This is a genomic window from Pseudogemmobacter sp. TB195, assembly GCF_058313095.1.
On sequence record NZ_JBZEGG010000016.1, the window covers coordinates 1 to 54,751 of the forward strand.

58 protein-coding genes (1 of these 58 cut by a window edge) are annotated in these 54,751 nt (G+C 63.3%); 46 read left to right on the forward strand and 12 right to left on the reverse strand.

Features of this window, described 5'->3' with window-relative positions; translation table 11 throughout:
• Window positions 1-531 precede the first annotated feature (531 nt).
• Both AC4FS3_RS16450 and AC4FS3_RS16455 read right to left on the reverse strand, forming a co-directional pair.
• On the reverse strand, window positions 532-843 hold the full coding sequence (locus AC4FS3_RS16450) for a hypothetical protein (protein ID WP_233092908.1): 312 nt from the start codon (window positions 841-843) through the stop codon (window positions 532-534).
• A 222-nt stretch (window positions 844-1,065) separates the two neighbouring features.
• Complete coding sequence (locus AC4FS3_RS16455) at window positions 1,066-2,283, reverse strand: hypothetical protein (RefSeq protein ID WP_491021459.1); 1,218 nt, start codon at window positions 2,281-2,283, stop codon at window positions 1,066-1,068.
• 108 nt (window positions 2,284-2,391) lie between these two features.
• Here AC4FS3_RS16455 and lepA point away from each other — a divergent pair, with 108 nt between their 5' ends.
• Window positions 2,392-4,191 (forward strand): translation elongation factor 4, encoded by a 1,800-nt coding sequence (gene lepA, locus AC4FS3_RS16460; RefSeq protein WP_283177359.1) that lies wholly within the window; start codon window positions 2,392-2,394, stop codon window positions 4,189-4,191.
• 682 nt (window positions 4,192-4,873) lie between these two features.
• On the opposite strand, the gene AC4FS3_RS16465 is transcribed toward lepA, so the two are convergent.
• On the reverse strand, window positions 4,874-5,128 hold the full coding sequence (locus AC4FS3_RS16465; RefSeq protein ID WP_491021460.1) for a DUF1127 domain-containing protein: 255 nt from the start codon (window positions 5,126-5,128) through the stop codon (window positions 4,874-4,876).
• 248 nt (window positions 5,129-5,376) lie between these two features.
• On the opposite strand from AC4FS3_RS16465, the gene AC4FS3_RS16470 reads away from it, so the two are divergent.
• From AC4FS3_RS16470 to mraY, 8 genes are all read left to right on the forward strand, one after another.
• Complete coding sequence (locus tag AC4FS3_RS16470; RefSeq protein ID WP_491021461.1) at window positions 5,377-6,498, forward strand: Mrp/NBP35 family ATP-binding protein; 1,122 nt, start codon at window positions 5,377-5,379, stop codon at window positions 6,496-6,498.
• 844 nt (window positions 6,499-7,342) lie between these two features.
• The gene (locus AC4FS3_RS16475) at window positions 7,343-7,846 is read left to right on the forward strand and encodes a division/cell wall cluster transcriptional repressor MraZ (RefSeq protein WP_198837581.1); all 504 of its coding nucleotides are present in this window, start codon (window positions 7,343-7,345) and stop codon (window positions 7,844-7,846) included.
• Between the two features lie 3 nt (window positions 7,847-7,849).
• Entirely contained in the window at window positions 7,850-8,848 is a 999-nt protein-coding gene (gene rsmH, locus AC4FS3_RS16480; protein WP_491021462.1) for a 16S rRNA (cytosine(1402)-N(4))-methyltransferase RsmH, read from the forward strand.
• A 1-nt stretch (window position 8,849) separates the two neighbouring features.
• Entirely contained in the window at window positions 8,850-9,215 is a 366-nt protein-coding gene (ftsL, locus tag AC4FS3_RS16485) for a cell division protein FtsL (RefSeq protein WP_491021463.1), read from the forward strand.
• A 3-nt stretch (window positions 9,216-9,218) separates the two neighbouring features.
• Window positions 9,219-11,009 (forward strand): peptidoglycan D,D-transpeptidase FtsI family protein, encoded by a 1,791-nt coding sequence (locus AC4FS3_RS16490; protein ID WP_491021464.1) that lies wholly within the window; start codon window positions 9,219-9,221, stop codon window positions 11,007-11,009.
• A gap of 51 nt (window positions 11,010-11,060) precedes the next feature.
• Window positions 11,061-12,548: a UDP-N-acetylmuramoyl-L-alanyl-D-glutamate--2,6-diaminopimelate ligase gene (locus AC4FS3_RS16495; protein ID WP_491021465.1), complete on the forward strand. Its 1,488-nt coding sequence runs from the start codon at window positions 11,061-11,063 to the stop codon at window positions 12,546-12,548.
• Window positions 12,549-12,657: 109 nt separating this feature from the next.
• Window positions 12,658-14,100: a UDP-N-acetylmuramoyl-tripeptide--D-alanyl-D-alanine ligase gene (locus AC4FS3_RS16500; protein ID WP_491021466.1), complete on the forward strand. Its 1,443-nt coding sequence runs from the start codon at window positions 12,658-12,660 to the stop codon at window positions 14,098-14,100.
• Window positions 14,101-15,183, forward strand: a complete 1,083-nt coding sequence (gene mraY / locus AC4FS3_RS16505; RefSeq protein WP_092896180.1) for a phospho-N-acetylmuramoyl-pentapeptide-transferase — start codon at window positions 14,101-14,103, stop codon at window positions 15,181-15,183.
• 225 nt (window positions 15,184-15,408) lie between these two features.
• Here the strand turns inward: mraY and AC4FS3_RS16510 are convergent, their stop codons facing one another.
• The 3 genes from AC4FS3_RS16510 to AC4FS3_RS16520 form a co-directional block, all read right to left on the reverse strand.
• Window positions 15,409-15,891, reverse strand: coding sequence for a hypothetical protein (locus tag AC4FS3_RS16510; RefSeq protein WP_198837575.1), 483 nt, complete (start codon window positions 15,889-15,891; stop codon window positions 15,409-15,411).
• Window positions 15,892-16,073: 182 nt separating this feature from the next.
• A complete protein-coding gene (locus AC4FS3_RS16515; RefSeq protein ID WP_491021467.1) occupies window positions 16,074-16,697 on the reverse strand; it encodes a YdeI/OmpD-associated family protein in 624 nt (207 codons plus the stop codon).
• A 113-nt stretch (window positions 16,698-16,810) separates the two neighbouring features.
• On the reverse strand, window positions 16,811-17,407 hold the full coding sequence (locus AC4FS3_RS16520) for an OmpW/AlkL family protein (RefSeq protein ID WP_491021468.1): 597 nt from the start codon (window positions 17,405-17,407) through the stop codon (window positions 16,811-16,813).
• 209 nt (window positions 17,408-17,616) lie between these two features.
• Here AC4FS3_RS16520 and murD point away from each other — a divergent pair, with 209 nt between their 5' ends.
• Window positions 17,617-19,029: a UDP-N-acetylmuramoyl-L-alanine--D-glutamate ligase gene (gene murD, locus AC4FS3_RS16525; RefSeq protein WP_491021469.1), complete on the forward strand. Its 1,413-nt coding sequence runs from the start codon at window positions 17,617-17,619 to the stop codon at window positions 19,027-19,029.
• A gap of 15 nt (window positions 19,030-19,044) precedes the next feature.
• Here the strand turns inward: murD and AC4FS3_RS16530 are convergent, their stop codons facing one another.
• Window positions 19,045-19,485, reverse strand: a complete 441-nt coding sequence (locus tag AC4FS3_RS16530; protein WP_491021470.1) for a hypothetical protein — start codon at window positions 19,483-19,485, stop codon at window positions 19,045-19,047.
• 159 nt (window positions 19,486-19,644) lie between these two features.
• Window positions 19,645-21,069: a metalloprotease TldD gene (gene tldD / locus AC4FS3_RS16535; protein ID WP_491021471.1), complete on the reverse strand. Its 1,425-nt coding sequence runs from the start codon at window positions 21,067-21,069 to the stop codon at window positions 19,645-19,647.
• Between the two features lie 184 nt (window positions 21,070-21,253).
• On the opposite strand from tldD, the gene coxB reads away from it, so the two are divergent.
• The 10 genes from coxB to AC4FS3_RS16585 all read left to right on the forward strand — a co-directional run bounded on the left by coxB (window position 21,254) and on the right by AC4FS3_RS16585 (window position 30,675).
• On the forward strand, window positions 21,254-22,213 hold the full coding sequence (gene coxB, locus AC4FS3_RS16540; RefSeq protein WP_283177370.1) for a cytochrome c oxidase subunit II: 960 nt from the start codon (window positions 21,254-21,256) through the stop codon (window positions 22,211-22,213).
• A gap of 81 nt (window positions 22,214-22,294) precedes the next feature.
• On the forward strand, window positions 22,295-23,239 hold the full coding sequence (cyoE, locus tag AC4FS3_RS16545) for a heme o synthase (RefSeq protein WP_283177371.1): 945 nt from the start codon (window positions 22,295-22,297) through the stop codon (window positions 23,237-23,239).
• 3 nt (window positions 23,240-23,242) lie between these two features.
• A complete protein-coding gene (locus tag AC4FS3_RS16550) occupies window positions 23,243-23,464 on the forward strand; it encodes a cytochrome c oxidase system small membrane protein (protein ID WP_283177372.1) in 222 nt (73 codons plus the stop codon).
• Complete coding sequence (locus AC4FS3_RS16555; protein ID WP_491021472.1) at window positions 23,461-24,069, forward strand: cytochrome c oxidase assembly protein; 609 nt, start codon at window positions 23,461-23,463, stop codon at window positions 24,067-24,069. The genes AC4FS3_RS16550 and AC4FS3_RS16555 overlap by 4 nt, the downstream gene beginning before the upstream one ends.
• A gap of 96 nt (window positions 24,070-24,165) precedes the next feature.
• On the forward strand, window positions 24,166-25,032 hold the full coding sequence (locus AC4FS3_RS16560; protein ID WP_283177374.1) for a cytochrome c oxidase subunit 3: 867 nt from the start codon (window positions 24,166-24,168) through the stop codon (window positions 25,030-25,032).
• An 84-nt stretch (window positions 25,033-25,116) separates the two neighbouring features.
• The gene (locus tag AC4FS3_RS16565) at window positions 25,117-25,782 is read left to right on the forward strand and encodes an SURF1 family protein (protein ID WP_491021473.1); all 666 of its coding nucleotides are present in this window, start codon (window positions 25,117-25,119) and stop codon (window positions 25,780-25,782) included.
• 12 nt (window positions 25,783-25,794) lie between these two features.
• Complete coding sequence (gene thrC, locus AC4FS3_RS16570; RefSeq protein WP_491021474.1) at window positions 25,795-27,189, forward strand: threonine synthase; 1,395 nt, start codon at window positions 25,795-25,797, stop codon at window positions 27,187-27,189.
• Between the two features lie 101 nt (window positions 27,190-27,290).
• A complete protein-coding gene (locus tag AC4FS3_RS16575) occupies window positions 27,291-28,550 on the forward strand; it encodes a M16 family metallopeptidase (RefSeq protein WP_491021475.1) in 1,260 nt (419 codons plus the stop codon).
• Window positions 28,550-29,140: a GNAT family N-acetyltransferase gene (locus AC4FS3_RS16580; protein ID WP_198837562.1), complete on the forward strand. Its 591-nt coding sequence runs from the start codon at window positions 28,550-28,552 to the stop codon at window positions 29,138-29,140. The genes AC4FS3_RS16575 and AC4FS3_RS16580 overlap by 1 nt, the downstream gene beginning before the upstream one ends.
• Window positions 29,141-29,262: 122 nt before the next feature.
• The gene (locus AC4FS3_RS16585; RefSeq protein WP_491021476.1) at window positions 29,263-30,675 is read left to right on the forward strand and encodes an FAD-binding oxidoreductase; all 1,413 of its coding nucleotides are present in this window, start codon (window positions 29,263-29,265) and stop codon (window positions 30,673-30,675) included.
• A gap of 17 nt (window positions 30,676-30,692) precedes the next feature.
• Here AC4FS3_RS16585 and AC4FS3_RS16590 read toward each other — a convergent pair whose 3' ends face one another.
• Entirely contained in the window at window positions 30,693-31,226 is a 534-nt protein-coding gene (locus tag AC4FS3_RS16590) for an adenine phosphoribosyltransferase (protein WP_491021477.1), read from the reverse strand.
• Between the two features lie 32 nt (window positions 31,227-31,258).
• Window positions 31,259-32,155: an S-methyl-5'-thioadenosine phosphorylase gene (locus AC4FS3_RS16595; RefSeq protein WP_491021478.1), complete on the reverse strand. Its 897-nt coding sequence runs from the start codon at window positions 32,153-32,155 to the stop codon at window positions 31,259-31,261.
• A 273-nt stretch (window positions 32,156-32,428) separates the two neighbouring features.
• On the opposite strand from AC4FS3_RS16595, the gene AC4FS3_RS16600 reads away from it, so the two are divergent.
• The 3 genes from AC4FS3_RS16600 to ptsP all read left to right on the forward strand — a co-directional run bounded on the left by AC4FS3_RS16600 (window position 32,429) and on the right by ptsP (window position 36,597).
• Window positions 32,429-33,688 carry an aspartate kinase gene (locus AC4FS3_RS16600; protein ID WP_092896239.1) on the forward strand — a complete coding sequence of 420 codons (1,260 nt, stop codon included), beginning with the start codon at window positions 32,429-32,431 and terminating at the stop codon, window positions 33,686-33,688.
• Window positions 33,689-33,757: 69 nt separating this feature from the next.
• The gene (locus AC4FS3_RS16605; protein WP_491021479.1) at window positions 33,758-34,177 is read left to right on the forward strand and encodes a hypothetical protein; all 420 of its coding nucleotides are present in this window, start codon (window positions 33,758-33,760) and stop codon (window positions 34,175-34,177) included.
• 176 nt (window positions 34,178-34,353) lie between these two features.
• Complete coding sequence (gene ptsP / locus AC4FS3_RS16610; protein WP_491021480.1) at window positions 34,354-36,597, forward strand: phosphoenolpyruvate--protein phosphotransferase; 2,244 nt, start codon at window positions 34,354-34,356, stop codon at window positions 36,595-36,597.
• Window positions 36,598-36,758: 161 nt separating this feature from the next.
• Here ptsP and AC4FS3_RS16615 read toward each other — a convergent pair whose 3' ends face one another.
• A complete protein-coding gene (locus tag AC4FS3_RS16615) occupies window positions 36,759-37,160 on the reverse strand; it encodes a hypothetical protein (RefSeq protein WP_198837555.1) in 402 nt (133 codons plus the stop codon).
• A 169-nt stretch (window positions 37,161-37,329) separates the two neighbouring features.
• Between AC4FS3_RS16615 and AC4FS3_RS16620 the strand changes: the two genes are divergently transcribed.
• Together AC4FS3_RS16620 and AC4FS3_RS16625 are read left to right on the forward strand one after the other, a co-directional pair.
• Window positions 37,330-38,646 (forward strand): TCR/Tet family MFS transporter, encoded by a 1,317-nt coding sequence (locus AC4FS3_RS16620; RefSeq protein WP_491021481.1) that lies wholly within the window; start codon window positions 37,330-37,332, stop codon window positions 38,644-38,646.
• Window positions 38,643-39,875, forward strand: a complete 1,233-nt coding sequence (locus AC4FS3_RS16625) for a DegT/DnrJ/EryC1/StrS family aminotransferase (protein ID WP_491021482.1) — start codon at window positions 38,643-38,645, stop codon at window positions 39,873-39,875. Before AC4FS3_RS16620 ends, AC4FS3_RS16625 begins: the two co-directional genes overlap by 4 nt.
• A gap of 197 nt (window positions 39,876-40,072) precedes the next feature.
• On the opposite strand, the gene AC4FS3_RS16630 is transcribed toward AC4FS3_RS16625, so the two are convergent.
• A complete protein-coding gene (locus AC4FS3_RS16630; RefSeq protein ID WP_491021483.1) occupies window positions 40,073-40,537 on the reverse strand; it encodes a hypothetical protein in 465 nt (154 codons plus the stop codon).
• Window positions 40,538-40,911: 374 nt separating this feature from the next.
• On the opposite strand from AC4FS3_RS16630, the gene AC4FS3_RS16635 reads away from it, so the two are divergent.
• The 21 genes from AC4FS3_RS16635 to nuoK all read left to right on the forward strand — a co-directional run.
• Window positions 40,912-41,277, forward strand: a complete 366-nt coding sequence (locus AC4FS3_RS16635; protein WP_092896257.1) for an NADH-quinone oxidoreductase subunit A — start codon at window positions 40,912-40,914, stop codon at window positions 41,275-41,277.
• Window positions 41,268-41,801 (forward strand): NuoB/complex I 20 kDa subunit family protein, encoded by a 534-nt coding sequence (locus AC4FS3_RS16640; protein WP_226934742.1) that lies wholly within the window; start codon window positions 41,268-41,270, stop codon window positions 41,799-41,801. Before AC4FS3_RS16635 ends, AC4FS3_RS16640 begins: the two co-directional genes overlap by 10 nt.
• 5 nt (window positions 41,802-41,806) lie before the next feature.
• A complete protein-coding gene (locus AC4FS3_RS16645; RefSeq protein ID WP_198837551.1) occupies window positions 41,807-42,415 on the forward strand; it encodes an NADH-quinone oxidoreductase subunit C in 609 nt (202 codons plus the stop codon).
• Window positions 42,412-43,680 (forward strand): NADH-quinone oxidoreductase subunit D, encoded by a 1,269-nt coding sequence (locus AC4FS3_RS16650; protein WP_370584809.1) that lies wholly within the window; start codon window positions 42,412-42,414, stop codon window positions 43,678-43,680. Before AC4FS3_RS16645 ends, AC4FS3_RS16650 begins: the two co-directional genes overlap by 4 nt.
• Window positions 43,680-43,952, forward strand: coding sequence for a hypothetical protein (locus AC4FS3_RS16655; protein ID WP_283177388.1), 273 nt, complete (start codon window positions 43,680-43,682; stop codon window positions 43,950-43,952). Before AC4FS3_RS16650 ends, AC4FS3_RS16655 begins: the two co-directional genes overlap by 1 nt.
• A complete protein-coding gene (locus AC4FS3_RS16660) occupies window positions 43,952-44,245 on the forward strand; it encodes a hypothetical protein (RefSeq protein WP_491021484.1) in 294 nt (97 codons plus the stop codon). The genes AC4FS3_RS16655 and AC4FS3_RS16660 overlap by 1 nt, the downstream gene beginning before the upstream one ends.
• Before the next feature lie 111 nt (window positions 44,246-44,356).
• Window positions 44,357-45,427 (forward strand): NADH-quinone oxidoreductase subunit NuoE, encoded by a 1,071-nt coding sequence (gene nuoE, locus AC4FS3_RS16665; protein WP_491021485.1) that lies wholly within the window; start codon window positions 44,357-44,359, stop codon window positions 45,425-45,427.
• Window positions 45,428-45,438: 11 nt separating this feature from the next.
• Complete coding sequence (locus AC4FS3_RS16670) at window positions 45,439-45,660, forward strand: DUF5337 domain-containing protein (RefSeq protein ID WP_198837547.1); 222 nt, start codon at window positions 45,439-45,441, stop codon at window positions 45,658-45,660.
• A 12-nt stretch (window positions 45,661-45,672) separates the two neighbouring features.
• On the forward strand, window positions 45,673-46,971 hold the full coding sequence (gene nuoF / locus AC4FS3_RS16675; protein ID WP_249496776.1) for an NADH-quinone oxidoreductase subunit NuoF: 1,299 nt from the start codon (window positions 45,673-45,675) through the stop codon (window positions 46,969-46,971).
• A gap of 2 nt (window positions 46,972-46,973) precedes the next feature.
• Window positions 46,974-47,369, forward strand: a complete 396-nt coding sequence (locus tag AC4FS3_RS16680) for a hypothetical protein (protein ID WP_491021486.1) — start codon at window positions 46,974-46,976, stop codon at window positions 47,367-47,369.
• Between the two features lie 125 nt (window positions 47,370-47,494).
• Window positions 47,495-47,905 (forward strand): DUF5333 domain-containing protein, encoded by a 411-nt coding sequence (locus tag AC4FS3_RS16685; protein WP_283177392.1) that lies wholly within the window; start codon window positions 47,495-47,497, stop codon window positions 47,903-47,905.
• Window positions 47,902-48,237 (forward strand): hypothetical protein, encoded by a 336-nt coding sequence (locus AC4FS3_RS16690; protein ID WP_491021487.1) that lies wholly within the window; start codon window positions 47,902-47,904, stop codon window positions 48,235-48,237. Before AC4FS3_RS16685 ends, AC4FS3_RS16690 begins: the two co-directional genes overlap by 4 nt.
• Window positions 48,238-48,243: 6 nt before the next feature.
• On the forward strand, window positions 48,244-50,286 hold the full coding sequence (gene nuoG, locus AC4FS3_RS16695; RefSeq protein ID WP_491021488.1) for an NADH-quinone oxidoreductase subunit NuoG: 2,043 nt from the start codon (window positions 48,244-48,246) through the stop codon (window positions 50,284-50,286).
• Between the two features lie 7 nt (window positions 50,287-50,293).
• On the forward strand, window positions 50,294-50,695 hold the full coding sequence (locus AC4FS3_RS16700) for a YNQ4 family lipoprotein (RefSeq protein WP_491021489.1): 402 nt from the start codon (window positions 50,294-50,296) through the stop codon (window positions 50,693-50,695).
• A 68-nt stretch (window positions 50,696-50,763) separates the two neighbouring features.
• Entirely contained in the window at window positions 50,764-51,801 is a 1,038-nt protein-coding gene (gene nuoH / locus AC4FS3_RS16705) for an NADH-quinone oxidoreductase subunit NuoH (RefSeq protein WP_491021490.1), read from the forward strand.
• 5 nt (window positions 51,802-51,806) lie between these two features.
• Window positions 51,807-52,301, forward strand: coding sequence for an NADH-quinone oxidoreductase subunit NuoI (gene nuoI / locus AC4FS3_RS16710; protein ID WP_283177396.1), 495 nt, complete (start codon window positions 51,807-51,809; stop codon window positions 52,299-52,301).
• A 33-nt stretch (window positions 52,302-52,334) separates the two neighbouring features.
• The gene (locus AC4FS3_RS16715; protein ID WP_491021491.1) at window positions 52,335-52,883 is read left to right on the forward strand and encodes a hypothetical protein; all 549 of its coding nucleotides are present in this window, start codon (window positions 52,335-52,337) and stop codon (window positions 52,881-52,883) included.
• The gene (locus AC4FS3_RS16720) at window positions 52,880-53,329 is read left to right on the forward strand and encodes a carboxymuconolactone decarboxylase family protein (RefSeq protein WP_198837537.1); all 450 of its coding nucleotides are present in this window, start codon (window positions 52,880-52,882) and stop codon (window positions 53,327-53,329) included. The genes AC4FS3_RS16715 and AC4FS3_RS16720 overlap by 4 nt, the downstream gene beginning before the upstream one ends.
• The gene (locus tag AC4FS3_RS16725) at window positions 53,326-53,928 is read left to right on the forward strand and encodes an NADH-quinone oxidoreductase subunit J (protein ID WP_283177399.1); all 603 of its coding nucleotides are present in this window, start codon (window positions 53,326-53,328) and stop codon (window positions 53,926-53,928) included. The genes AC4FS3_RS16720 and AC4FS3_RS16725 overlap by 4 nt, the downstream gene beginning before the upstream one ends.
• A gap of 167 nt (window positions 53,929-54,095) precedes the next feature.
• Window positions 54,096-54,605, forward strand: coding sequence for a hypothetical protein (locus tag AC4FS3_RS16730; RefSeq protein WP_491021492.1), 510 nt, complete (start codon window positions 54,096-54,098; stop codon window positions 54,603-54,605).
• Between the two features lie 29 nt (window positions 54,606-54,634).
• Window positions 54,635-54,751, forward strand: the 5' end (the start) of a protein-coding gene (gene nuoK / locus AC4FS3_RS16735; protein ID WP_092896299.1) for an NADH-quinone oxidoreductase subunit NuoK. The gene runs 192 nt beyond the window's last position; only the first 117 of its 309 coding nucleotides appear in the window; it begins with the start codon at window positions 54,635-54,637; its stop codon lies beyond the right edge, outside the window.

Below are 54,751 nucleotides of genomic sequence, written 5' to 3' on the forward strand. Positions count from 1 at the left end.
CCGGGAATCGGCAGGATAGTGCAACAAAGCCGGCGGGCCTGGATCAGCCGCTCCTGCGCCATCGAAGGGCTGCGGGAGTCGGCGTAGGCGGCGTTTAATATTAATCACGGCTGGCGAGAGCATCATTCGCCACGGCAGCTATCTTGCGCAGCAGGTGACGCGCAGGGACCTGATCCTCAAAATCAGCATATCTGAGAAGCGGCCGCACGCCTCGTCCATACCCCGCCTCTTCCCCCAAAAAATCGACTTGCGAGGGTGAAACATGTTCCAGATGCCGCGGCGGGACCCGACTAAATCAGCCCCCTGTCAGCGCGCGAAAGCCTGCTCAGGCCCGAAAGCGGATCGCCATGGAGATGTCTTAAATGACTGACGCCTGCCTCATGGTTCAGGCGTGTTGGCTCCTGATCTCCGCGTTGGAGGAGATCAGGAAACGTCGGATCGCAGCCCTCGTGGCGCCCCGTTGACCGGGGAAGCCCGCGTGCGGACAGGGCCCGGAGAGCGCATCCGTGCATGGGAGCAGGTAAACCCGCCTCAGCCGCCGCAATAGGATTCGGCCATGGCGCCGAACTGCTTGTAGCGGTCCCAGAATGCATCATCGGCCGGTCTTTGCGAGATCCAGACGGTATGGGCCAGATCTGGATCGCGGAAGAACTTTGCCGCCCGGCGCTGGTCACCACCCTTCAGGGTCATATCCGCGACCTGCTGGATGCAGCCGCAAAGGGCGCGGCTTGCGGATTCGCGACCTGAACGCATGCAGGCCGATTCAATCGGGCCAGCCAGCGTCATGGAGGCGGTTGAAAGAAGCACACCGGCGGCGAGCGCCAGGGAGATGATTGGTTTCATGATGTTCTGCCTCAAGTGCCGCGAACAGGGTTTCCCTCCGCCCGACGGTCATTTTTCTGCCAGTGATACTGCCAAAAATCGCCTCTTTTTTCAATCCTCGCAGGAGGCCAGGCAGGCTTTTGCCGGGAAAAAAGACGTGATCGCGGAAACTACAAGCGCCAGGGGGCAGGAGGCGGGTCTGCCGCAAGATCGGCTGCCCCAGGGGGGCGGATCGAGGCCGGATCAGTCGAGGGGATCTTCGGAGATGACGCGCCAGCTTGAAATCGACCAGCTTGGCCTGGGCGAGACGGTGACTTCTGCAGCCTGGATGATTCGCGACTGATCGGCGATGCCGCAGCCAGGCAGACAGCTGGTATCCAGTCCCCAGCTGTCGAAAGCGCGATGTAGCGCATCGGTGAGGCGCAGCAGATCGGGCGAAGGCGCGAAGCTGGTGTCAATCCGCGCGGTGACCTCGTCAAGCCGGGCTTCTGGCAGCTCGATGGTGATCGCGCGGTCGCGCCAGCCGATCCCGGGCAGGACGCGGTTTTTACCGGCATCGGTCAGATAGGTGCCGTCCTGCAGCACAAAAAATGGTATTGGCGCGGTGATCCGGACCGAGGTGACCGTGCCGGGACCGTCGCCGAGCCAGGCCTTTGCCTGGTCTGTGAGGCGCGTGGCCTCGTTCTCGGCAACACCACCGGGTTGGGTTTCAGACGTCCTGTCAGGCGCCTTTTCGGGCGGCAGGCCGACAGGATCGCGCAGCGCCACCAGTTCTGACGGCAGGTCGATATGGATCCGGCGCAGCCCGGTATCGGGCGGCAGCACCTTCTCGGCGCCAGGTTCGGCGAACCAGCGGCCCGGATCACTGGCGATGGCATCATGATTGATCAGATAGGAGTCGTAATTCTCGAAATGGCTGGTGATCAGCTCTGCGGGGGCCGAATGCGGCACGGAGTCCCTCAGGGCGCCCATGCCCCAGTTTTCCGGGCTGTCCGCCCCGGCAGGCCAGGTCCGGCACTGGATCGTCGGGCAGGAGAAGGTCCGCACCGCCGCGCCATCTTTCAAGAGCGTGCCGATTTCCGCAACCGGGGCGCGGGCTGTTTCGCCAGAGATCTCCGCGCCGGTGATATCGCCCGTGACATCGCCGCCGCCGGATGCGTCGAGATACCAGAGCGATGGCCGCAGCCCGGCAAGCGTTGCGCCGTCGGTGATCAGGCGCGGCCCGGCGCCGGTGACGAAACCCTCAAGGATGAGCGCGTATTGCCCGGAGGCGAGTTCGTCATCGCTGATCCCGCTCAGCAGCGCGACGGTCGCGGGCCCGGGCGCCATAGTCAGAAACAGAACCGCAAACCCGGGAAAGGCGTCGCGAATCTTCCACCAGGCATAAAGCCCCGCCACTGTCAGTCCGATCCCGCCCGCCGCGAGGCCCCGGAGCAGCGCTTTCTTACCAGGTTTCCGCATTCTGCCCGTCTTCTTACTTCACGGACGAAGGTAAACTATGAAAATCGCAGCTTCCAGTCTGCTTGCCCCTCTTCCCGGCTCTCACGGATCCCGCTATATCCCGCTGCCATGACCCAACTTGATCACATCCGCAATTTCTCCATCGTCGCCCATATCGACCACGGGAAATCCACGCTCGCCGACCGGCTTATCCAGATGACCGGCACGGTGGCCGAGCGTGACATGAAGGCGCAGATCCTCGACTCGATGGATATCGAGCGCGAGCGCGGCATCACGATCAAGGCGAACTCCGTCCGGATCGAATATCCGGCGAAGGATGGGAAAACCTATATCCTGAACCTGATCGACACCCCCGGCCATGTGGACTTCGCCTATGAGGTCTCGCGCTCGATGCGGGCGGTTGAGGGGTCGCTGCTGGTGGTGGACGCCTCGCAGGGCGTCGAAGCGCAGACGCTTGCGAATGTCTATCAGGCGCTGGATGCCGGGCATGAAATCGTGCCGGTCCTGAACAAGATCGACCTGCCCGCCGCCGACCCGGACCGGGTGAAGGCCAATATCGAAGACGTGATCGGGCTGGATGCGTCAGACGCGATTCCGATTTCGGCGAAATCGGGCCTTGGTATCCCGGATGTTCTGGAAGCGATTGTTCAGCGCCTGCCGGCGCCGAAAGGTGACCGCGATGCGCCCCTGAAGGCGATGCTGGTTGACAGCTGGTATGACAGCTATCTCGGCGTTGTCGTGATGATCCGCGTGATGGATGGTGTGATCAAAAAGGGCGAACGCATCCGGATGATGCAGACCAATGCGGTTTATCCGATTGACCGCCTCGCCGTGCTGACGCCGAAGATGAAAGATATTGCCGAGCTCGGGCCAGGTGAGATCGGCGTTTTCACGGCCTCCATCAAACAGGTACGCGACACCCGTGTCGGCGACACCGTCACCCATGAGAGGAAGGGCTGCGAGACGCCGCTGCCGGGCTTCAAACCCGCACAGCCGGTGGTGTTCTGCGGCCTCTTCCCGGTCGATGCCGCCGATTTCGAGGCGCTGCGCGATGCAATTGAAAAACTCGCGCTGAATGATGCGTCCTTCAGCTATGAGATGGAGACCTCGGCGGCCCTTGGCTTTGGCTTCCGCTGCGGCTTTCTTGGCCTTTTGCACCTTGAAGTGATCCGCGAGCGGCTGGAGCGTGAATTCGACCTCGATCTGATCACCACCGCGCCTTCGGTCGTGTTCAAGCTGCATATGAAAGACGGCGAGGTGCGCGATCTGCACAACCCCGCCGATATGCCCGACCTGACCTATATCGACCATATCGAAGAGCCGCGCATCAAGGCGACGATCATGGTGCCGGATGAATATCTCGGCGATATCCTGAAGCTTTGCCAGGACCGTCGCGGTATCCAGCTGAACCTGACCTATGCCGGGCCGCGCGCCATGGTCGAATATGACCTGCCGCTGGCAGAAGTGGTGTTCGACTTTTATGACCGGCTGAAATCGGTGACCAAGGGCTATGCCTCCTTTGACTATAGCCTGTCGGAATATCGCGAGGACAATCTCGTGAAAATGTCGATCATGGTGAATGAAGAACCGGTGGATGCGCTGGCGATGATGGTTCACCGTGACCGCGCCGAGGCGCGGGGCCGGGTGATGGTCGAAAAGCTGAAAGAGCTGATCCCGCGCCATATGTTCAAGATCCCGATCCAGGCGGCGATTGGCGCAAGGGTGATTGCGCGCGAAACCCTCTCGGCGATGCGCAAGGACGTGACCGCGAAATGCTATGGCGGCGACGCGACGCGCAAACGCAAGCTTCTGGACAAGCAGAAGGAAGGCAAAAAGAAGATGCGGCAGTTCGGCAAGGTCGAGATTCCGCAGACCGCCTTCATCCAGGCGCTCAAGATGGACAATTGACGGGCAGCTTGTCCGTTCAGAATCAAAAAGGCCGGCACTTGCGCCGGCCTTTTTGATTCTGGCCCGCCGAAACTGGCCAATGCTGCAACCGGTTTGTTCCGCTGCGCGCCAGTCCCTTGGCCCGGCCCTGAGCGCCTTGGCCCGGCCCTGGCATCTTTAACGGTGAAAAAGGGAGGGGAGGGCGGCGGTCCCGAGGGAGGAGGAGAGCGCCGCCGAACCGATCGGACACCAGGCACAGGCCTGTGCCCTATTGGGAGGGCGCAGCGGCTCCGGGGAGGAGGAGAGGAGCCGCCGCGCTTTCCGGAGACCCCAGGGAGGAGGAGAGGGGCTCCGAACTCGTCTGGCCCGGGCGTCACAAGGACGAGGGGCCACTATTTTGCGCAGCGGCTCCAGGGAGGAGGAGGGGAGCCGCTGCTGTTTCCGGAGGCCCCAAGGGAGGAGGAGAGGGGCTCCGAACTCGTCTGGCCCGGCGCATAAGCGCGCTGCAGGCCGGTATCTGATGCGGCGACCCCAGGGAGGAGGAGGGGGCCGCCGCTGGTTCGAAGGCCCGAGGGAGGAGGAGTGGGCCACCGAATGGAGCGGGCATTGCTGCCCTTTAAAAGCTGGCGCCACCTGGGAGGAGGGCGGCGGCGCCATTTTCACGCCGGATCAAGGGAGGAGGAGGGGATCCGGAGCGGGAAACTTATTTGCCGTAAGCGGCTTCGCGGGCAACTTCGGTGATCATGGCGCGGGACAGGCCCAGATCCGACAGATCACGATCCGAGAGCGAACGAAGCTCTTCAAGGGTCCGCGAGTAGAGTTTACGACGTGCGATTGCGTTGCGCAGGGCCTCGACAACATCGCCGAAGAGAGAGGGCCGGGCCAAAGCGGCGCGGGAGGTGTTCACATATGCCATTTCATCAAGCCTTTGCGTCAGGATCGGCGGTGGTCTTGCCAAGTTTGGCGGATCTTCGTGCCGGTCTGTTGCTTTCCGTTGTCGCTAACATGCGGGTTTTTCTGCGTTTGCACAATAGACGGCCCGGCAATGCTGCCATGCAGCAATCGCATGGCTGTTTTCGGGGCTATGTCATTGATATGAACAGATATGGTTAAAGATCAGGCAGTCTGCGAACAGATCTTTCTCCGCCCCTTGCCCTTTTCGCAAAAACTGCCGAGTCTCAGCCAGCGATTTGTCCGGAGAGAGCGATGACAGCCACGCGTGAAGCGGTAACGGAGATTCTGGCGGGGATTGCCCTGCCAGGGGGCGGCACCCTGGTGTCGCGCGATTTGATTCGCGCGCTCTCGGTAGATGGTGGCGTGGTGCGCTTCGTCATCGAGGCGGAAAGCGCAGACCAGGCGCGGGCGCTCGCGCCGGTCCAGGCGGCGGCTGAGGCGGCGCTGAAGGCGCTGTCAGGGATCACCTCGGTCCAGGTGGTGATGACGGCGCATGGCCCGGCGGCGAAAGCGGCCCCGAAACCTGCGGGGCCGGTGGTGCGCAGCTCGGGTGCCGGGGGCGAGCCGCCCAGTCTGAAGATCGGTGGCCATCCGACGCCGCAGCAGGGCGGGCCGCAAAAGCTCTCGGGGATCGACCGTATTATCGCGATCGGCTCGGGCAAGGGCGGCGTCGGCAAGTCGACGGTCAGCTCGAACCTTGCGGTGGCACTGGCGAAACAGGGGCGGCGCGTGGGCCTGCTGGACGCAGATATATACGGGCCGAGCCAGGCGCGGATGATGGGGGTCTCGAAACGCCCGTCTTCCGTCGATGGCAAGATCATCGAGCCGGTGGTCGCGCATGGCGTGACCATGATGTCGATGGGGCTTTTGCTGAAAGAGGGCGAGGCGGTGGTCTGGCGCGGCCCGATGCTGATGGGGGCGATCCAGCAGCTTTTGTCCCAGGTGGCCTGGGGCGAGCTGGATATCCTTCTGATCGACCTGCCGCCCGGCACGGGTGACGTGCAGCTGTCGTTGTCGCAGCGCGTGCAGCTGACCGGCGCGCTGGTGGTCTCGACGCCGCAGGACGTTGCGCTGATCGACGCGCTGAAGGCCATCGATATGTTCAACAAACTGAAAACGCCGATCCTTGGCCTGATCGAGAACATGTCCTCTTATATCTGCCCCAATTGCGGCCATGAGGCGCATATCTTTGGTCATGGCGGCGTCCCTGCCGAAGCGCAGCGCCTGAACATTCCCTTCCTCGGCGAGCTGCCGCTGGCGCTGGATGTGCGGGTCGCGGGTGATGCCGGCGCGCCGATTGCCACCGGCGACGGCCCGCTGGCCGAGGCCTATGACCGTCTCGCGCGCCGCCTGATCGACGGCAATATGGCCTGACGGCCCCTGTTACCGGCGGGCGCCCCCTGCGCCGCGCCGATCCCTGAGCCCTGAAGACCCCGCCACCCATCCCCGGTGGCGGGGTTTTGCTTCACCGGCCCCCTCTGATCGCGGACGGGGTGCGCAGGCGGCTCAGGGATGGGATGGGATGGAACTGCGGGCCTCCGAATCAATCGACATGGAATCTCATGGAACTGAAGAGATGATTTCACCTCAGGCGGGTGAATCTCCGGGATTGAGAGGGGCGGTGCGTGTATGTGATCGGCAATGATGCGCTGCCTTTTGCGGAGGTTGCGCCCTGATCCTGAAAAAACTTCGACCCTCCGGGATTACATGGGTTTGGCTGGTTTCTCCAATATATCGACAGTAACGCAAACGAGAGCCATAGATATAGTGTCGTGATGAGGCGTGAGGGCCACAAGATCCTGTTTTCCCATCCCATCCCGGACAAGATATTGCCATCATGGTCCAACATTTCCCTTGTCAGACCATGAAATCCCAGGCATGTTGAGGGCACGGAAGATGAGACGGGCAAACAAAGACGTCAGGGGCGGACGAAGACCCCGAATAAAGGCGAAAAAAGGCAGCTCATACAGGCAAACCCTTTCATCGGACGACAGAGATCCGGCGCGCGAGCGAGCAGACATCTCCCCCAGGTGGCGCGCGTAGCTGGACGCCCAGCGATGGGACAGAGGCGGATCGGACAGTGGCAGCAGTCCGATCCGCCCATTTCATTTCTGGACCATGAGAAATTCGGCCGACGGGCCAGAAGACTGACGCCGCAAGGCAAAATCATCGGGCCAGAAGGCCCAGGGACAGAAGCAACAAGGGCCGGCACAAAGCAATGGCTGAGGCATTCAGAGGCGAGTTCTACCAGAAGGTAGATGCAAAGGCGCGGGTTTCGATCCCGGCGCCTTTTCGCCGTATTCTGGAAGCCGGCGATGCCGGGGCAGGGACCTCGCGCCCGCGTGTTGTGATGGTCTATGGTGGCCGCGCCGGCCAGGCCTATGTCGAATGCTATTCCGTCGGGCAGATGGCCGTGATGGAAGACAAGATCCGCAGGCTCGCCCCCGGTACGCCGCAGCGCAAGGCGCTTGAGCGCAATTACATCACCCTCTCGCAGACCGTTGAAATCGATGATGATGGCCGTCTCGTGCTGCCGCAGAAGGTGCGCGAGCGGATCGGCCTGACCGATGCCGGTGAGGCCTGTTTTGCGGGCGCGCTGGACACGTTCCAGATCTGGCTGCGCGAGACCTATGATACGGAAATGGCGGCACAGGAAGAGATCGATCTCGACCTGCCCGATGGCGCGGATCTCCTCTCGCTCCTGCCGCATGACGGAGTGTAAGCGATGGCAGGAAGCGCACCGCATATCCCGGTGCTCCTCAGGCCCTTGCTTGCGGCGTCAGCCCCGGTCGAAGGCTTCTGGATTGATGGCACTTTCGGGGCAGGAGGCTATGCAAAGGGCCTGATTGGCGCGGGCGCGTCGCGGGTTCTGGGCATCGACCGCGATCCGCTGGCGCATCAGATGGCGGCCTCCTGGCTGCCGGAGTTCGGCGGGCGCATCGCACTGGCGCAGGGCACGTTTTCCGATCTGGATACTCTGGCCGGTGAGCCGGCGGATGGCGTCGTCCTTGATATCGGCGTGTCGTCGATGCAGATCGACGAGGCGGAGCGCGGGTTTTCCTTTCAGAAAGACGGCCCGCTCGACATGCGGATGAGCCAGGACGGGCCATCGGCTGCCGATCTGGTGAATACCGCAGGCGAGGAATATCTCGCTGATATCCTTTATAATTACGGTGAAGAACGTGCTTCGCGCCGCATCGCGCGCGCGATTGTTGCCGCGCGTGAGGCCAACCCTTTCACCACCACGCTGCAATTGGCCGAGGTGGTCGCGAAACAGCTGCCACGCCCCAAATTCGGCGAAAGCCATCCGGCGACCCGCAGTTTCCAGGCGATCCGCATCGCGGTGAATGCCGAATTCGACCAGCTGGCCGAAGGCCTGGCGGCGGCTGAGCGCATTCTGAAACCCGGCGGGCGGCTGGCGGTGGTGACCTTCCACAGCCTCGAAGACCGCATCGTCAAACGCTTTTTCCAGAAGGCCTCGGGCGCCGAACCCGCTGCCAACCGCTATGCGCCGGCGCGGGATGTTGTCACCCCGCGCTTTCGGCTCGCGTCGAAAAAGGCCATCGGCCCCGATGAGGAAGAGCTGGCCGCCAATCCGCGCGCGCGGTCTGCGAAGCTCCGCGTCGGCATCCGCACCGATGCGCCCGCCCTGGCCGCCGATCCGGCGGCGCTCGGGCTTCCCCGGTTTCATGTGACCCGTAATTCGCAAAAAGGACGGTCCTGACATGCGCCCCGTGCTTTACGTTTTTACCTTCCTCTCGGTGATCGCCCTTGGCTTCTGGGCGTATCGCGAAAACTACGCGACCCAGGAAGTGCTGCGTGAGGTCCGGGGGCTGCAGCGCCAGATTGCCAGCCTGCGCGAGGGGCTGTCGGTGCAAAAGGCGGAATGGGCCTGGCTGAACCGGCCCGACCGCTTGCGGGATCTGGTGTCGCTGAATTTCGAACGTGTTCCACTGATGCCGATGGAGCCGGGTCAGTTCGGCACCACCGCAAGCGTCGCCTATCCGGTGCCCGAGATCCCGGCGATCGAGCTGCCCGACGGCGTCGGCGCAGTCCAGATCACCTCGGCCAGTGCAGAAGAGGGGCTCTGATCCATGCGCACGCCCCTCCGCCCGCTAGCCCGTATCCTTGAGGCGCGCCAGAACGGTGAAAACCCCGATCTGATCGAGCGCGAGAATCTCGAACGCCGCCATGAGGTGATCCGCGACAAAAGCCAGCCGCGCGCGTCGGCCCGGCTGGGGCTGCTCGCTCTGGCCTTTGGCTGCGCCTATATGACCATCGGGGTCCGGATGGGCCATCTGGCGGCCTCTGAGCCGGTCGAGCCGGTGGCGTCGGCGCCGGGGGCCGAGATCGTCGCGCAACGCGCCGATATCACGGACAGAAATGGGCGCATCCTTGCGACCAATATGACCACTTCGGCGCTTTATGCCCATCCGAAGGACATGGTCGACCCCAAAGGCTCGGCGCGCAAACTGGCCGAGATCTTTCCCGATCTGAAGGCCGAAGACCTGGAACGCCGTTTCACCGACGGGCGCCGGTTTCTCTGGGTGAGGAAGGTTCTCAGCCCCGAACAGATGCAGGCGGTGCATGAGATCGGCGATCCGGGGCTTTTGTTCGGCCCGCGCGAAATGCGGCTTTACCCGAACGGCTCGCTCGCGGCGCATGTGCTGGGCGGCTATTCCTTTGGCGCAGAAGGCGTGCATTCCGCCGAAGTGATCGGTACCGCCGGGATCGAAAAGGCGATGGATGCGCGACTGCGCGATCCCGCCCAGGCCGGCCAGCCGCTGGAACTGTCGCTTGACCTTACCGTGCAGGCCACGGTCGAAGAGGTGCTTTCCGCCGGGATTTCGATGCTGAATGCGCGCGGCGGTGCGGCGATTGTGATGGATGTGCGCACGGGTGAGATCCTCGCGCTGGCCTCGGCGCCGACATTCGACCCCAATGACCGCCCGGTGCCGCTGGTGGGCAAGGATGACGAACCCTCGGACAGCCCGCTCTTCAACCGCGCGGTGCAGGGGGTGTATGAGCTCGGGTCTGCCTTTAAGATCTTTGCTGCGGCTCAGGCGATGGAGCTGGGTCTTGTGACGCCCGACACCCTGGTCGATGCCAATGCGCCGATGACCTGGGGCAAGCACCGGATCAAGGAATTCGAGGGCAAGAATTACGGCCCGATGCTCTCGGTGCGCAAGGTGATCGAGAAATCGTCAAACGTCGGCACCGCCCATATCGCACTTATGATCGGGCCGCAGCGCCAGCAGGCCTTTCTGAAATCGCTTGGCTTCTTCGACCCGACACCGCTTGAGCTGATCGAGGCCCCGGGCGCGAAGCCGCTGATTCCCAAACGCTGGCCCGAGATCGTGACCATCACCACCTCTTACGGTCATGGCATGTCGGCAAGCCCGATGCATCTCGCCGCCGCCTATGCCTCGATTGCGAATGGCGGGCTTTACGTCAAACCGACGCTCCTGAAGCAAAAGGGCCCCGCCTCGGGCATCCGGGTGATGAGCGAGAAGGTCGCGAAGGAATCGGTTTCGATGCTGCGCTCGGTGGTGACCCATGGCACGGCCAGCCTTGGCGAGGTCAAAGGCTATGAGGTCGCGGGCAAGACCGGCACTGCCGACAAGCCCAAGAAATCCGGCGGCTATTACAAGGACAAGGTGATCAATACCTTCGCCTCGACCTTCCCGGCCTCGAGCCCGCGCTATGTGGTGATCGTGACGCTGGATGAGCCCGCCGATACCTCGGGGCCACGGCCGTTGCGCACCGCCGGCTGGACCTCTGTTCCGGTCACCGCCGAGATGATCCGCCGCATCGCGCCGCTGCTTGACGTGAGGCCGATAGTTGAACCCATCACCGGAGCTGCGCTAACAGCAGCGGCAAACTGAACGGGTGCCAGAGCTGCGGCTGAAAGCGGCAGCGAACTGAACGGGTGAAATATGGTGGGCGAAAAGCGGCTCTCAGGGCTGGGGCTGAAGGCAAGGCAAAGCAGGGATCCGGTCCTGACCGGGATCACGGCTGACAGCCGGGCGGTCAGGCCTGGCTTCCTCTTTGCGGCGCTGCCAGGCAGCCTGCGCCACGGCGCCGACTTCATCGCGACTGCGCTGGAAAAGGGGGCGACCGCCATCCTCACCGATCCGATGGGCGCGCTGATCGGGACCGAAGCGATTGGCCTGACTGACGTGGCGCTGGTCGTGGTGGACGAGCCCCGCGAGGCTCTTGCCCGTGCCGCCGCGCTCTGGTCGGGGGCGCAGCCTGCGGTCATGGCGGCGGTCACCGGCACCAACGGGAAGACCTCTGTGTCGACCTTCACCCGTCAGATCTGGCAGGCGCTTGGACATGCCGCGATCAATATCGGCACGACCGGGGTCGAAGGCGACTGGCAGGCGCCATCCGCGCATACAACCCCCGACCCGGTGACCCTGCATGCCATGCTCGCAGATGCGGCGGGTGACGGCATCACCCATGCCGTGATGGAGGCCTCCTCGCATGGGCTCGACCAGCGCCGCCTCGAAGGCGTGCGGCTGAAAGCAGCGGGCTTCACCAATCTGACCCAGGACCATCTCGACTATCACCACACGATGGAGGCCTATTTTACCGCGAAAGCCGGTCTCTTCACCCGGCTTCTTCCCGATGATGCGGTGGCGGTGATCAATCTCGACGGTGCTTATGGCCCGGAAATGGCCGAGCTTGCCGAAGCGCGCGGCCTGCCGGTGCTGCGCGTCGGGCGGGGCGAAACCGGCCCGCTCCCCGATCTGCAGATAAAAGCGATCCGCCCCGATGCCACGGGCCAGGAATTGCGGCTTTTGTGGCAGGGCAAACCCTTCCAGGCGCGGCTGAGCCTGACCGGCTCCTTCCAGGCGGAAAATGTTGCGCTCGCGGCGGGCCTTGTGATCGCCTGCGGCGAGAAGCCGGACCGCGTGATGGAGGCGCTGCCCGGCCTCAAAGGCGTGCGCGGCCGGATGGAACTGGCCGCGACCCGCAGAAATGGCGCGCCGGTCTATGTCGATTACGCCCATACGCCCGATGCCATCGCCACCGCGCTGCAAGGCCTGCGCCCGCATGTGATGGGCCGGCTGATCGTGGTCTTCGGCGCCGGCGGCGACCGCGATCGCACGAAACGCCCGCTGATGGGCGAGGCCGCGCAGGCCAATGCCGATATCCTCTTCGTCACCGACGACAATCCGCGCTCGGAAGAGCCCGCTGCCATCCGCGCCGAGATCATGGCCGCCTGCCCCGAGGCCAATGAGGTCGGTGACCGCGCCGAGGCGATCCTGCGCGCCGTCGACGCGCTCCTCCCCGGTGACGCCCTCCTGATCGCCGGTAAAGGCCATGAAACCGGCCAGATCATCAAAGGCGAAATCTATCCTTTCGACGATGTCGAACAGGCCTCGGTCGCCACCGCCGCGCTGGACGGGCTGATCTGATGCGCGCCGCAACCAGCATTTTCTGTCCGGAAATATCCCCGGGGGGCGGCTCCGCAGGAGCCGGGGGGCAGGCAGCCCCCCGCCGCGCTCAGCCACAGGACGCAAACCGATGACCCCGCTCTGGACCTCTTCTGACGCTGTCACTGCAACCGGCGGCCGCACGACGGGCGCATGGACGGCGACCGGTGTCTCGATCGACACCCGCACGCTGCAACCGGGCGATCTCTTTGTGGCACTTGCCGCAGCGCGGGACGGCCATGATTTCGTGGCTCAGGCGCTGGAAAAAGGCGCGAGCGCCGCACTCGTCTCCCATATCCCCGAGGGGGTCAGCCCGGACGCTCGCCTGCTGGTCGTCGCGGATGTCCTTCAGGGCCTCGAAGCCCTCGGGCGCGCCGCCCGCGCCCGCACGAAAGCCCGGGTGATCGGTGTCACCGGCTCGGTCGGCAAGACCTCGACCAAGGAAATGCTGCGCGCCATGCTTTCAGGCCAGGGCGTGACCCATGCGGCCGAGGCCAGCTATAACAACCACTGGGGCGTGCCGCTGACCCTCGCCCGGATGCCGGCCGACAGCGATTTCGCCGTGATCGAGATTGGCATGTCGAACCCCGGCGAGATCGCGCCGCTTGCGCGCCTTGCCCGACCGCATGTCGCGCTGATCACCACTGTCGCCCCGGCCCATATGGCCTCCTTCGGCTCCCTCGAAGGGATCGCCCGCGAAAAAGGCACGATTTTCCAGGGGCTGGAGCCGGGCGGCACCGCCGTGATCAATATGGATCTCGACAGCACGCCGGTCCTCACCGCGCTGGCCGAAGCCGCCGGCGCGCAGATCCTGGGCTTTGGCCGTGCCAGAGCCGCCGGCTGGCATCTCGACGAGGTCCGGCCGGGCGATGAGATCACCGTGGTCCGCGCCAGCCATGACGGGCAGATGAGCCTTTTCCGCATCGCCTCGCCCGGTGCGCATTTCGCGATGAACGCGCTTGGTGCGCTGGCCTCGGTCGCAGCGCTTGGCGCCGATCCGGTGCTGGCCGCGCATGATCTCGGGCGCTGGCAGCCCCCCTCGGGGCGCGGCACCCGCGAGCGGATCGAGCTGGACGTGGTGGAAGAGACCTTCTTCGATCTGATCGATGACAGTTTCAACGCGAATCCCGCTTCGCTGGCCGCCAGCCTCGATATGCTGATCCGGACGAAACCGGTTGACGGGATCGGCGCGCTTGGCGCCGGTCGTCGCATCGCCATTCTCGGCGATATGCTGGAGCTTGGCCCCCGGGAATTACAGCTCCATGCCGCGGTTGCGGATCACCCGGGGCTAAAGGCCGTGACGCTGATCCACTGCGTCGGGCCGCGCATGCGGGAACTTCACCGCGCGCTTCCTCTTGCACAGCGCGGCGAATGGGTGGAAACGGCGGCGGAACTGGCGGGACGTGCCCGCGCGCTGATGGATCCGGGCGATATCCTCCTCGTCAAAGGCTCCAAAGGATCAAAAGTCAGTCTTGTGGCCGAAGCCCTGCGCCGCCTGGGCACTGCCCGCATGAAAACCGAAGGAACCGAGTGAATGCTTTTCTGGCTGACCGAACTCTCTGACGGGGGCGATTTCTTCAACCTGTTCCGGTATATCACCTTCCGGGCAGGGATGGCTTTCGGCACGGCGCTGATCTTCGGTTTCATCTTCGGGCGTCCGCTGATCAACCTCTTGCGCCGCAAGCAAGGGAAGGGGCAGCCGATCCGCGATGACGGGCCGCAGAGCCATTTCGCAAAAGCCGGCACGCCGACGATGGGCGGGCTCCTGATCCTTTCGGCCCTGACGATTTCGACGCTCCTTTGGGCGCGGCTTGATAATCCTTATGTCTGGATCGTGCTGCTGGTCACGCTGGCCTTCGGCCTGATCGGTTTTGCGGATGACTATGCCAAGGTCACCAAACAGAACACCAAGGGCGTGTCGTCACGTATCCGGTTTATCCTGGGCCTCGTGATCGCGGGCCTTGCGGCCTGGGCGGCGGCGCGGTTCCACCCCGAAGGGCTGACCAATCAGCTGGCCATGCCCTTTTTCAAGGATGCGCTGATCAATCTGGGGATCTTCTTCGTGCCTTTCGGCATGATCGTGATCGTCGGCGCCGCCAATGCGGTCAACCTGACCGACGGTCTGGACGGTCTGGCGATCATGCCGGTGATGATCGCCGCCGGCACGATCGGCGTCATCGCCTATGTGGTCGGCACCTCGACCATGGCGAATTACCTCGGTGTCCATGCCGTGCCGGGCACGGCGGAACTGGTGATCTTCGCCTCGGCGCTGATCGGCGGCGGGCTTGGCTTCCTGTGGTATAATGCGCCGCCCGCGGCGGTGTTCATGGGCGATACCGGCTCGCTCGCGCTTGGCGGCGCGCTTGGCGCAATGGCGGTCTGCACCAAACACGAGATCGTGCTGGCCATCGTCGGCGGCCTGTTCGTGGTCGAAGCGCTGAGCGTGATCATCCAGGTGCTTTACTACAAGCGCACCAAAAAGCGGATCTTCCTGATGGCGCCGATCCACCACCATTTCGAGAAAAAGGGCTGGGCCGAACCGCAGATCGTGATCCGCTTCTGGATCATCTCGCTGATCCTCGCGATGATCGGGCTGGCGACGCTGAAAGTGCGCTGAGGCCGGGCCCCGGCCGTCAGCGAAGGTCAGGGCGAGACAGTCGTCCCTGAGTCCTCATCAGTCACGCGCCCCTTCTGGCCGCCATAAACGCGCTCAGGGCAATCTTTCCCAGGCCCCGAAATCCGGCAGAGCCGCCGCTTTCCCTGACGGTGAAGCCGCGGCTCTTTTGCCGCCCCGGGGCCGTCCTGTCCGGACCCGGGGGGCTGCATCCCTGCAAAAGCGGGATCAGTTTGCGCCGAGGCAATCCGCAGTGGCGATCACGGCATCACGGGTTCCCGCGAGGTCAAGCAGCGCCACTTCACCCTCGGAATTTGACAGGCTCAGCGTGTTTTTCAGCGCCAGATCCGTAAGAAATTCCTCATTCTCGATCAGCACGATAATACCGCCGATCTCATGGTCACTCACGCCATGGCCATCGGCCTCCCATTCCTGGCCATCCAGATCGATGGTCATCGGATAGGCCTTGCCATCCGTAATATCGGTCCAGTCGCTGTTGAACACCGCCATGAAGGCTGCATCTTCTTTGAGATCAAAGCCGACCTGAACGACCGATCCGTCCTCGAACGCGGAGGTCATATAGCAGCCGCCGCCCATATTCGCGTCGCGGTAGATCTCCCAGCCGCCTGCCTCGCCAACGACTTCTGCGGCCTGGCCCGGAGCGAGGGACATCATCAGCGCGAAGCCGGCAAGTGTAATATTTCTGAACATTATTCATCTCCCCTATGGTCGGAAGGATGCCTGACATTGGCGTTCGGATCATGCAAGGGTTGAATTCCCTGTCGCCCGATATCGCTCTGGTCCCTTTCAGAGGCGCGGTGCGATGACCCGACCGTGCCTGATCCTGACGGGAGGGCGGCAGCTCTCCGGCCGGATGACGACGCAGAGCGATCTCAGCGATCCAGCGCGCCTTTGCCGGCAAGGATCTTCGGCCGAAATTTCTCGATCCGTGCGATCCTCGTGGCCGATGTCTTTGCGCCGCTGAGGTTGAAGGCGTAGCTCTTTTGCCGCCCCGGGGTCAGCGCGTGGAAGGCCACGGCCAGGTCCGGATCGGCGTCCAGCGCGTCGATAAGTTCGTCCGGCAATGCAATCTCGCTGACCTCGCGGGGCGGGCGCAGACCGGCTTTTGCATAATCCATCGCCTCGCGCAGATATGCGCGGATAACCGGCTCCAGCGCGGTTACCCGGCTATTCTCGGTGAAGCGGATCATATCGGGGTGTTTCGTATTCGGGCCCTGGCGTTCAAGCACGCCATCGGGGTCTTTCAACAGCGCGGCGTTGAAGAAGCTCAGCCGGAAATCGCCCCTGAGCGCGCCGATGATCGCGATATTGCGGTCGGCATGGACATAACAGGGATGACCCCATTTCACGACTTCCGCCAGCCCGGCAGCCCGGCAGATCCGCCGCAGATCTGCCAGCCCCGCCGCCCAGAGGCGGGTTGAACAGTCCGGTGTCGAAAATCGCGGGCAGCGCCCGCAGCCATGGGTGAAATAATCCTCGATCTCAGAGATCATCATCGGGCTTGCCTCCTGCGGCTGGCGCGGCCAGCCTGGCAGATCCGGCCCCGCAATGCAAAAAGGGCGGCAAAACTGCCGCCCCTTCCGCTTCTGTTCCCGCCGGGGGACGGAGCTCAGAATTTCATCACATAGGAGACGCTGGCGACCAGCGGATCGATCTCTGCCTTGCCGATTTTCGTGCCATTCAGCAGCACATCGCTGTCGATATCGATATAGCGGATATCGGCGCGCAAAGCCGCCTTGTCGCTGATCGCGTAATCCACACCAAGGGTCGCGGCGAGGCCGAAGCTCTCTTTGATCTTCAGCGTGCCGAGCGAGGATTTCTCTTCGAAGAATTTGGTGTAATTCACCCCGAGCCCGACAAAGGGCGTGAATTTGCTGGTGGTCGGGATATGCCAGTTGACGCTGAGGGTCGGTGGCAGCTGCTTTGTCGACCCGATCTCGCCCAGCCCGGCAAGGCTGATATCATGTTTGAAGGGTGCTGCGGCCAGCAGCTCGATCCCGATATTGTCGCGGATGAAATATTCCAGTGTCAGAATCGGGCGGGTGTTCTTGCCGATGCTCGACTCCATCCCGGCCAGTGCGCCGTTATTGTCCTTTGGCGCGACGGTTCCGATCCCGAAGCCGAGGGTGAGGGTGCCGGCCTCCTGCGCCAGGGCAGGGGCGGCGGTGACGAGCGCGGCGAGAAGCGCGGCGGAGAGATGTTTCATACCCGTTACTTTCTGTTTTCAACACCCGCAGGAATAAGGCGCAGCAGGGACGGGGCATTGACGCAGGTCAAAACGGCGGCTCCCGGGGCTGCGACAGATTGGCTCATCCGGTGGCCATCTTGCGCCTGCCGGGCCGCTGGCGCATTGTCGGAGGCGGAAAATGACCCCCTCCGGCGACAGGGGCGGGGCAGAAATGGCAGGCGGCAGAGATGATTGCGGTACGTGGCTATCAGGGGCAGAAGGTTGCGGTTCTGGGGCTGGGGCGGTCTGGCCTTGCCACGGCCCGGGCCCTGATCGCGGGTGGCGCCGAAGCGCTCTTATGGGATGACAGCCCCGAATCGCGCGGGCTTGCCGAGGCCGAGGGCTTTGCCCTGACCGATCTGACCCGCAATATGGCGCTGGAAGGCGTGGCCTGTCTTGTAACCTCGCCGGGCATCCCGCACCTCTACCCGCACCCCAACCCGATCATCGCCCGCGCGCTCGAACTCGGGGTGCCGGTCGACAATGATATCGGCCTGTTTTTCCAGTCCTGGGGCGGCGAGGAATGGGATGAATTCGACCAGGTCCCCAAAGTGGTCTGTGTCACCGGCTCGAACGGGAAATCGACCACCACGGCGCTGATCCACCATATTCTCGAAGTCGCGGGACGCCCGACCCAGATGGCCGGCAATATCGGCAAGGGCGTGTTGTCGATCGACCCGCCGCGTGATGGCGAGGTGCTGGTGCTGGAACTTTCGTCCTACCAGACCGATCTGGCCCGCGCGCTGACGCCGGATGTGGCGGTCTTCACCAATCTCTCGCCCGATCATCTGGACCGCCATGGCGGCATGGGGGGCTATTTCGCGGCCAAGCGCCGGCTTTTTGCCGAAGGCGGGCCGGATCGCGCGGTGATCGGCGTCGATGAGGTCGAGGGGCAGTACCTCGCCGGGCAGATGGCGCAGGGGCCGGGCGATGACCGGGTGATCCGGATCTCCTCGGGGCAAAAGCTTGAGGGCTTCGCCTGGTCGGTTTTCGCGCGCAAAGGCTTTCTGGCGGAATGGCGGCGCGGGCGGCAGATGGCATCCGTGGATCTGCGCGGCATTTCCGGCCTGCCGGGCGCGCATAACCACCAGAATGCCTGTGCGGCCTGGGCGGTGGCGCGGACCCTGGGTCTTGCGCCAAAAATGATCGAGGGGGCTTTGCACTCTTTCGCGGGCCTTCCCCATCGCAGCCAGCTGGTGGGCGAGCGGGCAGGCGTGAAATTCATCAACGATTCCAAGGCCACCAATGTCGACAGCGCCGCGATGGCGCTGCGCGCTTTCCCGAAAATCCGCTGGATCGCGGGCGGGATGGGCAAGGATGGCGGTATTGCGAGCCTCGCGCCGGATCTTGCTCCGGTGGTGAAGGCCTATCTGATCGGCCATTCCGCCCGCGATTTCGCGCTGCAGATCGGCCAGACCCCGCATGAGATCTGCGAGACGATGGAGCGCGCGGTGACCCGTGCGGCGGAAGAGGCCGAACCGGGGGATGTGGTGCTGCTTGCACCGGCGGCGGCCAGTTTCGACCAATATCCGAATTTCGAAAAACGCGGCGAGGATTTCACCCGGATCGTGCGGGCGCTGCCGCGGATCGCGCAGCCCTGAGGGGCTTTTCGCTGCTCAGAACGCGTCTGGTCTGAGCAGCGCCAGCGTGAAGCGGTGAAAGGTTGCAAGAATCGCACCAATTGCGATCAGCGTCAGGAGGCCCGTGGTCATTGCTGCGCCGCCGCCAAGGATCGCGCCCCAGATCACGGCGCTCAGCGAGCCATAAGCCCCGTATTTGCACAGCATCGCCGTGCCGATGCCGATGGCCACCCAGAACGGCCCCAGGATCAGCGGCGAGAGAAGAAGCAGGTAAAACAGCATCTGGAGTGCGGATTGGTCCGGGCCGCCGCTCTGGCCGGGACTTTGACCGGCGCCTGGCCCGACAGCCAGATCCATGAGGATCCAGCCGATACCACCGATCAGGGACGGCACCAGGCACCAGGCCAGCGTGGTGAGGGTCAGCGTCTTCGCCCCGATAAAACGCATCCCGCGCGGGGCAGACACGAAAAGGCTCACGTTACGCTCTCCGAAATCACTGTCACTGTTACTGGGGCCCTGGCTGGTCCGCTGTACTGACAGTGCCATAACGGCCCGGCGATGTCAGGCCGGTTTTTGCGACAGGCGCTGATGGCCTGTCGCGTCATTGTGCCGTCGCCGCATGAGCCTGTCGCCGCTTCAGCCCGCCTTCTGGCCTCCGATTGTCAGCCCGCCAATCATCAGCGTCGGCTGGCCCACACCCACCGGCACCCATTGCCCGGCCTTGCCGCAATTGCCGATTCCGGGGTCAAGCTGCAGATCATTGCCGATGGCGCGGATGCCCTTCAGCGCGGTCGCCCCGTCACCGATCAGCGTGGCGCCCCGGATCGCCTCGCCGACCTGGCCATTCCTGACCCGGTAGGCCTCGGTGCAGGAAAACACGAACTTGCCGGAGGTGATATCGACCTGGCCGCCGCCGAACCCTACCGCCCAGATCCCGTCTTTCAGATCCGCGAGCACCGCCGCCGGATCATCCTGTCCCGAAAGCATATAGGTATTGGTCATGCGCGGCATCGGGATATGGGCATAGCTTTCGCGCCGCCCGTTGCCGGTCGGGGCCACTCCCATCAGCCGCGCGTTCTGGCGGTCCTGCATATAGCCGACCAGCACCCCATCCTCGATCAGCACGTTTTTGCCCGAGGGCGTGCCCTCATCATCGAAGGTCAGCGAGCCGCGCCGGTCCGGGAGCGTACCGTCATCAAGCACGGTCACCCCTTTCGACGCGATCTGCTTGCCCATCAGCCCCGCAAAGGCCGAGGTCTGTTTGCGATTGAAATCGCCCTCAAGCCCATGGCCGATCGCCTCATGGAGGAGGATCCCCGGCCAGCCCGGGCCCAGCACCACATCCATCATCCCTGCCGGAGCCGGCACCGCCGTCAGATTCACCCGGGCGATGCGGATCGCCTCGGTGATGGCCGCTTTCCAGTTTGCGGGCGCCAGCAATTCTGCCAGACCATGCCGCCCCCCCCCGCCCGAAGAACCGCTCTCGCGCCGGCCGTTTTCCTCCAAGATCACCGAGACATTGAGCCGCGCCATCGGGCGGATGTCTGACAGCCGCAGCCCTTCGGGGCGCAGGATCTCGACCTCCTGGAGGCTCGCGGAAAGCGAGGCTGAGACCTGGACCACGCGCGGGTCCTGGTCGCGGGCGAAAGCGTCGATCTCTTTCAGGATGTCGATCTTGCCGGCAAAAGATGTGTCCTCCAGCGGGTCAACCGCCCGGTAGAGATGGTGATTGGTGCCCGGGGGAGGGGGGGCGAGCACACCGCCGCCATCGCCCACCGCCAGCCGCGCCGTGCCGACTGCGCGCCTGAGTGCCTGTTCCGAGATTTCCGTCGAATGCGCATAGCCCGCGACTTCGCCCCGCACAGCGCGCAGACCGAACCCCTCGCTCGCATCATAGCTGGCATTGCGGATGCGGCCATCATCCAGAACGAGGCTCTCGCCCCGCCGGCGCTCCAGAAACAACTCGCCGTCATCGGCGCCGGCAGTGGCCTCACGCAACAGGCCAAGTGCGGCAGACTCGTCGAGTTTTTCCTCGAAAGGGCGGAAAGGGGCGGTGCTCATTGGGTATGTCCTTGATTCAGGTCAACCAGGCCGGGCTGCGACATCATGGTTTCTCTTGTCGTCCTGCGCCCAATATGGTTTGAACGACAGCGGAAACAATGGGATTCCTCACCGCTTCGTGACAGGAGGGGCAGGGTTTCCTCAAGGCAGCGGCAACAGGCCGCACCCAGAAGCGGGACGAGACATGCGTGTGATCACCACTCTGAAGGGCGCCGCCCTTGCAGGTTTTGCGGCACTGGCCTCCGGGTCGGCCATGGCACAGACCCTTGAAATCATTGGACAGCCTGTCGACCGGGGGGTGAATTTCCAGACCGCCGCGACCGAGCTGGCGCATGACAAGCACTTCCTCGACGATATGGTTTTGTGGATCATCACGGTCGTGACCATCTTCGTGATGGCGCTTTTGCTGATCGTGATCCTGCGCTTCAACAGCCGGTCGAATCCGGTGCCGCGCAAATTCACCCATAACACGCCGCTGGAAATCGCATGGACCCTGGTCCCGATCATCATTCTGATCGTGATCGGCGTCTATTCGATGCCGGCGCTGAAGAAACAGCAGACCTTCCCGGAAGGCGATGTGGTCATCAAGATCACCGGCAACCAGTGGAACTGGAGCTACGAATATCCGCAGATCCTGGATGAAAGCGGCTCGGCCCTTGCCTTTGGCAGCTTCATGATCGGTGGCAATGCTTGGGATCAGACGCTGGAAGACGGGCGCAAGCTGGTCGGCAATGGCACCCTGACCGCCGATGCGATCGAAGGGCTGGAGCGCGCAGGCTATACCAAAGAACAGTTCCTTCTGGCGACCGATACCGCGATGGTGGTGCCGGTGAACAAAAAGATCCTGCTGCAAATCACCGGCTCGGACGTGATCCACTCCTGGACCATCCCGGCTTTCGCGGTGAAACAGGATGCTGTCCCGGGCCGTATCGCGCTGGCATGGTTTGAAGCCGACCGCGAAGGCATCTTCTTTGGTCAGTGTTCGGAACTGTGCGGCAAGGACCACGCCTATATGCCGATCACGGTCAAGGTTGTCTCGCAGCAGGCCTATGACGCCTGGGCGAAAGAAGCGGCCGCGACGGGCGAAGTCGTGCTGGCCAATACGCCGGCAGCGGATGCCTCGGTTTCGCTCGCGTCGAACTGAGACATCTGCGGCAGAATGAACCCCAGGGCAGGGGCCGGGCGACAGCCACGGCCTCTTTGCGCAAGGTGAAGGTGGAATGAAATGAGCGATACCGGCTCATATGAGCGTGCAGACCGCGCGCCTGGTGAGGGCAGTTTCGGCGATTACGTGCAGCTGCTGAAGCCGCGCGTCATGTCGCTGGTGGTCTTTACCGCGCTGGTCGGGCTGCTGGTCGCGCCGGTGCATCTGCACCCGGTCGAGGCGTTTTCGGCCATTCTCTTCATCGCACTTGGCGCCGGAGCCTCGGGCGCGCTGAATATGTGGTGGGATGCCGATATCGACGCAGTGATGCGGCGCACCCAGTCGCGCCCTGTCCCCTCGGGCCGGGTCGAGCCGGGCGAGGCGCTCGGGATCGGGCTGTCGATGTCGGTGCTTTCCGTGCTGATGCTGGGGCTTGCGACCAACTGGCTGGCGGCGGGGCTGCTGGCCTTCACGATTTTCTTCTATGCCGTCATCTATACGATGTGGCTGAAACGCTGGACGCCGCAGAATATCGTGATCGGCGGCGCGGCGGGGGCCTTTCCTCCGATGATCGGCTGGGTGGCGGCGACGGGCTCGGTCGGGCTTGAGGCCGTGCTGATGTTCGCGCTGATCTTCATGTGGACGCCGCCGCATTTCTGGGCGCTGGCGCTGTTCATCAACAGCGACTATTCCAAGGCCAAAGTGCCGATGCTGACCGTGACCCACGGCAAGAAATCGACCCGTGCCCATATCATCATCTATACGCTTCTGCTGACCCCGGTGCCGCTCTGGGCCGCGATGACGTCGATTGGCGGCCCCCTGACACTGGCGGTGGCGCTGATCCTGAACGCGATCTTCCTGATGGGCGCCGTGATGATCTGGCGTCGCAACGAGGTGACAGCCGAGGCCGATGGCTACCGCGTCGAGAAACGCTTCTTCGCCTTCTCGATTCTTTATCTTTTCCTGCATTTCGGTGCATTCCTGGCCGAGGCGGCATTGCGCCCCTATGGTCTCGGAGGCTGGTAAGACATGGCTCTGCAACCCACACATGAACTTCACAAACGCCGCTTTGGACGCAATGTCGGCGTGGCGGGGCTGCTCCTCGCCTTTGTCGTACTGGTCTTCGTTCTGACCATGGTTAAAATCCAGCGCGGTGAGCCGGTGCAGGGCTTTGACCATGTGCCTGTCGCGGAGCGCGCGGCGGGCGCCGCCGCAGTGACGACAGCGCCGGCAGAGGAGGCAACACCATGAGCGGTCCACAGCAAGGACGTCAGCATAAGAAAACCGGCCTGATCCTTGCGGGGGTGGTGCCGGTGATGCTTGGCCTCTCATTCGCGGCGGTGCCTCTTTACGACTGGTTCTGCCGCGTCACCGGTTTCGGCGGCACGGTGCTTGTGGCACCTGAACCGTCCTCCGCAATGATCGACCGTGAGATCACCATCCGCTTTGACGCCTCGCGCGCCTCGGGCATGCCCTGGGAATTCCGCCCCGAGCTGAGCGAGATGAAGGTGAAGATCGGCGAGAATGCGCTGGCCTTTTACGAGGCCTATAATCCGCTCGACACAGTCACCGCCGGGACTGCGAGCTATAATGTCGCCCCCTATGCGGCGGGCGGCTATTTCGTCAAAGTGCATTGCTTCTGCTTTGAACAGCAGGTGCTGAAACCCGGCGAGCGGGTGATGATGCCGGTGAGCTTCTATGTCGATCCGTCGATCATGGATGATCCCGAAGGCAAGGTGCTGAAAGAAATTACGCTGAGCTATACGTTCCATACGACGCCCGTGCCTGACGGCTATGCGGCGGCGGAGGTCAGCCCGGCAGCGGCAGAGGCGGCAATGCCCGTCTCGGCCAATTGAGACAGACGTGAGAGGCGGCGCGCCGGGATGGCGGGCCGGACTTACGAAACTGAAAGAAGACGCCTGTTAAAGGATACGAGGGAACGGATACCGGCCATGGCCCACGCAAAGAACCACGACTACCATATTCTGCCACCGTCGATCTGGCCTTTCGCGCTTGCGGTCGGTGCCTTCATCATGCTGTTCGGCGGTGTGCTCTGGCAGGGCGCACGGGTCGAGGTGCTTGAGACCAGCAGCGCGCTTCTCAAAGCCACCGCCCATACCCCCTGGGTCTTCCTGATCGGCCTTGCGATGGTGCTTTACTGCATGTTCGGCTGGTTCTCGGCGATGACCAATGAAGGCCAGACCGGCGACCATACTCCGGTCGTCCGCATCGGCCTGCGCTATGGCATGATCCTTTTCATCATGTCCGAAGTGATGTTCTTCTCGGCCTGGTTCTGGGCCTTCTTCAAGATCAAGCTCTATCCGCTGACCGAAGGCTATCCCTGGGTCGACGGCACCTGGCCGCCTGCCGGCATCGAGACCTTTGACCCCTGGCATCTGCCCTTCATCAACACGCTGATCCTGCTCCTGTCGGGTTGTGCTGTCACCTGGGCCCACCATGCCCTGGTGCATGAAAACAACCGCAAGGACATGATCAACGGGCTGATCATCGGGGTCGCGCTCGGGGTGATCTTCACCTTCCTGCAGGCCTATGAATACAGCCATGCCGCCTTTGGCTTCGCCAATAACGCCGAAGGCGCGCCTTCGGTCTATGGTGGCGCCTTCTACATGGCGACCGGCTTCCACGGCTTCCACGTGATCATGGGGACGATCTTCCTCTTCGTCTGCCTGATGCGCGCGGTGAACGGCCATTTCACCCAGGCGAACCATGTCGGCTTCGAGGCTGCGGCCTGGTACTGGCACTTCGTCGACGTGGTCTGGCTTTTCCTCTTCTTCGTGATCTATGTCTGGGGCCAGTAAGCCCCGCCATTGTGACTGATCCTGGCGCGGGCTCCCGGAACGGAGCCCGCGTTTTCCGTTCCCGAAGACCAACAGGAGGCCCCGATGCGGCAGATCCTTTTCGCGCTGGTGATCGGCGTTATCGGCACCGGGGTGCTTGTCCGGCTTGGGCTGTGGCAGCTGGAGCGTCTGGACTGGAAGGAGGCGATGATCGCCGAGGCGGCCATGATGATGGCCGAGGCCCCGGTGGCGCTGCCGCCGCAGCCTGACCCCGCGCGCGACCGCTACCGTCCCGTCACCGTTGCGGGCACCTTCACCGAGGATGAGGCACATGTCCTGACCTCGACCCGCGATCAGGGGCCGGGTTACCGCATCATCACCGCCTTCGTGACCGAAGACGGAAGGCGGATCATGATCGACCGCGGCTATGTGCCGGAAACCGCGCGCAAGACCCTGCGCCCCGGTCACGCGGCCAGCATCACCGGCAATCTGAACTGGCCCGATGACATGACCTCTTCGACACCCGCGCCCGATACCGCGACCAATCTCTGGTTTGGCCGCGATGTCGAGGCGATGGCGGCCTATCTCGGGACCGAAAAGGTCATGGTGATCGCAAGCGCGGATACCGGTGACGGCGTCACCGTGCAGCCCGCAACAGCGGCTTTCCGCAATGATCATCTTGGCTATGCGGTGACTTGGTTCGGTCTGGCCCTTGTCTGGGCGGGGATGACACTCTACTGGCTCTGGCGTATCAGGGCGCGCAAGGTCTGAAGGGCGGAACTCATGCGATATATCTCGACACGCGGCCAGGCGCCGGTTCTCGGTTTCGGCGAAGCGATGATGACGGGCCTTGCCCGCGATGGCGGCCTCTATGTGCCGGAGACGGTGCCGCATTTCACCCGCGAAGGCATCGCATCCCTGCGCGGCCTGTCCTACGAGGATCTCGCCTTCCGTGTGATGAAGCCGTTCATCGGTGATTTCTTCGCGGATGATGAATTCCGCGCCCTGCTGGCCAAAGCCTATGCCGGCTTCGGCCATAATGCCCGCGCGCCGCTGGTGCAGCTTGGCCCGAACCATTTCCTGATGGAACTGTTCCACGGCCCGACGCTGGCGTTCAAAGATTTCGCGATGCAGATCATCGGCCAGATGATGCAGGCGGCTCTGGCTAAGACCGGGGAGCGCATCACCATTGTCGGCGCGACCTCGGGTGATACCGGCTCCGCCGCGATCGAGGCTTTCCGGGGGTTGAAGAATGTCGATGTCTTCATCCTCTTCCCGCATGGCCGGGTATCGGAAGTGCAGCGCCGCCAGATGACGACGCCGTCTGAGGCCAATGTCCATGCGCTCGCGGTGGAGGGTGATTTCGACGATTGCCAGGCCCGGCTGAAGGATATGTTCAACGATTTCGATTTCCGTGACGGGGTGCGGCTCGCGGGGGTGAATTCGATCAACTGGGCGCGGGTGCTTGCGCAGGTGGTCTATTACTACCATGCGGCGCTCGCGCTTGGAGCCCCTGATCGCGAGATCAGCTTCACCGTGCCGACCGGCAATTTCGGCGATGTCTTCGCAGGCTTTATTGCGCGCGAAATGGGGCTGCCGATCAAACGGCTGGTGATTGCCACCAATGAAAACGACATCCTGCATCGCTGCATGGAGACCGGCGCCTATACCAAACATGGCGTGGTGCCGACGATCAGCCCGTCGATGGATATCGAGGTCTCATCGAATTTCGAACGCGCACTTTTCTGGGCGCATGGCAAGGATGGCGCCGCGATCCGCGAACTGATGGCGGAGCTCTCGGCCAATGGCGGTTTCTCGCTGTCGCAAAATGCGATGACGGCGCTGACCAATGTCTATGACAGCGGCGCGGTGGATGAGGCGCGTACCTATGAGACCATCGCGACCACGCTTGCGCAGACCGGAGAGCTCCTCTGCCCGCATTCCGCGGTTGGTGTAAGCGTCGGAACGGCGCATCAGCACCTCCATCCGGACGTGCCGATGGTGACACTCGCCACCGCGCATCCCGCGAAGTTCCCCGATGCGGTGGCGAAGGCGACCAGCATTCGTCCGGGCCTGCCGCCGCGGATGGCGGATCTCTTTGACCGCGACGAACGGGTGACGCGGGTGCCCAATGACCTTGAGGCGCTCAAGACCCTGATCCGCGCAAGGCTTGGCTGAGCGCGGCGACCTGCGGGAAGGGGGGGCACAGCGCCCCCTTTTCTCATGCTTGCCCCGGGTGTAAGACGCCCGGATTGTCCCGCTTGTGAACGGAACCAGCCTTGACCGTCCAGATCCATACGCTTTCCAACGGATTTCGCATTGTGACCGAATCCATGCCTGGCCTGAAATCGGCCTCGGTCGGGATCTGGGTCGGAGCCGGGGGGCGCCATGAGACGGCGGCCCAGAACGGGGTTGCGCATTTTCTGGAACATATGGCCTTTAAAGGCACGCCCTCGCGCTCGGCACTGCGGATCGCGGAAGAGATCGAGGATGTCGGCGGCTATATCAATGCCTATACCTCGCGCGAGATGACCGCCTATTACGCGCGCTGCCTGTCGGAAGACGTGCCGCGCGCGCTTGAGGTAATTGCGGATATCGTCCTCAACCCGCTGTTCAACGCGGAGGATATCGAGACCGAGCGCCATGTGATCCTGCAGGAGATCGGCCAGTCCAATGACACGCCCGATGATGTCATTTTCGACTGGCTGCATGAGGTCAGCTATCCCGGTCAGGCGTTCGGGCGCACCATTCTGGGGCCGGAAGAGCGGGTCTCGACCTTCGGGCGCGAGGATTTTCTTGGCTTTATCGCGCGCCATTACGGGCCCGACCGGATGATCCTCTCGGCGGCGGGCGGCATCAGCCATGCTGAGATCCTGCACCGCGCCGAGGCCCTGTTCGGCGGGCTTGCCGCGGTCGGTGCCGACGCGCCAGAGCCCGCCCGCTTCACTGTCGGCGAAAGACGCGAAGAGAAAGATCTCGAACAGGCGCATTTCGCGCTCAACCTCGAGGCGCCGGGATTTCGCGATCCCGAGGTCTGGGCGTCGCAGGTCTGGACCACGGCGATGGGCGGCGGCATGTCTTCGCGCCTGTTCCAGAAGATCCGCGAGGAGCGCGGGCTTTGCTATTCGATCCACGCACAGCCGGCCGCCTATGAGGATACCGGCCATGTCACCATTTATGCCGGGACTTCGGCGGCCGAGATCGGGGAACTGGCCGAGTTGACCGTTCAGGAACTGAGGCGTTCGGCAGAGGATATGTCAGAGGCAGAGGTCGCGCGGGCAAAGGCACAATTGACGGCGGGGCTGGTGATGGGGCTGGAAAGCCCGTCCTCGCGCGCCGAGCGCAATGCCCGGCTGCTCGCCATCTGGGACCGGGTGCCCGACCTTGACGAAGCGGTTGCGAAGATCAGCACGGTCAGCCTTGAGGCAGTGCGGGCGCAGGGCGCGCGGGTCTTGCAGGGGCAGGCGGCGGTGGCGGTTTATGGACCGATTTCCCGTGCGCCCTCGCTTGCGGATATGATGGCAGGGATGCGGGCATAATGCTTGGCCTGGCGCGCAGGGTCAGGATCGAGACCGAGAGGATGACGCTGCGCCTGCCGATCCATGATGACTGGCGGCAATGGAGCGCGCTGCGCGCTGAAAGTGAAGGGTTTCTGAAACCCTGGGAGCCGGTCTGGTCGGATCAGCATCTGTCGCGGCGCAGTTTCTCGGGCAGGGTCTACTGGGCGCGGCGCGCCGAGGCGCAGGGGAGCGCGTTGCCCCTTGTCATGCTGCGGCGCGAGGATCAGCGCATCGTCGGCTCGATCACGCTCGACAATATCCGCCGGGGACCGGCGCAGACCGGGACGCTGGGCTATTGGGTGGGCGAAGCCTATGCCCGCCAGGGCCTGATGCGGGAGGCGATCCTGGGCGTTGTGCATCACGCCTTCACCCGGATGGATCTGAGCCGGATCGAGGCGGCCTGCCTGCCGGAGAACCTGGCGTCACGCGGCGTGCTGGAGAAGACCGGCTTCAAATATGAAGGCGTGGCGCAGGCCTATCTGCAGATCAACGGACGCTGGCGCAACCATGTGCTTTATGCCTCTCTGCGCGCGGACCGGCGCGGACGGACAGATGTGGGGCCAGCCTGAGACTGGCCGATACCGGAACGCTGCCATGACGCGGTGCCGGAGTTTTTCAAAAACTCCGGACCGATTTCTGTACAGAAATCGGGCGCGTGACGGGGGCGCCGGAGGGAAGAGGAGACAGAGTTTTGCTCAATCCGGCGGATGAGGCTTTTATCGGGCGGCTCAGCTCGCATTTGCCCGAGGGGCGCCTGCGGGCGGCAGAGCCGCGGCATCTGACCGAGCCGCGCGGCAAATGGCTTGGCCGGGCCGGGCCGCTTGCGGTTCCGAAAAGCCGCGAGGAAGTCTCGCAGATCCTTGCTGCCTGCAATGCGGCTTCGGTGCCCGTTCTGCCCTGGGGGGGCGGCACCGGGCTGGTGTCGGGTCAGGTCATGCCCGAGGGGCCCGTGCCGCTGATCCTGTCCCTTGAGGCGATGACGGGGCTGCGCGGCCTCTGGCCCGATGAGAACAGCATCACGGTTGAAGCCGGGATGACGCTCGCTGCCGTTCAGGAAGCAGCCCGCGCCGCCGGCCGGCTTTTCCCGCTCTCGCTGGCCTCCGAAGGGACGGCCACGATCGGCGGCAATCTTGCGACCAATGCCGGCGGCACCCAGGTGCTGCGCTATGGCACCGCCCGCGAGCTGTGCCTCGGGATCGAGGCGGTGCTGGCCAGTGGTGAAGTGATTTCCGGGCTCAGGCGGCTCCGGAAGGACAATACCGGCTATGATCTGCGCGATCTGATCGTGGGCTCTGAGGGCAGTCTTGCCGTGATCACCGCCGCCAGTCTGCGCCTCTTCCCGACCCCGAAAAAGCGTGTCGTCGCCATGCTGGCAGTGTCCTCCCCCGAAGCGGCGCAGGCGCTGCTCCGGCTTTCCGAGGCAGAGCTGGGCGGTCTGGTCTCCGGGTTCGAACTCATGTCACGCGCAGGGTTTGATTTCCTCGCCGAGACCGGGTTTGATCTGCGCGCCCCCTTTGATCCGCTGCCCGACTGGCTGGTGCTGATCGAGCTGGGTCTTCCCGGCGCAATTGACGCCGAGGCCGCGATGGCGGGTCTCTACGAACAGGGCGCCGAACTCGGACTTGTGCTCGATGGTGTGATCGCGACGTCCGGGGCACAGGCCGACCATCTCTGGGCCCTGCGCGAGACCATTCCTGATGCCAATCGCCGTCTGGGCTCGATTTCCAGCCATGACGTCTCGCTGCCGCCCGGTGCGATCCCGGATTTCATCCGGGAGGCCAGCGGCCGCCTGACCGGAATGGCGGATGTAAGGATCAACTGCTTTGGCCATCTCGGCGATGGCAATCTGCATTTCAACCTGTTTCCCGCCAAAGGCCGCAGCCGCAGTGACTATGCGGCGCTGGCGCCGGCGCTGTCGGATCTGGTGCATCAGATGGTTGACGCGGCCGGGGGCAGCATATCGGCCGAACATGGCATCGGGCGGCTGAAAACGGGGGATTTGCAGCGTTACGGCGATCCCGGCCGGCTGGCGGCGATGCGCCGGATCAAGACGGCGCTTGACCCGAAAGGCATCCTCAATCCGGGCGCGGTGCTGCCGCTCTGAGCTCGCGTCGGCGCGCGTCACAGACCCTCAAAGGCGCAAAGGCAGCGGACATCCATCCCGAGCGCCTCGAGCTTTTTGCGCCCGCCCAGATCGGGCAGATCGACCACGAAAGCGCAGCCGATCACCTCGGCGCCGAGCCGTTCGATCAGCGAGATCCCGGCCGCCGCCGTGCCGCCGGTGGCCAGAAGGTCATCCACCAGCAGCACCCGTTCGCCGGCCAGAAGCGCATCCTCATGGATCTCGACCACCGCCTCGCCATATTCCAGCTGATAGGCCTGACTTATGGTCTGACCCGGCAGTTTCCCTTTCTTGCGCACAGGAACAAAGCCGGTCGAAAGCTGATGCGCCACCGCACCACCAAGGATGAAGCCGCGCGCTTCCAGCCCTACCACCTTGTCGATCCGCATCCCGGCCCAGGGCGCGAGCAGCTGGTCGACACAGATGCGAAAGCCGCGCGGATCGGCGAAGAGCGTGGTCACATCGCGAAACAGGATCCCTTCATGCGGGAAATCGACGATGGTGCGGATATAGTCGCGGACGGTTTTTTGCATCTGGGGCCTTCCGGTTACAGCAGTCGACCAGCTTACAACAGGCGGCCCGCGACCGCGTCAAGCTTTGCCACCAGCTTTGGATCACGTTTCGCAGGTGCCGTCATCAGCGCGGTCTGAAGCGCCTGGTCACAGCCGCAGCGGCAGGGCGCCCGGCTGGCGCCAAGCGTCGCCGGCAATGCCGCCACGACCTCGCGCGCTTTGGCGGCATTGCTGGTCAGCGTCGCGATCACCGCCGCCACATCCACCGCATCATGGTCGGGATGCCAGCAATCGTAATCGGTCACCATGGCGAGGCTCGCATAGCAAAGCTCTGCCTCGCGCGCGAGCTTGGCTTCCGGCATCGCGGTCATGCCGATCACATCGGCGCCCCATTGCCGGTAAAGCCGGCTCTCGGCCAGGGTTGAGAATTGCGGCCCCTCCATTGCGATATAAGTCGCACCGCGGTGGAGCGTGATCCCCGCAGACAATGCCGCCTCCGCCACCGCATCACCCAGCCGCGCACAGGTCGGATGGGCAAAGCCGACATGAGCCACCAGCCCCTCGCCGAAGAAGCTTTTTTCGCGGGCGAAGGTGCGGTCAATGAACTGATCCACCAGCACAAACTCCCCCGGTGCGCGGTCCTCGCGCAGCGATCCCACCGCCGAGACCGCGAGGATATCGGTGCAGCCGATCCGCTTCAGCGCGTCGATATTGGCACGGTATGGCACCGAGGACGGGCTGTGGACATGGCCGCGCCCGTGTCGGGGCAGGAAGGCAACCGGCAGCCCGCCGAGCCGCCCGACCAGGATCTCATCCGACGGTGCCCCCCAGGGCGTTGTGACGGTGACCCATGAAGCCCCCTCGAGCCCGTCGATCTGATAGACACCCGAGCCGCCGATGACGCCGATCATAGTGTGACCGGTTGTGGTTTGCCCGGTAATATCCTGCATATCCTGGTCCTTCCTGATACCGGCCAGAAGCTAGCGTTCCCACCGCATTGCGGCAAGAGATCCTGCGCCAGGGATCTGAGAATTTGGGTCAGGGGGAAATCAGCTTCCTCCTGAAGGAAATATTCCCGCCGGAGGCATCCGACGATTCCCATTGGGAAATGCGGCCAGCCCCTTGCGCCTTGCGCGCCCGGGCGATAGGAAACCGGCGATTTTGGCGGGTGACTGAGAGCCCGCCTGTGTGCAGAGCCCCAAAAGGGCCTCGGGGGGGTGCAGATGCCGCTTCTGGTAATGAAATTCGGGGGCACATCCGTCGCCGATATCGACCGTATCGCGAATGCCGCGAAGAAGGTGCAAAAAGAGGTCGAGCGCGGCTATGACGTGATCGTCATTGTCAGCGCGATGTCCGGCAAGACCAATGAACTGGTCGGCTGGGTCGAGGGCACTTCAAAGCTTTATGACGCGCGCGAATATGATGCGGTTGTGGCATCGGGCGAGAATGTCACCGCCGGTCTGATGGCGCTGCGCCTTCAGGAAATGGGCGTGCCTGCGCGTTCCTGGCAGGGCTGGCAGGTGCCGATCAACACCACATCGGCGCATAGCTCGGCGCGGTTCGTTTCTATCCCGCGCGAAAACCTTGATGCGAAATTCGCCGAAGGTTTCAAAGTTGCCGTGGTTGCGGGCTTCCAGGGGATCTCGCCCGAAGGGCGGATCACCACGCTGGGCCGGGGCGGCTCGGACACGACCGCTGTTGCCTTTGCCGCCGCTTTCGGGGCCGAGCGCTGCGACATCTATACCGATGTTGATGGCGTCTATACCACCGACCCGCGCGTGAGCTCGAAGGCGAAGAAGCTCGACAAGATCGCCTTTGAGGAAATGCTGGAACTGGCATCTCTGGGCGCGAAAGTCCTGCAGACCCGTTCGGTCGAGCTGGCGATGCGCTACAAAGTGCGCCTCAGGGTGCTGTCCTCGTTCGAGGATACCGACGAGAACTCAGGGACCCTGGTCTGTGACGAGGAGGAAATCATGGAATCGAAAGTCGTAAGCGGCGTCGCCTTCTCGCGTGAAGAGGCCAAGATCACGCTGTTCACCATCGAAGACCGTCCGGGCGTCGCCCAGGCGATCTTTGGCCCGCTGGCCGAGGCCGGGGTCAATGTGGACATGATCGTGCAGAATATCTCGGAAAAGGACTATGACGAGCGCCATAGCGGTGCCGTCACCGATATGACCTTCTCCTGCCCGATCAACCAGGTCGAGCGCGCCAAAAAGGCGATGGAAGAGGCGAAAGCCCGCGGCGAGATCGCCTATGACGAGCTGATCATCGACACCGATGTGGCCAAGGTCTCGGTCGTGGGGATCGGCATGCGCAGCCATGCCGGGGTTGCCGCGCGCACCTTCAAAGCGCTGGCGGCGGAAGGGATCAATATCAAGGTCATCGCGACCTCTGAGATCAAGATCTCGGTGCTGATCGACCGGAAATATCTGGAGCTGGCCGTTCAGGCGCTCCATGACGCTTTTGAGCTGGAAAAGGCCTGAGGCATCAGGCAGGAATGAGTTACTGAAGCCGCACCGGTCTGGTGCGGCTTTTTCATATATGGTGAATTTATGAAGAAATTCTCAGGGATTGCAGCAGTTTTGACGCTTGCGGCCTGTATCGGCCCGGATGGAAGCTCCGGGCTAGGTGCGGATCGCAGCCAGCAGGTCTTTACCTTTACCATGAACGGCGGCGGCAAAGGCAGCAGCTGCAGCGTAACCGGTGCAGGCGGTCAGGTTTCCAGCGGCACCAATTATCTGGGCGCACCCTATGTGACGATACGCGGCAATGTGCGCCAGGGCATGATTTTCTGCCAGGACGCGGCAGGCGGGCGCTATAGCACGGTGGTAAACCAGCAAACTCCTGCCGGTCTGCGCAATGTGGAGGCAAGCGCCTCTGTCATTGGGATGCGCCGGGACGCCTATCCGGTGCGGATGCTGGTCAGCGGCGGTGCTCAGAGCTTTTATCGCGCCTTTGTCCGGCTGCGCTGACGCCGGTCGCCGCGCGGGTCTGCCCGGCTCCACAATCTGCGAGCTGCCGCTTATTCAGGCTCTCCCTGCCACTCGCTGCGCTGCGGCGTCGAGCAACCGTTCCGTTTCCCGCAATCATGTGGTCTAAGGGGCGCAGACGCTTCGCAATTCCTGAAACCGGAGGTCGCGCCCCGATCATGCCCGAACGGACCGAGAGTGAGAGCCGCAGGCTGCTGCGGCGGTTGCGCGATGTGCTTGCCATGCCCGGAAAGGGCCAGGACAGGCTGGATCGCATCACCCATCTGATCGCCGATTCCATGGCGACCGAGGTCTGTTCGATCTATCTTTTCCGCGATGAGGAAACGCTTGAGCTGTTCGCAACCGAAGGGCTGAAGAAATCCGCCGTCCACAAGACGCGGATGCGGCTGGGCGAGGGGCTGGTGGGGCGCGTGGCGCGCACCGGTCTGCCGGTGAACACCGCCGATGCGCCCGCGGAAAAAGGGTTCCGTTTCATGCCCGAGACCGGCGAAGAGATCTTTTCGTCTTTCCTCGGCGTGCCGTTGCAGCGTGTGGGTGAGAAGCTGGGCGTGCTGGTCGTGCAGTCGAAAGAGGCGCGGGTGTTTTCCGAGGACGAGCTGGATGCGCTGGAAGTGGTGGCCATGGTGCTCGCCGAGATGACGGAACTGGGTGCCTTTGCCGGCGATGATGGCGGGGGGCGCCCGATCCACCGCCAGTCGCTGATGTTTCGCGGCACCTCCGGCCAGGAGGGCGCCTCCGAGGGCAAGGTCTGGCTGCATGAGCCGCGGGTGGTGGTGACCAACCCGGTCGCCGATGATCCTTTGCTGGAAATCGACCGGATCCGCGATGCGGTGGGGCAGCTCCGCATTTCGATCGATGACCTGCTGGAGGCCGAGCAGCTTGACAAGGACCAGAAGCAGGTTCTGGAAGCCTATCGCATGTTCGCCCATTCGCGCGGCTGGCTGAAACGGATGGAGGAAGACATCACCCTGGGCCTTTCGGCCGAGGCGGCGGTCGAAAAGGAACAATCGGCGGCGCGGGCGCGGCTGGAACAGGTGCCGGATGCCTATCTGCGTGAACGTTTGCAGGATCTTGACGATCTGTCGAACCGGCTCCTCAGGATCCTGACCGGGCAGGGCGCGGATACGGGCGCGGCGATGCCGGAAAACCCGATCCTGATTGCCCGCAATATCGGACCGGCGGAACTGCTGGAATATGGCCGCCGGCTGAAAGGCGTGGTGCTCGAGGAAGGCTCGGTCGGCTCTCATGCTGCGATTGTCGCGCGCGCTCTGTCGATCCCGCTGGTGATCCATGCCGAAAGGATCAGCGCCGAGGCACTGAATGGTGATAATATCCTGGTGGATGGTGATCAGGGCATCGTGCATCTTCGGCCCGATGAGACCGTTTCGCGCGCCTTCCGGGATAAGATCGCTATGCAGGCCGAAGCCCAGAAACGCTATGCCTCGCTGAAAGGCCTGCCGGCGCAGGCGAAATGCGGCGCGGTGATCTCGTTGCTGATGAATGCCGGGCTGATGGCAGATCTGCCGAGCCTTGAGGGATCGGGTGCCGAAGGGGTCGGGCTGTTCCGTACCGAATTGCAGTTCCTGATCCGCAACAAGATGCCGAAACGGGCCGAGCTCGCGTCACTTTATACCCGCGTGCTGGAAGCGGCCGGCGGGCGGCGGGTCGCCTTCAGGACGCTGGATATCGGCTCGGACAAGGTCCTGCCCTATATGAAGCCGAATGACGAGCCCAATCCCGCGATGGGCTGGCGCGCGATCCGGGTGGGGCTGGATAAGCCGGGGGTTTTGCGCATGCAGATGCAGGCGCTGATCCGGGCGGCGGCGGGGCGGCCCCTGACCGTGATGTTCCCCTTTGTCGCGGAATATGGCGAGTTCATGCAGGCGCGCGCACAGGTCCTGGGCGAGATCCACCGTGAGAAATCGCTGGGCCATCCCGTGCCGGAGACGCTTGAGATCGGGGCGATGTGCGAGACGCCCTCGCTGGTCTTCGCGCCGAAGGCGTTTTTTGAACAGGTGGATTTTGTCTCGGTCGGGGGCAATGATCTGAAACAGTTCTTCTTTGCGGCAGATCGCGAGAATGAACGGGTGCGCAAACGCTATGACACGCTGAATGTCAGTTTCCTGACCTTCCTTGAGCAGATCATCGCGCGCTGCGCCGAAACCGCGACACCCTTGTCGTTTTGCGGCGAGGATGCCGGGCGGCCGGTCGAGGCGCTGGTGCTGGCGGCGCTTGGCTTCCGGTCGCTGTCGATGCGGCCGGCCTCGGTCGGGCCGGTCAAGGCGCTGATCCGCAGTGTCGATCTGGGCGAGGTGCGGGCGGTGATCGAGGCGGGGCGCGCGGCGGGGGATGAAACGATCCGGCCGCGGCTGATGGCCTGGCTGGCGACACAGCCGGCCTGACCAGGCAGAACCCGGGAAGGTGAGGGGGGCCAGCTCCCCCCCCCGCGGCCAGGGCCGCGCTCCCCCCGGGATATTTAAGGACAGATGAAAAGCGCAGCGCGAAAGCCGGAGCCGCAATGGGTCGGGCCGCGAGAGGCGGGTTCAGGGATAGGAGCGGCTGGTCAGAGGAAGGTCTTGCCGCACCAGGGCGCGGTTTCGTCAAATTCCGTCATGAGCTGCGGCAGGCTCTTGCGGCTGAGCAGTTTCTCGAACCGCTGGCCCATGGCCTGGACTTTCTGATCCCTGGTGCCTGGGACATAATCGAGCATCCGGACCGAGGCGGCCTGTGCCCCGCTGTAATCGGCGCGGGTGATATAGCCGGCCTGATATAGCTCCTCCGAGGCGATGAACAGGAGCGCGGCGCAATGCAGCGCCTGGGCGGCGCGGCCCTGGATCACCAGGTCGGCCTTGACCGGCACGGCAAAGCCCAGCACCAGCGAAGACGCTGCGGCGAGGGCGAGGAGGCGGGGAAAGCCGCGATGGCGGAGCGCGGGGCGGAAGGGGCGGAAACGGGCAAAGCGCATCGGGGAAAACCTCTCCTGTATTCTGCCCGCAAATCTCGCATGGCGGGCAGGCCCGGGTCCAATGACGAAAACCGTCATCTTGCGGTGATTTGACAAAGCAGAGGCACGGGGGCAGGGTCTGGCGCCTGCGCCTCGCGGTTTCCGGCGCCCTCTCTCGCCCTGGTGTGATATGCCCGCCGACAGCCCGCCCTTTACCGCCGAACCTGCGCCCTCACCATCCTCGCAGCCTTTGCCCGGACCCGCGTCGAAACATGCGGTCACCTTTGTTCTGATCACGGTTTTTCTGGATATGATGGGCTTTGGCATCATCATGCCGGTTCTGCCGCGTCTGATCGAAGAGGTGGGCCATGTCGGGCTTGACCGCGCGTCAGAGATCGGGGGCTGGATGTTTGCGGCCTTTGCGGTCTCGCAATTCATCTGTTCGCCGCTGGCGGGGAACCTGTCCGACCGCTTTGGCCGCAGGCCGCTTCTGTTGCTGGCGGTGTTCGGGCTGGGGGCGGATTTCCTGCTTTCGGCCTGGGCGCCGACGCTGTTCTGGCTGTTTGTCGGGCGGGTTCTCGCCGGGGTCTGCGGCTCGAGCTGGGTCATCGCCAATGCCTATATTGCCGATGTGACCGCCCCCGAAGACCGCGCGCGCGCCTTCGGGCTGATGGGCGCGGCCTTTGGCGTGGGCTTTGTGATCGGGCCGGCGATCGGCGGCTTATTGGGAGAGATCGGCACCCGCATTCCCTTTATCGTCGCCGCCTGCGTCTCGTTCCTGAACTTCACCTATGGCTGGTTCGTGCTGCCCGAAAGCCTCAGCCCCGCAAAACGCCGCCGGTTCGAGCTGGCGCGCGCCAATCCCTTTGGCGCCTTCCGGGTCTTTCGCACCTATCCGGGGGCGGTGCCGCTCTGCGTGGTGCTCTTTGTCTTCTTCTTCGCCTCCTCGGTCTATCCGGCGATCTGGACCTTCTGGGGCATGGCGAAATTCGGCTGGTCCGAGGGTATGGTCGGGCTGACGCTGGCGGTGTTCGGCCTGGTGATGGCGGGGTTCCAGGGCGGGCTGACCGGGGTCTTCGTGCGCCGGTTTGGCGAGCATCGCACCGCACTGATCGGCCTCGTCTGCGCCAGTATCGCGGCCACAGGCTACGGCCTTGCCGGCGGGCTGGGCGTGGTGGTCTTTTTGATGTTTGTCCACGGGCCCGAGGGCCTGGTGCATCCGATGATCATGGCGATCATGTCCCGCCAGGTGCCCGAAAACGCACAGGGCGAGCTGCAGGGTGGTATTTCCGCCATCACCAATATCGCCATGCTGTTCGGCACGGTTTTCTTCTCGCAGATCTTCGGGCATTTCATGGCCGAGGGCAGCGAATGGCAATCGCCGGATGTGGCCTATTGGGTGGCAGGGGCCTGCCTCGCGCTTGCGCTTGTGCTGTTCATATGGCTGACAGGGACGACGGGGCGGAGCGCGACGGGGCGCGACACAGCAGAGGCAGCAGGTAAATGAGCGAGCGGTTCAGCGGCAGTTTCACCCAGCAAGAGCCGATCCCGGAGGCAGGGATCGCGGCGGCGCTGGCGGTTTTGCGCCATGGACGGCTGCATCGCTACAATACGCAAGGCGACGAGGTCGCCGAAGCCGCGCTGCTTGAGGAAGAATTCGCGGCTTTCACCGGCGCGCGCTATTGCCTCGCTGTGGCTTCCGGCGGCTATGCGATGGGCTGCGCGCTCCGGGCCGTGGGGCTGGCGCAGGGCGAGGCGGTTCTGACCAATGCCTTCACGCTCGCCCCCGTGCCGGGCGCGATCCAGGCCGCCGGCGGGCATCCGGTCTTTGTCGAGATCACCGAAGACCTGGTGCTGGATTTCGACGATCTGGCGGCGAAGGCCCGGGCAACCGGCGCGCGGATCCTGCTTTTGTCGCATATGCGTGGCCATAGCTGCGATATGGAGGCGCTGATGGCGCTTTGTGGCACGCTCGGCCTGATCGTGATCGAGGATTGCGCCCATACGATGGGGGCGGAATGGAACGGGGTCGCCTCGGGGCGGCATGGGCTGATCGGCTGCTATTCGACCCAGACCTATAAGCATATGAATTCCGGCGAAGGCGGGCTCCTGATCACGGATGATGCGGATATCGCTGCAAAAATGATCCTGCTCTCAGGCAGTTACATGCTCTATGCCCGGCACCGCGCCGCGCCCGGGCCGGAAGCGTTCAGGGATATCAGGCTTGATATCCCGAATGTCTCGGGGCGGATGGACAATCTGCGCGCGGCGATCCTGCGGCCCCAGGTCGGGCTGCTGGCAGAACGCCGCGCCCGCTGGACCGCGCTTTACGAGACGATGGAGCAGGGCCTCGCCGATACGCCCGGCCTCAGACTGATCCGGCGCCCCGTAGCCGAGCGCCATGTCGGATCGTCCTTCCAGTTCGCGCTGCCGGGATGGGAGGCCGCGCGGATCGGGATGCTCTTGTCGCGCTGCGTCGCCCGGGGGGTGGAGCTGAAATGGTTCGGGGTGGAGGAGCCGGTCGCCTTCACCTCGCGCTATCCGCATTGGCGTTATGCCGGCGAACAGCATTGCCCGAAGACCGACCGCATCCTCGCCGGCCTTGCGGATATGCGCCTTCCGCTGACCTTCTCGGTCGATGACGCGGGACTGATCGCCCGCATCATCCGGGAAGAGGTGCTGATCACCGGCCAGGCCGAATATTTCGACGCAGGCGAGGCCCCGGTGATCGAATGAGCGCTGCTCGTATCCCGGGGCCTTGCTCTGGTCCGCAGGGGCTTTGAACTCTGACTGGCCCTTGGGATGATCCGCTCCGGTTGCGGGTGGCACGCTCGGGCCCAGGCGCCAACGATCCGGGCCAGATATTCGACGCCAGATCTGTCACGCCGGTTCCCCGACGTAAAAACAGGCTCAGGTAACCCGCGGCACTGGCCTTACTGCGGGTAGGGGCTTTCGCCGCCAAGTGAGCCATTGGTGTGCCCGATCAGCACCTCGCACAGGCAGGTCTCGGTGGTGCAGGCATCGCGGGCGGCGATGAAGGTCTCATCACGCGGTGGGTTGCTGTGATCTGTCTCGGTGCCGGTCGCGTTTTCCAGCGCATAGACCCAGGCCGCGTCATCCAGATTGCCCATCAGCCAGAGCTCCTGCTCATCGTCATAGAGGCTGTCGCACATCAGCTTATGCGCGGGCAGCCTGGCCGGGGTCTCGCAATCGATGTCTGGCGCGATCGGATAGCTTTCGCCAAAGCGCACGAGGCTCTCTTGCAGCGCCCTTATACTGATCCCGCAAATCCCCTGGGCGAGGGCCGGCGAGAGGCTGAGGGCAAAGCCCGCCAGCAGGGCCATGACGGGGGCGGCACGACGTACCGGCAGGGGGCGGTTCCGGAGAGGGGAAGACATTGCGATGCTCCGCTGTTGATCGGGACTGACCCAATGCGACCGGGGCGCTCCGGTCAAGGTCAGGAATAGCACCGGATAATTTCCTACTGTTTTTCATGGGAATACAGGGGGTAATCACTTTCGTGATTCCTTTGCCTGCGACTTTCTGACGCCGGGGCCAGCAACTTTGCCGCGATGCAGAACCGGCATAAATTCTTTTTCGGATGCGGCCACGTCCAAGGCAGCAAAACAAGGGTGATCCCCCTTCGGAAGGGTGGGAAAACCCCGCTCCATCGGTTGACCCCGGGCGGGGGCAGGGGTAAAGCGAACCAATGAGTGCAAGCGGGTCGAAAAAGGGTCCGCAGGCTCGCTGACGCCAGCTGAAGGAGCATCTCGTGGACACGCTTCTCCGAGAGTATCTTCCGATTGTCATTCTGCTCGTGATCGCGGTGGGGCTTGGCCTCGTCCTGATCCTCGCTGCTGCGGTGATCGCAATCCGGAACCCGGACCCTGAAAAGGTCTCGGCCTATGAATGCGGGTTTAACGCATTCGATGACGCCAGGATGAAATTCGATGTCCGGTTCTATCTGGTCTCGATCCTGTTCATCATCTTTGACCTTGAGGTCGCTTTCCTCTTTCCCTGGGCGCTTGCGTTCAGCGAGATCTCGATGACCGCATTCTGGTCGATGATGGTGTTCCTTGGCGTGCTGACCATCGGCTTCGCCTATGAATGGAAGAAGGGAGCTCTCGAATGGGAGTGATGACCGGCGCCAACACGGTGGGGCTGGACCGCGACGGCGATGTCGCGGCCTTCTCGCGTGATCTGCAGGATAAAGGCTTCCTGCTGACCTCGACCGAGGATGTGATCAACTGGGCCCGGATCGGATCTTTGCACTGGATGACCTTTGGTCTGGCCTGCTGCGCGGTCGAGATGATCCAGATGTCGATGCCGCATTACGACGTGGAACGCTTTGGCATGGCGCCGCGCGCCTCGCCCCGGCAGTCGGATCTGATGATCGTGGCCGGCACGCTGACGAACAAGATGGCGCCCGCATTGCGCAAGGTCTATGACCAGATGCCCGAGCCGCGCTATGTCGTGTCGATGGGCAGCTGCGCCAATGGTGGTGGGTACTACCATTACAGCTATTCGGTGGTGCGCGGCTGTGACCGTGTGGTGCCGGTCGATGTCTATGTGCCGGGCTGCCCGCCCACGGCCGAGGCGCTGCTCTATGGCTTGTTGCAATTGCAGCGGAAGATCCGCCGCACCGGCACTCTGGTGAGGTGAACAGGATGTCTGACGCGCTGAACGAACTCGGAGCCACCATCGCCCTGCGCCAGCCCGACGCGGTGCTGTCGCATTCCGTGGCCCATGGAGAGCTGACGCTGCTGGCGACGCCGGCGCATCTTCTTGCGCTGATCGAATATCTTCGGGACGAGGCGACCTGTCGCTTTTCGACGCTGATCGACATCACGGCGGTCGATTATCCGGAACGCCCGGCGCGGTTCGATGTCGTCTACCATTTCCTCTCGATGTACCGGAACCAGCGCATCCGCGTGAAAGTCGCGCTGCGCGAAGAGGAAATGATCCCCTCGCTCACGAGCCTGCATCCAGGTGCCAACTGGTTCGAGCGCGAGACCTTCGACATGTTCGGGATCATCTTCCAGGGCCATCCCGACCTGCGCCGCATCCTCACTGATTACGGTTTCCGTGGCCATCCGCTGCGCAAGGACTTCCCCACCACCGGCTATGTCGAAGTGCGCTATGACGAAGTGCAGAAGCGCGTCGTCTACGAGCCGGTGAAGCTGGTGCAGGAATATCGCCAGTTCGACTTCATGTCCCCCTGGGAAGGCGCGGAATATATCCTTCCGGGCGACCAGAAAGCGGAGGCACCGAAATGATGGACGGCACCGGCAACGGCCTTGGCTCGCAGGATATGCGCCGGAATTTCTATGATGATGGCTCGATGGATATCGAGACCTCGGAACAGCGGATCCGCAATTTCAACATCAACTTCGGCCCGCAGCACCCTGCGGCCCATGGCGTGCTGCGTCTGGTGCTGGAGCTGGATGGCGAGATCGTTGAACGCGCCGATCCGCATATCGGCCTGTTGCATCGCGGCACAGAGAAGCTGATGGAAAGCAGGACCTACCTGCAGAACCTGCCTTATTTCGACCGCCTCGACTATGTGGCGCCGATGAACCAGGAACATGCCTGGTGTCTGGCGATTGAAAAGCTGACCGGCACTGTGGTGCCGCGTCGTGCGAGCCTCATTCGGGTGCTCTATTCGGAAATCGGCCGCATCCTGAACCATCTGATGAACGTCACCACCGGCGCGATGGACGTTGGTGCGCTGACGCCGCCGCTCTGGGGCTTTACCGCGCGCGAGGAACTGATGCAGTTCTATGAGCGCGCCTGCGGCGCCCGTCTGCACGCGGCCTATTTCCGCCCCGGTGGCGTCCACCAGGATCTGCCGCCGAAGCTGATCGACGATATCGAGGCATGGTCGCAGACCTTCCCGAAACTGGTCGATGACCTTGACGGGCTGATCACCGAGAACCGCATCTTCAAACAGCGCACCGTCGATATCGCGACCGTGTCGGAACAGGACGCGCTGGACTGGGGCTTCTCGGGGGTGATGGTGCGCGGATCGGGCCTCGCCTGGGATCTTCGCCGTGCGCAGCCCTATGAATGCTATGACGAATTCACCTTCCAGGTGCCGGTCGGCAAGAATGGCGACTGCTATGACCGCTATCTCTGCCGGATGCTGGAGATGCGGGAATCCGTCAAGATCATCCAGCAGGCCATCGCCAAGCTGCGCGAGCCTGCGGCCCAGACCGATGTGATGGCGCGCGGCAAGCTGTCGCCGCCGAAGCGCGGCGAGATGAAGACCTCGATGGAGGCGCTCATCCACCATTTCAAACTCTATACCGAAGGCTTCCACGTCCCCGCGGGCGAGGTCTATGCCGCGGTCGAGGCGCCCAAGGGCGAATTCGGCGTCTTCCTGGTAGCAGATGGCACGAACAAGCCTTACCGCGCCAAGATCCGCGCGCCGGGCTATGCCCATCTCCAGGCGATGGATTACCTTGGCAAGGGCCACCAGCTGGCCGATGTTTCGGCGATCATCGCGACGATGGATATCGTGTTTGGTGAGGTGGACAGATGATGGCACGTTTCGCGGCGGCTCTTCTGGCCCTTGCTCTGCCGGTCGCGGGCTTTGCCCAGACCGCCGAACTCGGGGAAGAGGCAAAGCAGCTCGCCGCCGCCATCGCGGCAGAGGGCTGTGTGCTGACCCAGGCCAATAATGACGCCGTTCAGAACCGCCTGACCGGGATGAATGACGAGAGCGCCATGGCGGCCTCGGTTCAGCTGATCATCGGCGGTTTCCTTGTGGAAGAGGGGCAGGGCGCCTTCCGCCTCAAGGGGCTTGGCTGCTGATGCTGTACCGTCTTGCCCCCCTTGCCGTGATGCTGCTGGCCGGGCCCGCGCTTCTCCCGGCGTCTGCTCAGGAGGCGCCGCCCGCTGGCACCGACTGGAAGGCGCTTCTGACCGAGACGCTCGAAGCCCATGGCTGCACGATGACCGAAGAAGAAGCGGCGACCCTCTTGCCGCCGCTTGGGTTCAGCGAAGACTGGACTGCCGTGGTCGTCGAAGAAATGCTTGCCGACGGATCGGCGGAGCTGGACGAGAATACCTGGGCCCTGACCGTGAAAACGGAGAAATGCCCCTGATGCTGCTGGTCGGGCTCATCCCTGTTTTGGTCCTGACCCCCTTCTTTGTGCATAGTCCCTTCGGGCTCCTGTACATCAAAGCCGTTTTTTCTTTCGTCGGGATCATCTGACATGCTGCGCCGCCTTTACCACGAGCAACCTGCGAGTTTCGCCTTCACGCCCGCCAACCTGGCCTGGGCCGAGGGGCAGATCAGCAAATATCCCGAAGGGCGCCAGGCCTCGGCGGTCATCCCGCTGTTGTGGCGGGCGCAGGAACAGGAAGGCTGGCTGACCAGGCCCGCAATCGAATATATCGCGACCATGCTGGGTATGGCGAATATCCGCGTGCTTGAGGTCGCGACCTTCTACTTCATGTTCCAGCTGCAACCGGTTGGCTCTGTTGCGAATATCCAGATCTGCGGCACCACGTCCTGCATGATCTGCGGCGCAGAAGAGCTGATCGAGGTGTGCAAAGAGCTGATCGCACCGGCGCCGCATACGGTTTCCGCCGATGGCAAATTCAGCTGGGAAGAAGTCGAATGCCTCGGTGCCTGCGCCAATGCGCCGATGGCGCAGATCGGCAAGGATTACTACGAAGACCTGACGCCCACGGTGCTGCGCGGGCTGATCGCGCGCTTCCGCGATGGTGAAGTGCCGCAGCCCGGCTCGCAAAGCGGCCGCTATTCGTCCGAACCGGTCACCGGCCTGACCTCGCTTGCCGAATACAAGGGCAAGGGCGCAGGCCTCAATGGCTCTGTGCAGCGTGCGGTGGATATCGGCGAGACGGTGAAGCGGATCGACGGCACCGAAGTGGCGCTGAACCTGTCCTGGATCCGCAATCGCGAGGGCGGTGTGGCGCTGGCCGAAAAGCCTGCCGCAAAACCGGCTGCTAAAACGGAGGAGCCGGTGGCGGCAGAGGGCAAACAGCCCGAAGCGCTGCAGGGGCCGCGCGGCGGCGCGGCGGATGACCTCAAGGAAATCGAAGGTATTGGCCCGGTGCTGGAACGGCTTTGCCATGAGCTCGGCTTTTTCCATTTTGACCAGATTGCCGGCTGGAGCGATGACGAAGTCACCTGGGTTGACCACAATCTCAAGGGCTTCAAAGGCCGCGTGACCCGTGACAAATGGGTGGCGCAGGCGAAACTGATTATGGCTGAAGGTCTGGACGCATTCCGCATCCGGGCAAAGACCAACGATTACTGAGGGCGGAGGGCATGACAGGGCCATCGGCACATGACATCAAGCGCGGGCGCCAGGTGCGCCTTGTGGCTGTTGTCATTGCGGCGACGATGATCCTGTGGATGGGCGGGCAATGGCTCGGCGGGCATTTCGGCTGGGAGACGCGGTTTGTCTTCCTCTTCGATCTCGCAGCGATTGCCGGTTTCATCTGGGCTCTGGCCGTGACGTATCAGATCTGGCGCGGGCGCCGGGCGTAAGGAGAGCGAGCGATGCTCAAGGATCAGGACCGCATCTTCACGAACCTCTACGGGATGCATGACCGCTCCCTCAAAGGGGCAATGGCGCGCGGCCATTGGGATGGCACGGCGGATATCATGTCCAAAGGCCGTGACTGGATCGTGGATGAGATGAAGAAGTCGGGCCTGCGCGGGCGCGGCGGTGCGGGCTTCCCGACGGGGATGAAATGGTCCTTCATGCCGAAGGTCTCGGATGGGCGTCCGGCCTATCTGGTGGTCAATGCAGACGAATCCGAGCCTGCGACCTGCAAAGACCGCGAAATCATGCGCCATGATCCGCATACGCTGATCGAAGGCTGTCTGATCGCCGGTTTCGCGATGAATGCGGTTGCCGCCTATATCTATATCCGTGGTGAATATGTCCGCGAGAAAGAGGCGCTGCAGGCCGCGATCGACGAGGCCTATGACGCTGGTCTGATCGGGCGCAATGCCTCGAAATCCGGCTATGATTTCGACGTCTACCTGCATCACGGGGCAGGGGCCTATATCTGTGGCGAGGAAACCGCGCTTCTGGAAAGCCTTGAAGGCCGCAAGGGCATGCCCCGGATGAAGCCGCCTTTCCCGGCGGGGGCGGGTCTTTATGGCTGCCCGACCACGGTGAACAATGTCGAATCCATCGCTGTGGCGCCGACCATCCTGCGCCGTGGCGGCGAATGGTTCGCGGGCTTTGGCCGTCCGAACAATGCGGGCGTGAAGCTTTTCGCGATGTCGGGCCATGTGAACGCGCCCTGCGTGATCGAGGAATCGATGTCGATCCCGATGCGCGAGCTGATCGAGAAACATGGCGGCGGCGTGCGTGGTGGCTGGAAGAACCTGAAAGCGGTGATCCCGGGCGGAGCATCCTGCCCGATCCTGACTGCCGATATGTGCGAAAACGCCATCATGGATTATGATGGTATGCGCGAGCTGAAATCCTCGTTCGGCACCGCCTGTATGATCGTGATGGATCAGTCGACCGACGTGATTAAAGCGATCTGGCGCCTGTCAAAATTCTTCAAACATGAAAGCTGCGGCCAGTGTACGCCGTGCCGCGAAGGCACCGGCTGGATGATGCGGGTCATGGACCGTCTGGTGACCGGCGATGCCGAGGTCGAAGAGATCGACATGCTGTTCGAGGTTACCAAACAGGTTGAAGGTCACACGATCTGCGCCCTTGGCGACGCTGCTGCCTGGCCGATCCAGGGTCTGATCCGCAATTTCCGCGAGGAAATCGAGGACCGTATCAAGGCAAAACGCACCGGCCGCATCTCGGCCGCGCTGGCTGCGGAATAATCATGGCCCTTCGCGCAACCCTCACCATGACGGCGCCCGCCCGCAGCCTTCCGGCTGTGGCGCTGGCGCTTGTCCTGTCGGGCTGCGCGGTGATCCATACGCCGCTGCCGGAAACGGTGACGCCGGGCCGGTATCAGGTCCAGGTCGACGGCCAGACCCTTCAGGGCGAGGTTCGCCCTGGCCCGGAAGGGCTGCAGATCACCGTGGTCGGCGCGCGCCCGATTGGGGGGCAGGAGATCCGGGTGACGACCGCCGGTGGACTGCGCAATGATCAGGGCGCGCTGGCCAAGAAAGCCGCCCGCGCGACCTGTGCGGCCGCAGGCGGCCAGTTCCGCGAAAAAGCCATCGGGAAATATGATCGGGCAGGCGCCTGGGCTTTTGCCGGAGGCTGCGCATGATCACGGGATGTTTCAGCCGGTGCGGATCACGGAAACGGCACGAAGCCGTGCGTTTTGATGCGCCTGTCGCTCTGGCAGAATGGGGCGCCGGTCACGTGACCGGGGCAACCTGTGGAGCATCCGTTATGACATCCGTAAAAATTCTTGCTGTATCGCTGGTGATTGCCGCAAGTGCCGGCGCCGCCGTGGCGCGCACGCCGATCAACCAGGAAGCGCATATCAACAACACATTGCGCCAGGGCTTCATCGCTGATGCGATTGCCGATAACTGCCCGACGATGCGGCCGAGAAAGCTGCGCGCGCTGAACGAGCTGACGAAGCTCAGGGATTATGCGCTGAAACAAGGCTATACGCGCCAGGAAGTCACCGCTTTCGTCGAGAGCAAGACCGAGAAAAAGCGCGGCAAGGCCGAGGCTGCGGCCTGGCTGAAAAAGGCGGGCGCTGAACCGGGCAAGACCCAGGCCTATTGCGCGGTCGGCGAGGCGGAAATCGCGAGAAACAGCCTGATCGGCTATTTGCTGAGGTCGACCAGATGACCCCCCAATTGGCCCATGACAAGGCTCCGCACGCGCTTGACGGTTTTCAACCCGCCGCGTTCAGTTTCGGCGCGTTGCAGCACGATTTCGGCGCATCCGAAATCGCGGATTTTGTGGGTGGGCTGGATCTGGTGAACGGCATGGCCGGACGCGCAGCCGGCTTTGTCTGGTGGCCCGATGACGTGGCGACGGAGCCAGCCCAGGCCGATGGCTATGCGCGGTGGCAGCACCGCAATGAATTTGGAGACAGCGACCAGGCCTTCGGCTGGTCGTATCTGGAAGAGGCCGCGACATGGACAGCCCATGCCTGCGACCGGATCGCGGCGGAGTAGGCGCAGATGTCGAATCTGAAAAAAATCAACATCGACGGGACCGAGCTGGAGATCGACGGCTCGATGACGATCATCCAGGCGGCGGAAGTGGCCGGGATCGAGATCCCGCGTTTCTGCTATCACGAGCGGCTGTCCATCGCGGGCAATTGCCGGATGTGTCTGGTCGAGGTCGTGGGCGGCCCGCCGAAACCGGCGGCCTCCTGTGCGATGCAGGTCAAAGACCTGCGCCCGGGCCCGAATGGCGAGGCGCCGGTCGTCAAAACCAGGTCGCCGATGGTCAAGAAGGCCCGCGAAGGGGTGATGGAGTTCCTCCTGATCAACCATCCGCTGGATTGCCCGATCTGCGACCAGGGCGGCGAATGCGATCTGCAGGACCAGGCCATGGCGTATGGCGTGGATTTCTCGCGCTACCGCGAGCCGAAACGCGCCTCTGACGAGCTGGATCTTGGACCGCTGGTCAAGACCGCGATGACGCGCTGTATCTCCTGCACCCGCTGCGTGCGGTTCACCTCGGAAGTTGCCGGCATCACCCAGATGGGCCAGACCGGGCGGGGCGAAGACAGCGAGATCACCTCCTATCTGAACATGACGCTGGACAGTAACCTTCAGGGCAATATCATCGACCTCTGCCCGGTTGGCGCGCTGACCTCGAAGCCCTACGCTTTCTCGGCCCGCCCCTGGGAACTGACCAAGACCGAGACCATCGACGTGATGGACGCGCTTGGCTCGAATATCCGCGTCGATACCAAAGGCCGCGAAGTGATGCGCATTCTGCCGCGCAACAATGACGCGGTGAATGAGGAATGGATTTCGGACAAGACCCGGTTCATCTGGGACGGTCTGCGCCGCCAGCGCCTCGACACGCCCTATGTGCGGGTGGATGGCAAGCTGCGCAAGGCGACCTGGGGCGAGGCGCTCGAGGCGGCCGCCGTTGCGATGAAGGGCAAGAAGATTGTGGGTCTGGTGGGCGATCTGGCCCCGACCGAAGCGGTTTACAGCCTTAAGAAACTGATCGAAGGCCTTGGCGGCAAAGTGGAATCGCGCACCGATGGCGCGCGTCTGCCGATTGGCAATCGTTCGGCCTATGTCGGCAATGCGACGATCGAAGACATCGACAACGCAAAGATGATCCAGCTGATCGGCACCAATCCGCGTGTCGAAAGCCCGGTTCTCAATGCAAGGATCCGCAAGGCCTGGACCAATGGTGCAACCGTGGGTCTGGTCGGTGAAGCGGTTGATCTGACCTATGACTATGTGCATGTCGGCTCTGACCGTGCGGCGCTGGTCGAGCTGTCGGGCAAAGAGATCTCGGATGCGACCCGCGATGCGCCGTCGATTGTGATCGTCGGTCAGGGCGCGATCAATGAGGCTGATGGCGAGGCGGTTCTGGCCCATGCCATGAAGCTCGCCGAGAATTCGAATTCGAAGCTTTTGATCCTGCATACGGCCGCTGCCCGCGTCGGCGCGCTGGATGTCGGCGCCGTGACTGATGGCGGCATGGCGGAGGCGGTTCTGGGCGCTGAAGTGATCTTCAACCTCGGTGCGGATGAGGTCGAGATCGCGCGTGAAGCGACCGAAGCCGGCGCGGCCCCCTTCGTGATCTATCAGGGCAGCCATGGCGATCGCGGTGCAAACCGCGCCGACATTATCCTGCCGGCAGCTGCTTTCACGGAAGAAAATGGTCTGTTCGTCAATACCGAAGGCCGGCCGCAGCTTGCGTTCCGCGCTGGCTTTGCGCCGGGCGAGGCCCGTGAGAACTGGGCGATCCTGCGCGCGCTGTCGGGTGAGCTGGGCGCAAAACTGCCCTGGGACAGCCTCGCGGGGCTTCGTGCCGCGCTGATCGCCGACCACCCGCATCTGGGTCTGGTCAACGAGGTTGTGGAAAACGAATGGCAGCCGCTGGAGCTCCGGATGCCGGCGCGTGCGGGCTTCCGCAATGCGATCCGCGATTTCTATCTGACCAACCCGATTGCCCGCGCAAGCCAGGTCATGGCCGAGCTTTCCGCCCAGGCCCAGGCCCGGGCCAATGCGCCCCTCGCAGCGGAGTAAGTCAGGCATGCGCCAGCTCTCTGCCCTCACGCTTTTCCCGGTCGCCCTGGCGGCTCTGGGGGCCTGCGCGGGGGATGGAGAGGGGGCGGCCATGCCGGGCAAAAAGGGCTATCTCGGCATTCAGACCGTGCTTCTGGATGGTGATATGGTCAGTTTCCGCGTCGCCATGAAGGGGACGCAGGATGGCAAGGATATCGAGGATTATGCCCGTTGCGCAGCTGCGCAATATGCATTGATCCGGGGCGCCGGTTTCGCCCGCCATGTGCGGACGAATGTTGCAAAATCCGGCGATACGCTAAGGGGTGACTCGGTCTGGCTGGTTTCAGCCGCGCTGCCCCGCGGTGTGAAAACGATTGACGCCGAAGTGACGGTGCAGGATTGCGGCGCATTGAGGATCCCGACGGTCTGAGGGGCAGCCCCCGGACAAAAGGCATAAAGACAGCGGTCCGGAAAACGGACTGAGAGGACGGTAGGAAGATGGACGGATTTTTCTCGACGGGGCTTGGCACGGCGGTCATTCTGATCGCCCAGTGTCTTGCGGTGGTCGCCTTCGTCATGATCTCGCTGATCTTCATGGTCTATGGCGACCGGAAGATCTGGGCGGCGGTGCAGGTGCGGCGCGGCCCCAACGTGGTCGGCCCCTGGGGGATCCTGCAGACCTTTGCCGATGCACTGAAATATGTGCTGAAGGAAATCGTGGTCCCTGCGGGTGTTGACCGCCCGGTCTATTTCCTTGCTCCGATCCTGTCTTTCGTGCTGGCGCTTCTGGCCTTCGCGGTGATCCCGTTCGATTACGGCTGGGTGCTGGCGGATATCAACGTCGCGATCCTCTTTGTCTTCGCCGTCTCCTCGCTTGAGGTCTACGGCGTTATCATGGGCGGCTGGGCGTCGAACTCGAAATACGCGTTTCTTGGCGGTCTGCGCTCTGCTGCGCAGATGATCTCTTACGAGGTTTCGCTGGGCCTGATCATCATCGGTCTGATCATTTCCTCCGGCTCAATGAACATGTCAGACATCGTGCGCGCTCAGGATACCGGCTACGGTCTTCTCGGCTGGTACTGGCTGCCGCATTTCCCGATGCTGGTTCTGTTCTTCGTCTCGTCGCTGGCGGAAACCAACCGTCCGCCCTTCGACCTGCCCGAGGCCGAATCCGAACTCGTCGCCGGCTTCATGGTCGAGTATTCCTCGACGCCGTATCTCCTGTTCATGGCGGGCGAATATATCGCCATCTTCCTGATGTGTGCGCTGATCAGCCTGTTCTTCTTCGGCGGCTGGCTTTCCCCGATCCCCGGCATCGCCGATGGCTGGTGGTGGATGGTTGCCAAGATGTGGATGTGGTTCTTCATGTTCGCGATGGTGAAGGCCATCGTGCCGCGCTACCGCTACGACCAGCTGATGCGGATCGGCTGGAAAGTCTTCCTGCCGCTGTCCCTTGGCTGGGTCGTCCTGGTGGCATTCCTTGCAAAATTCGAAGTGCTTGGCGGCTTCTGGGCCCGCTGGGCGGTTGGGGGCTGAGGCAAATGGCCAATATCGACTGGAACCGCGCCACGCGCTATTTCCTGATGATGGATTTCATCAAAGGGTTCGCTCTGGGCATGAAGTATTTCTTCAAGCCGAAACCCACCATCAACTATCCGCATGAAAAGGGGCCGCTTTCGCCCCGTTTCCGCGGTGAGCACGCGTTGCGCCGTTACCCGAATGGCGAAGAACGCTGCATCGCCTGCAAGCTTTGCGAGGCGATTTGCCCGGCCCAGGCCATCACGATCGATGCGGAACCGCGCGAAGACGGCTCGCGCCGCACCACGCGCTACGATATCGATATGACGAAATGCATCTATTGCGGCTTCTGCCAGGAAGCCTGCCCGGTCGATGCCATCGTTGAAGGCCCGAATTTCGAATTTTCGACCGAGACCCGCGAAGAGCTGTTCTACAACAAGGACAAACTCCTTGAGAACGGCGCGCGGTGGGAAGCCGAGATTGCCCGCAATCTCGAACTCGACGCACCTTACCGTTAAGCCAGACCCCCCAACCGGAGACCCGGCCAGGCCATGAGCAGACTTGAATCAGCAATTACCGGAGCGGCGGGCGGGGCAATCACCTTCGCCCTTGTCGCTCTGTTTGCTGGCGGGATGCTCAGAGGCGATCCGGGGGGGCAGGGGGCAATCGGCCCGGCCGGCGCCGCAGGCCCGGCAGGGCCGGAAGGCCCGTCCGGACCCCAGGGTCCCGGCGGCGTGCAGGGGCCCGTTGGCCCGGCCGGCCCGCAAGGCGTCGAAGGTGTCGCCGGCCCGCAGGGGCCGCAGGGCGAGATCGGTGTCCAGGGCCCCGAAGGCCCCGCTGGCCCGCAGGGTGTGGCGGGCTATGGCGATCCGGGGCCGGATGCGCTGCTTCTCGTGCGCCGTGTGGGCGGCTGCCCCACCGGCTGGAACCCGGCAGGAGAGGTTGTGCTGAACGCATCTCCCGATTATGCGGGCAGCGCCGACCAGGAACGCTCGAATCCAGGGGTCGTGACTTCGGCAACCACGGGCTTTGCCAATGTCAATTTCTTCCTCTGCCAGCAGGGGAATGCCGGCGGGTCCGGCGGGGAGGGCGCGGAATGAACGAAGCCTATACCAAAATGCTGAGCCAGATGATGGAAAGCAGCCAGGAGATGCTGAAAAGCTTCAATCCGGGCATGGCCTCGGTCACGGAAAGCATGACCGAAGGCATGAAAGCGGGCGGCTTTGACAAGCTGTTTCCGACCATGCCGGCGGATCTGATGGAAATGTGGTTCGGCAAGACCTTTAACCGCGAGGGGCTCGACAGCCGCACGCGGCTTCTGGTGACGCTGGCCGGGCTGACGGTGCAGGGGGCGCTGCTGCCCGCAGGCGCCGGCGAGCCGCAGATCAGGGTGACGGTCCGGCATGCGCTGGAAGCCGGCGCCACGGAACGCGAGATCGCCGAGGTGATCTGGCAAATGAGCATGTTCGGCGGTTTGCCCGCCATGAGACAGGCGCTGGACATTGCCCAGTCCGTCTTTGACGAGAGGAAGGAAGCTAGCAAATGACCGTCGCGGTTTTTGCCTTTTATGTCTTTGCGCTGGTGACCATTGGCTCGGGCCTGATGGTGACGTTCAGCCGCAATCCGGTGCATGCGGTGCTCTGGCTGATCTCGGCCTTTGTCGGCGCGACCGGGCTTTTCGTGCTTTTGGGCGCGGAATTCATCGCGATGCTTCTGCTGATCGTCTATGTCGGCGCGGTCGCGGTGCTGTTCCTCTTTGTCGTAATGATGCTCGACGTCGATTTCGCGGCGCTGAAAGGCGAGATGGCGCGGGCCATGCCGCTCGCGCTGCTGATTGGCGTTGTGCTCCTGATGCAGATCGGGATCGCCTTCGGGTCCTGGCGGGTGTCTTCCGGCGCCAGCCTCACGAACCCGACTCCTACGGATGTCGACAATGCGCGCGCCATCGGTCTGTTGATATATGACCGCTATATCTACCTCTTCCAGGCTGCGGGTCTCGTGCTGCTGGTCGCGATGATCGGGGCGATCCTGCTGACGCTGCGCCATCGCACCGGCATCAAGCGCCAGAATGTGCTGCATCAGATGTGGCGCGACCCGGCCCAGACCATCGAGATGAAAGACATCAAACCGGGGCAGGGGCTCTGATCCATGATTTTCGCGGGGTTCATCATCGCAGGGGCGGCAGTCCCGCCGGCGGTCTCGCCGGCGCGGACCTGCATATCTGCCTGGATGAAACCTGTGGCCAATGCTGTCCGGGGCAGGTGTTGCGCCGGATCTGAAACCACCGGGCCGAATGTGGGAGGCAGGATCTGATGCTGCGCCTCTCGGCCTTGTTCACCTGTCTCGCGGGCACTTCCCAGGCTCTGACCCCTTTGCCGCCCTGTGGCGGTGTCGAGGCGGGCATGCGCACGGGGGCTCCGGCGCAGATTGCCGGTGCCGGCATCGTGGTCGAGCAATATCGGCAGAATATTACCAGCCATGGGGATCTGGCCGAGGCAGATACCCCGCCTGTCGGTGCCCTTTCGGGCTTCATCGGGTTGCGTGTCAGCCATTGTGCCACCGGGCGATTTGTCGCGATTCCGGGAGCGAGCGACAGTTACGCCGTGGCAGAACAGCTTGCTGCAAGCGCGGTTTTGCGCGACAGCCTCGCGACAAAGCGCACGGTTACTGCGGGCCAGATGATCGGCGCGGCAAAGGCCAGCTATGGCCGGGTGATCGTTCTTCGGGAAACCGAAGAGACCTGCGCCTGCAACACTTACTTTCCGGATCTGCGCGCCAAAGGGATGACCCCTTACAAAGAGCGCAACGATCTGGGGCAATAACGGGCGAGAGCGCCTGAGGGACGGATGAGATGGCAGTCGGAATTGAACATTACATCATGGTGGCGGCGACTTTGTTCGTCATCGGGATCTTCGGTCTCTTCCTCAACCGGAAGAACGTGATCGTCATCCTGATGTCGATCGAGCTG

What these genes read in the sequence shown, in the direction of transcription:
- tldD (WP_491021471.1), bottom strand. Translation starts at nt 21,069, where the DNA reads ATGAGCACCGCCCCTTTCCGCCCTTTCGAGGAAAAACTCGACGAGTCT.
- AC4FS3_RS16510 (WP_198837575.1), bottom strand. Translation starts at nt 15,891, where the DNA reads ATGTTCAGAAATATTACACTTGCCGGCTTCGCGCTGATGATGTCCCTC.
- AC4FS3_RS16495 (WP_491021465.1), top strand. Translation starts at nt 11,061, where the DNA reads ATGGTGGGCGAAAAGCGGCTCTCAGGGCTGGGGCTGAAGGCAAGGCAA.
- nuoI (WP_283177396.1), top strand. Translation starts at nt 51,807, where the DNA reads ATGGCCAATATCGACTGGAACCGCGCCACGCGCTATTTCCTGATGATG.
- AC4FS3_RS16725 (WP_283177399.1), top strand. Translation starts at nt 53,326, where the DNA reads ATGACCGTCGCGGTTTTTGCCTTTTATGTCTTTGCGCTGGTGACCATT.
- AC4FS3_RS16720 (WP_198837537.1), top strand. Translation starts at nt 52,880, where the DNA reads ATGAACGAAGCCTATACCAAAATGCTGAGCCAGATGATGGAAAGCAGC.
- cyoE (WP_283177371.1), top strand. Translation starts at nt 22,295, where the DNA reads ATGAGCGATACCGGCTCATATGAGCGTGCAGACCGCGCGCCTGGTGAG.
- AC4FS3_RS16685 (WP_283177392.1), top strand. Translation starts at nt 47,495, where the DNA reads ATGACATCCGTAAAAATTCTTGCTGTATCGCTGGTGATTGCCGCAAGT.
- AC4FS3_RS16595 (WP_491021478.1), bottom strand. Translation starts at nt 32,155, where the DNA reads ATGCAGGATATTACCGGGCAAACCACAACCGGTCACACTATGATCGGC.
- AC4FS3_RS16655 (WP_283177388.1), top strand. Translation starts at nt 43,680, where the DNA reads ATGGCACGTTTCGCGGCGGCTCTTCTGGCCCTTGCTCTGCCGGTCGCG.
- AC4FS3_RS16560 (WP_283177374.1), top strand. Translation starts at nt 24,166, where the DNA reads ATGGCCCACGCAAAGAACCACGACTACCATATTCTGCCACCGTCGATC.
- AC4FS3_RS16500 (WP_491021466.1), top strand. Translation starts at nt 12,658, where the DNA reads ATGACCCCGCTCTGGACCTCTTCTGACGCTGTCACTGCAACCGGCGGC.
- AC4FS3_RS16670 (WP_198837547.1), top strand. Translation starts at nt 45,439, where the DNA reads ATGACAGGGCCATCGGCACATGACATCAAGCGCGGGCGCCAGGTGCGC.
- nuoH (WP_491021490.1), top strand. Translation starts at nt 50,764, where the DNA reads ATGGACGGATTTTTCTCGACGGGGCTTGGCACGGCGGTCATTCTGATC.
- nuoG (WP_491021488.1), top strand. Translation starts at nt 48,244, where the DNA reads ATGTCGAATCTGAAAAAAATCAACATCGACGGGACCGAGCTGGAGATC.
- AC4FS3_RS16455 (WP_491021459.1), bottom strand. Translation starts at nt 2,283, where the DNA reads ATGCGGAAACCTGGTAAGAAAGCGCTGCTCCGGGGCCTCGCGGCGGGC.
- nuoF (WP_249496776.1), top strand. Translation starts at nt 45,673, where the DNA reads ATGCTCAAGGATCAGGACCGCATCTTCACGAACCTCTACGGGATGCAT.
- AC4FS3_RS16640 (WP_226934742.1), top strand. Translation starts at nt 41,268, where the DNA reads ATGGGAGTGATGACCGGCGCCAACACGGTGGGGCTGGACCGCGACGGC.
- AC4FS3_RS16475 (WP_198837581.1), top strand. Translation starts at nt 7,343, where the DNA reads ATGGCTGAGGCATTCAGAGGCGAGTTCTACCAGAAGGTAGATGCAAAG.
- lepA (WP_283177359.1), top strand. Translation starts at nt 2,392, where the DNA reads ATGACCCAACTTGATCACATCCGCAATTTCTCCATCGTCGCCCATATC.
- AC4FS3_RS16650 (WP_370584809.1), top strand. Translation starts at nt 42,412, where the DNA reads ATGATGGACGGCACCGGCAACGGCCTTGGCTCGCAGGATATGCGCCGG.
- AC4FS3_RS16490 (WP_491021464.1), top strand. Translation starts at nt 9,219, where the DNA reads ATGCGCACGCCCCTCCGCCCGCTAGCCCGTATCCTTGAGGCGCGCCAG.
- AC4FS3_RS16550 (WP_283177372.1), top strand. Translation starts at nt 23,243, where the DNA reads ATGGCTCTGCAACCCACACATGAACTTCACAAACGCCGCTTTGGACGC.
- AC4FS3_RS16520 (WP_491021468.1), bottom strand. Translation starts at nt 17,407, where the DNA reads ATGAAACATCTCTCCGCCGCGCTTCTCGCCGCGCTCGTCACCGCCGCC.
- AC4FS3_RS16565 (WP_491021473.1), top strand. Translation starts at nt 25,117, where the DNA reads ATGCGGCAGATCCTTTTCGCGCTGGTGATCGGCGTTATCGGCACCGGG.
- AC4FS3_RS16630 (WP_491021483.1), bottom strand. Translation starts at nt 40,537, where the DNA reads ATGTCTTCCCCTCTCCGGAACCGCCCCCTGCCGGTACGTCGTGCCGCC.
- AC4FS3_RS16645 (WP_198837551.1), top strand. Translation starts at nt 41,807, where the DNA reads ATGTCTGACGCGCTGAACGAACTCGGAGCCACCATCGCCCTGCGCCAG.
- AC4FS3_RS16605 (WP_491021479.1), top strand. Translation starts at nt 33,758, where the DNA reads ATGAAGAAATTCTCAGGGATTGCAGCAGTTTTGACGCTTGCGGCCTGT.
- AC4FS3_RS16730 (WP_491021492.1), top strand. Translation starts at nt 54,096, where the DNA reads ATGCTGCGCCTCTCGGCCTTGTTCACCTGTCTCGCGGGCACTTCCCAG.
- murD (WP_491021469.1), top strand. Translation starts at nt 17,617, where the DNA reads ATGATTGCGGTACGTGGCTATCAGGGGCAGAAGGTTGCGGTTCTGGGG.
- AC4FS3_RS16515 (WP_491021467.1), bottom strand. Translation starts at nt 16,697, where the DNA reads ATGATGATCTCTGAGATCGAGGATTATTTCACCCATGGCTGCGGGCGC.
- AC4FS3_RS16555 (WP_491021472.1), top strand. Translation starts at nt 23,461, where the DNA reads ATGAGCGGTCCACAGCAAGGACGTCAGCATAAGAAAACCGGCCTGATC.
- AC4FS3_RS16450 (WP_233092908.1), bottom strand. Translation starts at nt 843, where the DNA reads ATGAAACCAATCATCTCCCTGGCGCTCGCCGCCGGTGTGCTTCTTTCA.
- AC4FS3_RS16590 (WP_491021477.1), bottom strand. Translation starts at nt 31,226, where the DNA reads ATGCAAAAAACCGTCCGCGACTATATCCGCACCATCGTCGATTTCCCG.
- AC4FS3_RS16470 (WP_491021461.1), top strand. Translation starts at nt 5,377, where the DNA reads ATGACAGCCACGCGTGAAGCGGTAACGGAGATTCTGGCGGGGATTGCC.
- AC4FS3_RS16615 (WP_198837555.1), bottom strand. Translation starts at nt 37,160, where the DNA reads ATGCGCTTTGCCCGTTTCCGCCCCTTCCGCCCCGCGCTCCGCCATCGC.
- AC4FS3_RS16660 (WP_491021484.1), top strand. Translation starts at nt 43,952, where the DNA reads ATGCTGTACCGTCTTGCCCCCCTTGCCGTGATGCTGCTGGCCGGGCCC.
- AC4FS3_RS16625 (WP_491021482.1), top strand. Translation starts at nt 38,643, where the DNA reads ATGAGCGAGCGGTTCAGCGGCAGTTTCACCCAGCAAGAGCCGATCCCG.
- AC4FS3_RS16620 (WP_491021481.1), top strand. Translation starts at nt 37,330, where the DNA reads ATGCCCGCCGACAGCCCGCCCTTTACCGCCGAACCTGCGCCCTCACCA.
- AC4FS3_RS16700 (WP_491021489.1), top strand. Translation starts at nt 50,294, where the DNA reads ATGCGCCAGCTCTCTGCCCTCACGCTTTTCCCGGTCGCCCTGGCGGCT.
- coxB (WP_283177370.1), top strand. Translation starts at nt 21,254, where the DNA reads ATGCGTGTGATCACCACTCTGAAGGGCGCCGCCCTTGCAGGTTTTGCG.
- rsmH (WP_491021462.1), top strand. Translation starts at nt 7,850, where the DNA reads ATGGCAGGAAGCGCACCGCATATCCCGGTGCTCCTCAGGCCCTTGCTT.
- AC4FS3_RS16680 (WP_491021486.1), top strand. Translation starts at nt 46,974, where the DNA reads ATGGCCCTTCGCGCAACCCTCACCATGACGGCGCCCGCCCGCAGCCTT.
- nuoE (WP_491021485.1), top strand. Translation starts at nt 44,357, where the DNA reads ATGCTGCGCCGCCTTTACCACGAGCAACCTGCGAGTTTCGCCTTCACG.
- ftsL (WP_491021463.1), top strand. Translation starts at nt 8,850, where the DNA reads ATGCGCCCCGTGCTTTACGTTTTTACCTTCCTCTCGGTGATCGCCCTT.
- AC4FS3_RS16580 (WP_198837562.1), top strand. Translation starts at nt 28,550, where the DNA reads ATGCTTGGCCTGGCGCGCAGGGTCAGGATCGAGACCGAGAGGATGACG.
- thrC (WP_491021474.1), top strand. Translation starts at nt 25,795, where the DNA reads ATGCGATATATCTCGACACGCGGCCAGGCGCCGGTTCTCGGTTTCGGC.
- AC4FS3_RS16690 (WP_491021487.1), top strand. Translation starts at nt 47,902, where the DNA reads ATGACCCCCCAATTGGCCCATGACAAGGCTCCGCACGCGCTTGACGGT.
- AC4FS3_RS16600 (WP_092896239.1), top strand. Translation starts at nt 32,429, where the DNA reads ATGCCGCTTCTGGTAATGAAATTCGGGGGCACATCCGTCGCCGATATC.
- mraY (WP_092896180.1), top strand. Translation starts at nt 14,101, where the DNA reads ATGCTTTTCTGGCTGACCGAACTCTCTGACGGGGGCGATTTCTTCAAC.
- AC4FS3_RS16715 (WP_491021491.1), top strand. Translation starts at nt 52,335, where the DNA reads ATGAGCAGACTTGAATCAGCAATTACCGGAGCGGCGGGCGGGGCAATC.
- ptsP (WP_491021480.1), top strand. Translation starts at nt 34,354, where the DNA reads ATGCCCGAACGGACCGAGAGTGAGAGCCGCAGGCTGCTGCGGCGGTTG.